Origin of the sequence: Kosakonia sp. H02, assembly GCA_030704225.1 — a bacterium.
Classification (GTDB): Bacteria; Pseudomonadota; Gammaproteobacteria; order Enterobacterales; family Enterobacteriaceae; genus Kosakonia.
The window spans coordinates 2,474,829-2,532,499 of record CP131915.1; the positions used below are offsets into that span (position 1 = coordinate 2,474,829).

Below are 57,671 nucleotides of genomic sequence, written 5' to 3' on the forward strand. Positions count from 1 at the left end.
GTGCCTGGCATCCAGGGGTGTGCGCGCCAGATACGCTTCAAGAGCGTGCTGTTCAGGCAGGGTGATGAGCGAAACGGGTTTGGCGCTCATCACCTGCTGGTGCGTTTCCGTGCGCACCAGTCGCAGCGCGGCGGTTTCGCGGATCAATTCATCAAGCACCTGCTGCCAGTGCGCCAGCGGGCAGCGGCTGCGCATAATCACCGAGAACACCGTATCGCAACGGCTGACGCCGGGAATGCCGTCGGCGCCCAGCGCATACGCGCGTTGCAGCGAGGTCAGCGGGAAAGGCTGGCAGTGTTGCGCGTCATCGAACGCCGTTATACACGGCTTTGGCACCACACCCTGCTGGCAGCGGCGAGCAAAGCACTCTAACGTGCTGGTGGCAAACAGGTCGCCGACAGCAACATCAATGCCCCGGCTTTGCAATAAAGCACACACCCGCGTTGCCGCCAGGCTATCGCCGCCCAGCGCAAAGAAGTTATCCGCCGCGCTGACTGAATCGCGTTGCAGCACCTGACACCACGTTTGCTGACATGCGCTGAAGTGTGTCGGATGCACCTGCTGCGCAGTGGGTTGCCGCGCAGGCTCATCGGACGCCAGTTCGCTGGCCGCCCACTGGCGATCGATTTTCCCGTTGCGGTTAAGCGGGAGTGCCTCGCGCACCAGGAAACGCGCCGGGATCATATAGTGCGGCAACTGGCGGGAAAGCTGCTGATGGAGCGCATCAACATCCCTTTCACCCACATCACCCACCAGCACCGCGCCCAGCGCGCGCCGCTCACGGATTGGCACCACGACCGCATTATCAATACCGGCGATGCTTTTGAGGGTTTGTTCGACTTCGCCGCATTCCACGCGATGGCCGTGGACTTTGACCTGCGTATCCAGCCGACCCACAAAAAAGAGCAACCCTTCGCGCCAGTAGCCGAGATCGCCGGTGCGATACCAGCGGCTGTCGTCGGCGTCATAGACAAAACGCTCGGCGCTGCGCTCCGGGTCGCCGAGATAACCTTGCGCCAGGCCTTCGCCGCCAATCCACAACTCCCCCGTGACGCCATCCGGGCAATCAATAAAATGCCCGGCCTCTTCTTCACGCACCACACGGTACTGCTGGCCGCTCAGGGGCAAACCGTAAGGGATGGAAGGCCAGTGCGCTTTGAGATCGTCTGGTTCGTTGAGCACATATTCATTCGACCAGATAGCGGCCTCGGTGCTGCCGCCCATCGCCACCAGCACGGAGTGCGGCGAACAGGCTTTCAACCGGGAAAACAGCGCAGGCGCGATCCAGTCGCCGGAGCAGAGCCAGGCGCGCACTGAAGGCAGATTATCTTCCGCCGTGACCAGCATGTCGGCTAACGCAGGCACCGAGTTCCATAACGTCACCCGGTGTGATTTGACCAGGCTTGCCCAGCGAAACGCGTCGCGGCGCTCATTTTCATTAATGGTGACAATCGTGCCGCCGCTGCTTAGCGGCCCAAAAATGTCATAAACACTGAGGTCGAAATCGAGGGACGAGACCGCCAGCAACGCATCTTTTTCCGTCACGTTATGCCGGGTGTTGACATCAACAATGGTGTTGTTCGCCGCGCGGTGGCTTACCGCAACGCCTTTTGGCTCGCCCGTTGAACCCGAGGTGAAAATCACATACGCCAGCGCGTCCGGGCTTTCAAAAGGGATTCGCAGTTCGGTTAGCGGCGTTTGCTGCGCGAGATCGGCAAAATCCGTCGCCGTCAGCAGGTAGCGCATAGCCGAGCGCCGACGGATTTTCGCCAGCCGATCGTCGGGCATATCCAGCCCCACCGGCAGGTAGGTGCATCCGGCATAGAAGGTCGCCAGCACGGCCACAATCTGCGATGGCCCTTTGGGCAACCGGATGCCGATAATATCCCCGGCGGCGGTATGTTCTGCCAGGCGGGCGGCCAGGCGCAGTGCCAGCTCGTCCAGCTCGGCGTAGCACCATTGCTGTGACACGCGTCCAGCAAGGGGATCGACGAATTCAGGCGCGACATCCTCCCCGGCGGGCGATGCCACCAGCGCAATTGCCTGCGGGCGCTTTTTTACCTGCCGACGAAACGCGCTGAACAGCATCGCCGGTGGGCTGGCAACCGGAGTGGAATTAACCCGGCGGCGAAATGTCTGGCTAGCCTGCGGAAGGACATTCTCCACGCTGCGCCCGGCAATCACCGCATCAAGAGATTCCGTGAGCAGGTCGAAAACGGCACCGTCGATATCCGCTGCAATCGCCGCCCGGCGCACGTCAAACGCAACTTCGATTAGCCCATCGTTAAGCTGGAATACCTGGCAGTCGATCACCGCCTGCGGCGTTTGCCCCCACATGCGCGGTTGCCCGAAGGTTTCCATCACCCGCGCGTCAAACACCGGCTGTTGTGCCGCATAGGTGAAAATGTAAGGCGAGAGGCCAGGGTGCGGGTGGGCGGCATCTGCCAGCGCGCTGCGTAACTCGGTTTCGCTATCGACGCCGCGCAGTAAGCGGTAATGGAAGTCGTCCTGGGTATCGCGAACCAGCGCCGCCAGCGTGGGCGCATTTCGGGCGCGGTGCGCATAGGTCACCGTGCGTTCTGCCAGCAGCTTTTCGCTGCCCGTTGCCGGAACGTGTGTCACCGTGACAATAAAATCGGGCGCGGTGCTGCACAACCGTAAAGCCCGCGAATAGAGCGCCAGAACCAGTGCCGAAGGCGCAACGCCGAGGCCCGCAGCCTGTTTGCGCAGCGCTGACCACTGCTTATCGTCATAAAACCGGGAGCGTCTCACCATCACGTCGGACGGGTTTTCAAGTGCTGGCCTGAAGGTGGTAAACGGCAGATCGGGGGGGGCGGGAAGTTCATCCATGCGCCCCTGCGCGAGCTTTGCCAGCTTGCCCTGTTTTTGCTGGCGTTTGCGCTCGCTACGCGCCCGCGTTTCGCTAAGTTGTTGATAATGATGGCTGGCAGAGGTGAAGGGCGCTAACAACGGCTCGCCGTGGTAGCACTGGGCAAGGTGATGCATCAGTGCGGCAAGCCCAGCCAGATCGACAACCGCCAGCGAGATGGCGATATGCAGCGTGGTGGTATCGTCATGCCACTGCGTTAATTCGACTTCCCACAAGCGCCCCGCCGTTAAATCCACAGCGTGGGCAAACAGACGTTCACGCACTGCGGATTCATGCTCCGCCTGGTGCGTGCGATGGCGGTGGTGAACTTTAAGTTCCGGGACGTTTATCTCGCCCTGCGTGACAAAATCGGCATCTAAAAAACGCGACCGTAATGCCGGAAGGATGGCGACTTTTTCGAGCGCCTGGCGCAATTTTTGCTCATCGACCCGCTTACCGGCGAAGGCCAGCAAGGCGACACACTCTTTTCCGCCCAGCGGTAAGTCCGGCTGTCGTCCAACAAAATAAGCCCGCTGGATGCGGGTGGTCGGGAATCGTTCCCGGCCTGCTACACAATTCCGTTTTGACACAGGTATTCCTCCTCATTGAGAACCTGCTGCGTATTTCTCCTCGCACCCGGGTTGTACTCCTGACCCAGGGATGATAATAGTAATCATTATCAATTGATTTTAGCAAGCGCGTAACGGGAACGTTTTTTAAAAAAGGAGAAGGGCATAAATGGAATTTCACTTCTGGCCAGCCATTGGCTGGAGCCTGCTGGCTGTGGCGCAGGCAAGCCGTGCGGTTTTCGCCGCCGACACAAAAGAGGATGTACTGACCGTCGAGAGCACGGTCAATGCGCGTTTTGTACCGGAGTCAAATCGCGCGATCCCGTTTACCGTTAACCCGCTGGACGCACTTGCGCTTGAGCACAGGCAAATAAAAGATTGCCAAAGCTTGTTGTGGCAAACGCCGGGCGTGGCGGTGAATACCGATGGGCAAAACCCCGAATCCTCCATCAAGATCCGCGGCGTCGGCTCAATCAACCAGGTCAGCAATGACGATACCTCTGTGGTCACGATGCTTAACGGTGTTTCCGTCCCGCAGGGCAATCTCACCAACCGCCTGCTGGATATTGAGCAGGTCGATATTCTGAAAGGCCCGCAGGGAACGCTATTCGGGCGCAACAGTGAAGCCGGGGTGATAAACATCATCTCCAACAAGCCGACGGACATTTTTGCCGGCCACGTTGGTGGCGAAGGGGGAACGCACGGTCATGCGCTTGCGCAGATGGTGGTCAATACGCCGCTTACCGACACCCTGAATGGCCGCGTGGCGTTACAGGACGCTCGCCAGGACAGTGCACTTAACAACCAGCAGGACGGCGATAAACCGCTCAGCCGCCCGCAAAATCTCAGCGGACGCGCGAGCCTCGGCTGGCAGCCGGACGAACAAGACAGCCTGTTTTTTACCGCCGATCGTCAACGCCAGCGCCACAATGCCTCGGCGATGACGTTATTAGCCGGTGGCGACAAAATCAGTGTGCCGAAAGGGTCAATTAATGACGGGGGAAACGACACCACCCTGACGCTGAACTGGCAGCACCGCTGGGATACGCTCCTGCTTAGCCATATTTCCGGCTGGGGGGATTATTACCACGTCTCTTCCGGCCCCGCCATTGATGCGCGCATCAGCCAGCGGCTGTTTGGCATCGACTATGATTCGTGGCGGATGTTCAGTAACAAGCAAACACAGTTTTCCCAGGAGTTACGCCTGGGCTCCACCGAAGACAGCCCGTTGTTCTGGGTTTCTGGAATCAACTACCTCCACTCGGGGCGGACACACCGCTTTAACGGCGGCTGGAGCGAAATTCCCGACTGGGATTACGACCCGATGAATGCGCAGATCCACCGTCGTTTTACCCACCACAGCGTGGCGCTGTTTGGCGAAACGACTTTCCCGCTTACGGAGCGGCTGGATGTGACAACCGGCCTGCGCCATAGCTGGGAAAAAACCGATTATCGCGCGCGCTGGCGTGCTAATCCGGGGTACGCCAACCCAGGCGCCACAGCGCAAGCGGATAACCAGTCGCTTAGCGAAGGCTTTTTCACCGGCCGTATTGGCCTTAACTATTTGCTGAGCGATGCGTGGAACGTTTATAGCACCTGGTCGAGAGGCCACAAGCCCGGCGGGTTCAGCAACTGGGACACCAGTATTGCCAGCGGCGAGCCATCCACCCCTTACAAAGCCGCCAGGGTCGACAGTGTTGAACTGGGTGCGAAGGCGCTGATTTCGCAACTCAAGCTGGAAGTTAACCCGGCGTTATTTTACAGCCGGACGCGCAATGACCACTATTTTGCGCTGATCGATCCCAGCCGCAGCTTTGCCACCGTCACGGAAAACTTTGATACCGAAAGCAAAGGCGCAGAGCTTTCCGCAAGCTGGAAGCCCGATGCAGATGTGATGGTCAGCTTAGGTCTGGACTACACGCGGGCGACCATCACCAAACTGCCTGCTAACAGCCAGTCTGGCGGGCGTGAAGGTAACCGCATTCCCGACGTGCCGCTGTGGGGGGCATCGCTCGCGACGGATTATTCTCGCCCCATGCAGCTTGCGGGCTTACCGGTGGTGCTCGATGCCAGCCTGAACTATCGCTACAGCAGCCAGCGGGAAGCCGATGTTGGCAATCATTTCAGGCTGGGCGAGACCCATTTGCTCAATGCCCGTCTTGGGTTTAAAAGCCGCTGGGGCGATGCCTGGCTGTGGTCGACAAATCTGTTGAATCACCGCAGCCCGGTGTACGGGTTCTACTTCCCGGCGCTGGCCCCGCAATATGGCGGAACAGGCCGGAGCGCGCACGTCGGCGCCCTTCGGGAGGGGCGAGTGGCGGGCATCAGCTACCAGTATCATTTCTGAGTAAGCCCGCTGGAGCCTGGGGTATTCACCACCTATACTCCGGGTATTACCCCTTAACTCCGTACGACTATGTCCACGCATCTTCTCACCCGTGACTGGCGCTTGCCCGCGGCGTTTACGCTGCTGGCAGCCGCGCTGGCCGCAGCCTTCACCCTGCATGCCCACTGGGGCGCGTTTTTACAGTGGTGCCTGGCCACGCAAATCACCCTGCACCGCTATCTGGTGATGTACCTGCTGCAACTGAATAACCACCAGTACAGCGGCGGGTTGTGGCTGCTGACCGGCGCGTTTTTTTACGGCGTGCTGCACGCCATTGGGCCGGGGCACGGCAAATTTATCGTCACCACGTATCTGAGCACCAATAAAGAGAGCGAAACCGCCGCGCACGTAATTCCGGTGCTCGGCAGCCTGCTGCAAGGGGTGAGCGCCATCCTGTTCGTGTTTATCCTGGCGATCGGGTTTAACCTTGCCTCGGGGGATCTCAGCGAAAGCCGCTGGTATGTGGAGAAGGTCAGCGCGGTGTTGATTGGCGGCTTTGGCGCCTACGTTATCTGGCAGGCGATGAAAAGCCTCAAGCCGCACAAGTTGACTATTCACGCCATCTCCCACGCCCATAGCGATAGCTGCGGCTGCGGCCATCACGGCGTCGGGGCAACGCCTCACGGCGACTGGAAAACGCGTCTTGGGGTGATTTTGGCTATCGGCGCGCGCCCGTGCAGCGGGGCGATTATGATTTTGCTCTTCTCCAACGCGCTCGGCATTGTCAGTTGGGGAATTGCAGCGGTAATGACAATGGCGTTCGGCACGGCGCTGTCGATTATGGGGCTGTCGCTGGCGGTGCGTTATGCCCGCAACCGGACGGCAGCCTTTTTTGGCAGCGATTCATCTCAGTTAAGCGGGTTAATACCGGTACTGAAAATCGCCGGTGGCGTGGCGTTAATACTGTTTGCGCTGGTGCTGTTTTTAACGGTGATCCCGGTGAGCGCGAACGGGGATTATATTGCGGCGGGATGTTAAAAAAACCCGGAGGGCGCTGCCTTCCGGGTTTCGTTTAATTACTCGTTAATTTTCGGATGCTGCTGTACCAGCCGCGTGCGCTTTTCCTGCAACTGCGCAATCTCTTCGTCGAGATCTTCGATTTTCTGCTCGATGTTATCGTGATGCTCCTGCAAGATTTCCCGCGCTTCCTGGATATCCGACGCCGCCGGGGTCGCCCCTTTCAGCGGCAGATTCGCCGTCTCTTTCATCGTCAGGCCGGTCAGTAAACCAATGGCGGCAATCACCATCAGATAGTAGGCCGGCATCATCAGGTTTTCTGAGCTTTCTACCATCCAAGCCGTCAGGGTCGGTGTCAGGCCCGCAATCAGGATCGAAATATTAAAGGCGCTGGCCAGCGCGCTATAACGGATGTGCGTCGGGAACATCGCGGGTAGCGTTGAGGCCATCACGCCGGTAAAGCAGTTAAGGATCACCGCCAACAGCAGCAGCCCGGCGAAAATCAGGCCAATCACATTACTGTTAATCATAATGAAAGCCGGGATCGCCAGCGCAAACAGCGCCACGCTGCCCAGGATCACAAACGGGCGGCGACCAAAGCGGTCACTTAACAGCCCCATAATCGGCTGCACAAACAACATGCCGATCATGATGGCGATAATAATCAGCACCCCGTGATCTTCAGAGTAGTGCAGGTTGTGCGACAGGTAGCTTGGCATGTACGTCAACAGCATGTAGTAGGTGACGTTGGTAGAGATAACCAGGCCGATACAGGTCAACAGGCTACGCCAGTGTTTGCTGGCAATCTCTTTAAAGGAGACGCGCGGCCCTTCCTGTAGCCCTTCACGATCGCCCTGCTCCAGCTTATCGACATGCTGCTGGAACGCCGGGGTCTCTTCCAATGCATGGCGCAGATAAAGACCAATCAGACCCAACGGCAGCGCAAGGAAGAACGGAATACGCCAGCCCCAACTGAGGAAGTTCTCTTCGCCGACAATCGTAGAAAGCAGTACCACCACGCCCGCGCCGAGCACAAAGCCCGCAATCGAACCGAAATCCAGCCAGCTTCCCATAAAGCCACGTTTGCGGTCCGGGGAGTATTCCGCCACAAAAATAGAAGCACCGGTATATTCGCCGCCGACGGAGAAGCCCTGCGCCATCTTACACAGCAGCAGCAGGATCGGCGCCCAGATGCCAATCGTGGCATACGACGGAATCAGCCCGATACAGAAGGTACTGATGGACATGATCACGATGGTGATAGCGAGAATTTTTTGCCGTCCGTATTTATCGCCCAGCATACCGAAGAACAGGCCACCGAGCGGGCGAATTAAGAACGGAACGGAGAAGGTCCCAAGCGCGGCAATCATCTGCACGCTGGGGTTGGCATCGGGGAAGAACACTTTACCCAGTGCGTAGGCCACAAAACCATAAACACCGAAGTCGAACCACTCCATGGCGTTACCCAGAGAGGCTGCGGTTATGGCTTTGCGCAATTTTGCATCGTCGATAATGGTGACGTCACGAAGGGTAATTGGTTTTATTTTTTTCTTTTTTAACATGCATGTATTCCTCTTTAGACTTTCGCCCTGAACCGCCCGGCTCTCATTCCCTTCAGGCGTTTTTGCGGCTTCTTAGCCTTTCTGTTCAAGCGTAGCAGGTTTACTTACACAGGCTGCTCAAAGCCTGTACAACCGAACCATTTGGGCAGTGAATAACCCGGTTACCCTAACAGAGTTAAAAAATGTGATCAAATTCACATAGTTTTAACTTGCGACAATTACCGCTTGTTTTTACCACTTTTCTCACGCCGTTCTGACCAGCAAAAAATTGCGCTTTTTTACAACTTATTCACAGCAAAAATAAATAAAGAAACATTGATAAATCTTTACGTGGAATATGTGATCGAGATAACTAAAACAATGTTTCATTCTTATTGAATAGATATTCCAAAGTAAGCATGATACGTCCTCAAACAGCAGCGCGAAGAAAGCTCTGATAACTGAATGCTTTAACACATTGAAACTACGAAATATTAATTTTTAGCTTCCTCGTTCATTTCGATGACGAGCAGTGAGGATTCATTATGAAAATCAAGGCCACAATTGAACGTATTCCCGGCGGGATGATGTTGGTTCCGCTGCTGTTAGGCGCAATTATGAATACCCTGGCACCGGACACCGGTGCTTATTTTGGTTCTTTCACCAAAGGCATGATTAGCGGCACGGTGCCGATTCTGGCGGTATGGTTTTTTTGTATTGGCGCATCGATTGATTTACGTGCAACCGGAACGGTACTGCGCAAATCCGGCACGCTGGTGCTGACCAAAATCGCCGTGGCCTGGGTGGTAGCGATGATTGCCGCCTCCTTTATTCCTGATACCGGCATCCAGACCGGTTTCTTCGCCGGGATTTCCGTGCTGGCGATCGTCTCGGCAATGGATATGACCAACGGCGGTCTGTATGCCAGCCTGATGAACCAGTACGGCAGTAAAGAAGAGTCTGGCGCGTTCGTGTTGATGTCGCTGGAATCTGGCCCGCTGATGACCATGGTTATTCTCGGTTCTGCGGGTCTGGCCTCTTTTGAGCCGCACCACTTTGTCGGCGCGGTGCTGCCGTTTCTGATTGGTTTTGCGCTCGGTAACCTCGATCACGACCTGCGCGCCTTCTTCAGCAAAGCGACGCCGGTACTGATCCCGTTCTTCGGTTTCGCGCTGGGTAACACCATCAACCTGAGCGTGATTATGGATACCGGTCTGCTGGGTATTTTCTTAGGCGTGGCGGTGATCATCATCACCGGTATTCCGTTGATTATCGCCGACCGCGTGATTGGCGGCGGTAACGGTACGGCGGGCGTGGCTGCCTCTTCCGCCGCGGGTGCGGCAGTCGCAAACCCGGTGATTATCGCGCAGATTAACCCGGCCTTTGAACCGGTTGCCGCAAGCGCAACGGCGCTGGTGGCCGCGAGTGTGATTGTCACCGCCATTCTGGTGCCGATTATCACTGCGCTGTATGCGAAACGCTTTGGTAACGTACCTGCCCCGGCAAACGCAGCAGAAACCGCCGCCGGGTCTGCCAGCCACTAACGGTCGTCGAATATCTCATCAACCATCGCCGTGGCGATACGGGATGCCGAGCAAAGTCTTGGCATCCCCAGCGCCACGGTTTGCCAGCTCTGCGTGACCGACCAGCAAATCGGGTGGCGTTCGGCATCACTCCAGTCGCCCAGCCAGCCGAGCAGATCTTTGTAATCCATCAATCCCGGTGTTGAAGGCGTTGCCAGCCATTGATGGTAGAAATGGCGCGTCGCCACAGACGCATGAATACCCTGCGCCAGAAAATCGGCCGCCATGGCGCGCAGATTATCTTTCAGCATCGACGCCACATCATTATTGGCTAAGCGACAGGCGTCACCGAACGCGCCCCAGCGCAGCTCTTCCAGCGCGATATAACAGCGCCCGGCCATCGACCAGCCGTCGTAACTGCCCGCACGCCAGTGAGCAAAAACTTGTTCGCTGTGATCTCCCGCCTGCACCGCCAGGCCGCGCTGAGTCAGCGCTTTCTCTTTGAATGCCGTGCGCTGGCTAAAGTGCTTTACCAGTTCGTCGTATTGCTGTTGCGCACCGGGCGTGGCGCTTGCCGGGCGGTGCTGCATGGCGTGCAGCCGTTCGGTGATGCGCGTTAATGCCAGGTGACCGGGGTCAAGCATGCTGGTCAGTTTTTCCGCCAGCCCTAAGCGCAACGCATCGTTTTCATTGAGCATGCCGGACATCGCCCACGGGCGAAGCTGGGTTTGCGCCACTATCTCCTGCGCCAGCCGTTCACGAAACACCTGCTGTTGCGGCACGTCTGGCATCTGGCGTGCCGCGTCCGCGCCTTGTACCAAATCGACGATAAATTTTGGATGAATACACTCCAGAACGCGGGCTGGCCCGTCCAGTAATTGATTTTTCATGGTAATTCTGCCGCGAATAGGGTTTGAATATCGTCGCGTAACAGACGCGCGTCCTCATGGATCCAGTTCGCCGTCCTGATGCAGTGTTGCAGATGCTGTCGCATGGCCGTCACAGAGGATTCGTTTTGCTGGCGGATAGCCAGACTGTTACGCAAACTCTCCTGCAACGCGGTGAGACTTAACGAAAACTCAGCAAAAAAGGTGGCCATTCCCGCCGTCACGGACACATCAACCTGCGCGTTTAACGCTTTGCGAATTTGCTCGCAAAAATGCGCGACATGGTCGATCAACTTTTGGTGCAGCGCACCAACGTCAATCACATAGCGGGTGCGGGTGGCAACATAATCATCCCAGCCCCAACTGGGGTTATTCAGCCAGCGCGACACCGTTTCTCGCACGCTGCCGGGGCGGCTTGCCTGCGCGGCGGTGGTCTCCTGGGGGGCAATCGCATTGCTGAACAGCGCGCGGGTATTAAAATTCAGCGCGCTCGACTGGAACGCCGGGAAGGAGATCCGCGCCCGGAAACCGGTATGACTCAACTCTTCTTTGATCCGCGTTTCGATGGGACGCATCGCATCATTTAACGCACGGGTCAGAATGTTTTCCAGCTCATCAAAACGCAGCGCCAGCTCGCGGCTGATACGCTCCTGCGCCGCCAGTAAAATGGTTTCACAGGCCGAGCGGATTTTGCTTAAAGCCACCTGCGCCTGGCCTTCGTTTTCCAGCACTAACTGACCGGGGCTGAAATGTTCATCAAGGCGCAAATCCGCCTGACTTTCGTTCGCCATCGCCATTAACTGACCATCATGAAACCAGGCATCAATGGCTTCGACAATCTCAAACTGCTGGCCGTGGATAAAAATGTCCGCCGCCGCCAGCGCCTCTTCCACTTCATGCTCCACTTCGTCGCTGACACGCGCCTGGCAAGTGCGCAGCAGCGCCATGTCCTCTTCCAGCCGGGTGATATTTTGTTCCAGCTTTTCATAAGCCACGGTCAGCCCCTGGTAGCGAAAATCCAGATATTCACGGGCGCTTTGGGTGTAATTCAATAACTTATGCGAGGCGGAGCGCAGTGCATACAGCGAGGCATTGGCGTGAGCGGCATGAAGTAATTTGCGGATCGGCTGCTCAAACAGCGAATCCTCCCACAGCAAATTGGCCGCATGGTGAATGTGTTCAATATCATCCAGATCGGCAGAACGCCAGCGGCGACCGAGCGCCGCTTCGGCAAAATCCTGCACCCACGGCTGCGCTTGTGGATCCGGCAACCGACCGTTGTTTTGCAGCTCATGACGCGCACGGTTCGCCAGATAGCCCCACATGGAAGAGACCGGGAAAATCTGCGCCGGGTTGATATTGCCTTTCATCAGCGTGCCGGAAATCAGCGCCCTGACCTGATCTTCGTCGTCGCTGTTTCTGTCCTTTTGATCAAACTTATTCACCAGCGCATACAGCGGCACCGAGCGGCCAACGGCAGAGATGGCGCGGCGGACCTCTTCATCAGAAATGGATTTCAGTTGCGTGTAATCCATAACCGCCAGCACCGCCGAGGCGCGGGCCAGTTGCTCGTTAAGCATCTTCTGCAAATGCGGCTGTCCGGCTTCGTTCGGCCCCGGCGTATCAAGCAGCGTCAATTGGCCGAGTTGCTTATCCAGCCCCGCCAGATGCACGAACTCCACTTCAATCACCGGAATATGTTCAATCGCCGCATAGGCGGAGAAGGGAAAGTCGACGTCCAGCGCTTTGGATAAACGCACTAAGTCGTTGAGGCTTTTTAAGCAGTGAAATATGGGTTGCGCGCCGAGGTAGTGTTTATCAAACGCATCCCCTTGCGCAATGCGCGCCAGCAGCGTGGCCATGTCGCGATCGATCTCAATTTTTTGCGCCAGCTTCTCGCGGTCATAGTTGAACAAACGTGTTTGCAACTGCTGCGCAAGCGCATCAATTGGCCCGACGTGGGAGAAGTGCAAAATAGGCTCTTTCTGACCCGGCGTATGGCGAATTAACGTCGGCAGCGCCGTCATCGGTCGGTTGCGGTTGGGCAACACTTCCGTACCCACAATCGCGTTGATCGTGGTTGATTTGCCTGCTTTCATGGTGCCGACAATCGCCAGCACCATCTCCAGCCGGGTAATTTTGCGTAATTCGTTTTGCAAAGTGGCCTGTTGCGCCTCAACGCCGCGCGCGCTGAAATGCAAAGGCAACACGTTGGTTTTTTCCGGCTGCCCGAGTGCGCTTGTTTCATCAAACGTTGCGGCCGGCATTTGTTTTAGCGCCAGGAGATTATGCAAAGAAAGTTGTAAAAGCCTTTCTGCTTCCTGGCTTAATTCGAAAATTGTTTGTGTGTGCATGTTAAAAGTCTTTCCTTAACGCAAACTTACTTACTTTTATTTAGCCGGGTTGTTTTATTAGTGAAGTTACGGCTTTTATAATTACGTGTGGAAAATATTTTCAAAAAGATAAGCATCTGAAGATAATCAAGAAAATATATTAGTTTTCTCGCAAAAAAGGACAACGATAGCTCTCCGGTCATAAAAACCAGAGAGTTAAAGCTTAGCGCATTTTCAGGAGTCGCCAGGATATATCATCATTTATTTACCCACCCAAAATGAGAGGCAATTATCAGCCAGGAATGGCGGGCTTAGCAGGCATGACAGTCTGGTTATCAAATAACACCGAATGCTGCCTGCCACCTTATATGAATTAGTAATTGCTGGCAATTTCCGCCAGCAATTATTCTAAATATCTGCCATAAGTTCTTTCTCAATGATGCGGTGATATAAGCATCGCTTAACAGAATGGTTGGTTATGTCACGGACATCGCATTTTTATCTTTTTAGCGAAAAAAATAATAACAACGGCAATTGTACGGTTTTGCTGTATAATCGCGGCCTTTCAGGCTTTGTGCCTTTTGTGCCGGTTAACGCCCGGTTCTGTCTGCTCTTTTTTTGAGGTAAACCCTATGCAACTTCCCCACTGTCCCAAATGTCATTCCGAATATACGTATGAAGATAATGGCATGTTCATCTGCCCGGAATGCGCCCATGAGTGGAACGATGCCGAACCCGCTCATGACGCCGATGAATTAATCGTCAAAGATGCGAACGGTAATCTGCTCGCCGATGGCGATAGCGTCACCGTAATTAAGGACTTGAAAGTAAAAGGCAGTTCTTCAATGTTGAAGATCGGCACGAAGGTAAAAAATATTCGCCTGGTGGAAGGCGACCATAATATCGACTGCAAAATCGATGGCTTCGGGCCAATGAAACTGAAATCGGAATTCGTTAAAAAGAACTGATGATTCGCCAGGCGGTTTTTACCGCTTAGCCCCTGTCCGACCCAAGGAGCCCTCTGCGGCTCCTTTTTCTTTATTCATCCCTTCGCAATCAATACATAACCGAATTGCAACATTTGCTCTGCACGATAGGACCACATTTTCTCATCCTGCGGGGCAATGATGACCATGCACTTATCCAGACATCCGACCAGCTACCCCACGCGCTACCAGGAAATTGCCGCAAAACTGGAGCAGGAGTTACGCACGCAATACCGTTGCGGCGACTGGTTACCCGCTGAACAGCAACTGGCTACCCGTTTTCAGGTCAACCGCCACACGCTTCGCCGGGCGATTGATCAACTGGTCGAAAAAGGCTGGGTTCAGCGCCGCCAGGGCGTGGGCGTTTTAGTCCTGACACGCCCGTTCGATTACCCGCTCAACGCACAGGCGCGTTTTAGCCAGAACCTGCTCGACCAGGGCAGCCATCCCACCAGCGAGCGACTGCTGGCGGTGCTGCGTCCGGCCTCCGGCCATGTCGCCGACGCGCTCGGCATTCAGGAGGGCGATAACGTCATTCACCTGCGCACACGCCGCCGGGTGAACGGTATCGCGCTGTGTCTTATCGATCACTACTTCGCCGACCTGCAACTGTGGCCGCTGCTGCAACAGTTTGATAGCGGCTCGCTGCACGACTTTTTACGCGAGCAGGCCGGGATCAGCCTGAAACGCACCCAGACGCGGATCAGCGCCCGCCGCGCGCAGGTCAAAGAGAGCCGCTGGCTGGAGATCCCCAACATGGCTCCGCTGCTCTGCGTGCGCACCCTTAACCATCGCGAAGGCGAGGTCAACGCCACGGAATACTCCGTCAGCCTGACCCGCGCCGACATGATTGAATTCACCATGGAGCACTGAATGCATTTTGATACGCCCACTCGCCAGCGCTGGATGGCGGCGCTCGCTCACGCCACGCCCGAGATGTTGCGCGGAAGAATGCGCACCCTCGGCCTGGCGCCCGTTTATGAACATGTGCGCGCGCCGCAAACGGGCCTAGTGCAAATCCAGGCGCGCATGGGGGCCACCGGCGATCGTTTTTTCCCCGGCGACGCCACCTTAACCAGAGCGGTTATTCGCCTGGAAAGCGGCACGCTTGGCTTTAGCTGGGTGCTCGGGCGCGACAAAGGCCACGCCGAACGCTGCGCCGTCTGCGATGCACTGTTACAGGAACCCTCTTACTTCCAGACGTTGATGGAAACCCTGATTACCCCGCTGGAAGCGGACCGTGGCGCGCGTATTCAGGCGCGCCAGGCCGAAGTCAACGCCAGCCGGGTCGACTTCTTTACCCTGGTTCGCGGAGATAACGCATGACCTTACAACCCGCTTTCGCATCCGCCGTTCACGATGCCCAACACTGTTTTCGTCGCCTGTTAAAAGCGATGAGCGAGCCGGGCGTGATCATTTCACTCCCGCACATCAAACACGGCTGGCCGCCGCTCAACCCGGCCACCACCAGCGTGCTGCTCACCTTAGTCGATAACGACACGCCGCTCTGGCTTTCCCCGGCGCTGGATAACGATCTGGTGCGCCAGAACCTGCGCTTTCACACCAGTGCGCCGCTCGTTGAGCAGCCGCAGCACGCGCTGTTCGCCATTGCCGATCACACGCTCAGCGCCGAACAACTGAGCGCGCTACCGGGCGGCAGTGATATCAGCCCGGAAAACAGCGCAACCCTGATTTTACAACTCCCGGCATTGAGTGGCGGGCGCATGTTGCGCCTGACAGGCCCCGGCATTCAGGAAGAGCGCATGATTGCCCCGCAGTTGCCGGAGTGCATTACCGATGAGTTTACCGACCGCCCGCACGCCTTCCCCACAGGCATTGATGTGATCCTGACCTGCGGCGAGCGCGCGCTGGCTATCCCAAGAACCACGCTGGTGGAGGTGTACTGATGTACGTTGCTGTCAAAGGGGGCGAAAAAGCCATCGCGGCGGCCCATGCGCTCCAGGAGCATAAACGCCGTGGCGATAATGCGCTTTCGGAGCTGAGCGTCGCGCAAATTGCGGAGCAGATGCATCTGGCCGTCGATCGCGTGATGACCGAAGGCGGCATTGCCGACCGGCAGCTGGCGGCGCTGGCGCTGAAACAGGCGAGCGGCGATAACGTCGAAGCCATCTTTTTGCTGCGCGCTTATCGCACCACGCTGCCGCGCCTGGCGGTAAGCGAACCCATCGACAGCGCGAAGATGCGTTTAGAGCGCCGGATTTCGGCGGTCTATAAAGATATTCCCGGCGGCCAGTTACTTGGCCCGACGTACGATTACACCCACCGCCTGCTGGACTTCGCGCTACTCGCCGAAGGCGAAACGCCGGAACTCATCCCCCGCGAAGCAGAGCCAGAACACGCCGCCACGCCCCATGTCTTTAGCCTGCTGGTGAAGGAAGGGCTGGCAAAAGCCGAGTGCGACAGCAACGCTGCGCCGGACGATATCACCCGCCAGCCGCCGGTTTTCCCCTGCTCGCGTGCGTCACGCCTGCAACAACTCGCGCGCGGCGACGAAGGCTATTTGCTGGCGCTGGCCTACTCCACCCAGCGAGGGTACGGGCGCAATCACCCTTTCGCCGGAGAGATCCGCAGCGGCTATATCGGGATTGAAATTGTGCCGGAAGAGCTGGGTTTTGCGGTGAACATCGGTGAACTGCTGATAACCGAGTGCGAAATGGTCAACGGCTTCGTCGCGCCGGAGGATGAGATGCCGCATTTTACCCGTGGCTACGGTTTAGTGTTCGGCATGGGCGAGCGCAAAGCGATGGCGATGGCGCTGATGGATCGCGCCCTGCAAGCCGCCGAGTACGGCGAAGCAATAAAAAGCCCGGCGCAGGATGAAGAGTTTGTGCTGGCGCACGCGGATAACGTCGAAGCGGCGGGTTTTGTCTCGCACCTCAAACTGCCCCATTACGTTGATTTCCAGGCCGAACTGGATTTGCTCAGACAGCTTCAACAGGAGAGACCCCGTGGCTAACGCGCTGACCGGTTACAACTTTGCTTTTCTTGATGAGCAGACCAAACGCATGATCCGCCGCGCGCTGCTCAAAGCGGTGGCGATCCCCGGTTACCAGGTGCCGTTTGGCGGGCGCGAAATGCCCATGCCCTACGGCTGGGGCACCGGCGGGATCCAGCTTACCGCCAGCGTGATCGGCGAAGATGACGTGCTGAAAGTGATTGATCAGGGCGCGGACGACACCACCAACGCCGTGTCTATTCGCCAGTTTTTTACCCGCGTGACGGGCGTGGAAACCACCGAGCGCACGGCCGACGCAACACTTATTCAGACCCGCCACCGCATTCCCGAAACGCCGCTGGCAGAAGATCAGATCCTCATTTATCAGGTGCCGATCCCCGAACCGCTGCGCTTTATCGAACCGCGTGAAACGGAAACCCGCACCATGCACGCGCTGGAAGAGTACGGCGTGATGCAGGTGAAACTGTATGAAGATATCGCCCGCTTTGGCAATTTCACCACGCGCTACGCCTGGCCGGTGCGCGTGAATGAACGCTACGTGATGGATCCGTCGCCCATCCCGGCGTTTGATAACCCGAAAATGCATATGACGCCCGCCCTGCAACTGTTTGGCGCGGGGCGCGAAAAGCGTATCTATGCCGTGCCGCCGTTTACGCCGGTGGTGAGCCTCGATTTTGACGATTACCCCTTCGCGCCGCAGAAATGGGATCACCCCTGTGCCATTTGCGGCTCGACCCACAGTTATCTCGACGAAGTGGTGCTGGATGATACCGGCACGCGCATGTTTGTCTGCTCCGATACCGATTACTGCCGCCAACAGAGCGAGGCTTTACGCAAATGACCCAACCGCTGCTTACGGTGAACCACCTTTCCCATCTTTATGCGCCAGGCAAAGGCTTTCACGATGTGTCGTTCGATTTGTGGCCGGGCGAAGTGCTGGGCATTGTCGGCGAATCCGGCTCCGGCAAAACCACCCTGCTGAACGCCATTTCGGCGCGGCTGGTGCCGCAACAGGGCACCATCACCTGGCAGAACCGCGATCTCTACGCGATGAGCGAAGCTGCGCGCCGCCGCCTGTTGCGCACCGAATGGGGCGTGGTGCATCAACATCCGCTCGATGGCCTGCGCCGCCAGGTGTCCGCCGGGGGCAATATCGGCGAACGGCTGATGGCGACCGGCGCACGGCATTATGGCGATATCCGCGCCCGCGCCGAACAGTGGCTTGATGATGTGGAAATTCCGCCGTCGCGCATTGATGACCTGCCCACCACCTTTTCCGGCGGGATGCAGCAGCGTTTGCAAATCGCCCGCAACCTCGTCACACAACCCAAACTGGTGTTTATGGATGAACCCACCGGCGGGCTGGATGTGTCGGTGCAGGCGCGTTTGCTGGACTTACTGCGCGGGCTGGTGGTGGAGATGAACCTTGCGGTGGTGATGGTGACCCATGATTTGGGCGTCGCGCGCCTGCTGGCAAACCGCCTGCTGGTGATGAAACAGGGTCAGGTGGTGGAAAGTGGGTTAACCGACCGCGTACTCGACGATCCCCATCACCCGTACACCCAATTGCTGGTCTCCTCGGTATTGCAAAATTAAGGAGTGGATGATGACTGTGTTGCGTGTGGAAAATGTCAGCAAAACCTTTGTCCTGCATCAGCAAAACGGCGTGCATCTGCCGGTGCTGCGCGAAACGTCGCTCACTGTCGACGCCAGTGAATGTGTGGTGCTGCACGGCCATTCCGGCAGCGGGAAATCGACACTTTTACGATCGCTGTACGCCAATTATTTGCCGGACGCCGGGCATATTTATGTCAAACATGATGATGAGTGGGTGGATCTGGTACAGGCTCCGGCGCGAAAAGTGCTGGATGTGCGCCGTCACACCATTGGCTGGGTCAGCCAGTTTTTACGCGTTATTCCCCGCGTGAGCGCGCTGGATGTGGTGATGCAACCGCTGCTGGAAAAAGGCGTGTCGCGCGAAGCGTGTGCGCAAAAAGCAGGCGAGTTGCTCACCCGGCTGAATGTGCCAGAACGTTTGTGGCACCTTGCGCCCGCAACGTTTTCCGGCGGCGAGCAGCAACGCGTCAATATCGCCCGCGGTTTTATCAATGAGTACCCGATTTTACTGCTCGATGAACCTACTGCGTCACTGGATGAAAAAAACAGCGCCGCCGTCGTTGAACTGATCGCGCAGGCCAAAGCGCGCGGCGCAGCGATTGTCGGCATCTTTCACGATGGCAGCGTGCGCGAGCATGTTGCCGACCGCCTCTATCCGATGGGTAGCCACGCATGATTATCAACAATATCAAACTGATCCTCGAAGACGAGGTGGTCAGCGGTTCGCTTGAGATGCGCGACGGTATTATCCGCGCGTTTGCCGAAACCCAAAGCCAACAACCTGGCGCGCACGATGGCGACGGCGGCTGGCTGCTGCCCGGTCTTATCGAACTGCATACCGATAACCTGGATAAATTTTTCACCCCGCGCCCGAAAGTGGACTGGCCTGCGCACTCGGCGATGAGCAGCCACGACGCGCTGATGGTCGCCAGCGGCATTACCACCGTGCTGGATGCAGTGGCGATTGGCGATGTGCGCGACGGCGGCGACCGGCTGGAGAATCTGGAGAAGATGATCAATGCCGTGGAAGATTCACAAAAACGCGGCCTCAACCGCGCCGAACACCGGCTGCATTTACGCTGCGAATTGCCTCATCACACCACGTTGCCGCTGTTTGAAAAACTGGTTGGCCGCGAGCCGGTCTCGCTGGTGTCGCTGATGGATCACTCGCCAGGCCAGCGCCAGTACGCCAGCTATGAGAAATACCGCGACTATTATCAGGGCAAATATCATCTCACTGACGAACAGATGGATCAATTTGAGCAGGAGCAACTGGCGCTGGCCGCCGAGTGGTCGCAGCCCAACCGGCTGGCGATTGCCGCCATGTGTGGCGCGCGCAACCTGCCGCTTGCCAGCCACGATGACGCCACGCGCGATCATGTGGTGGAATCCCACCAGTTAGGCAGCGTGATCGCCGAATTTCCCACCACTTTTGCCGCCGCAGAAGCCTCCCGCGAGCACGGTATGAGTGTGCTGATGGGCGCGCCGAATATCGTGCGCGGCGGTTCCCACTCCGGCAATGTGGCAGCCCATAAACTGGCGCAGCTTGGCATGCTCGATATTTTGTCGTCCGATTATTACCCCGCCAGCCTGCTCGATGCGGCGTTTCGCGTGGCGCTGGATGAGCAGAATGCATTCACCTTGCCACAGGCCATCCATCTGGTGACGAAAAACCCGGCACGGGCGCTGAAGCTTGACGATCGCGGCGTGATTGCCGAAGGCAAGCGGGCGGATCTGGTTCTGGCGCACCACAAAGGTGACCATGTGCACATTGACCATGTCTGGCGCGAGGGGAAAAGGGTGTTTTGATGGGCAGACTGATCTGGTTAATAGGGCCATCCGGCGCGGGAAAAGACACGTTACTGGCGGCGCTGCGCCAGCGGGAGCATCCGCAGTTGCTGGTGGCGCACCGCTATATCACGCGCCCGGCCAGCGCCGGTAGCGAAAACCATATCGCCCTGAGTGAAAAGGAATTTTTTACCCGCGCCGGGCAGCATCTTTTTACCCTGAGCTGGCATGCCAACGATCTTTACTACGGTATCGGCGCGGAAATAGACCTCTGGTTACAGGCCGGTTTTGATGTGGTGGTGAACGGTTCGCGCGGGCATCTGCCACAGGCGCAGGCACAGTATGGCGACCAGTTGCTGCCGGTCTATGTGCAAATATCGCCAGAGATTTTGCGCCAACGGCTGGAAAAGCGCGGGCGCGAGAGCGAAACGGAGATTGCCGCGCGGCTGGAAAGAGCGGCGCGTTACACCCCCGACGGGTGCCTGACGCTGAATAATGACGGAAGTTTGCTACAGTCAGTTGAAGGACTGGTCACGCTGATCCGCGCGCAACAAGGGAAAAGTGCGTAATGATGTCGGCGCAGCCACCTGCGCCGGTTACGTCTACTCAACCGTTATAGCGAGGCGTTATGAGCCTGACAATTATCCTTACCGGCACCGGCGGCGCACAGTTAGTACCGGTTTTCGGCTGCGACTGCGCCGCCTGTCGCCGCGCCCGCCTGAATGAAGCTTATCGGCGCAAGCCCTGTAGCGGCGTGGTGCAATTTAACGATGCGGTGACGCTGCTCGACGCCGGTATGCCGGACCTGATGGACAGATTTCCCGCCGGGCACTTTCAGCAGTTTCTGCTCACCCACTACCATATGGATCATGTGCAGGGTCTGTTCCCGCTGCGCTGGGGCGTGGGTGAAAAAATCCCGGTTTACGGCCCGCCGGACGAAGAAGGCTGCGACGATCTGTTTAAACACCCCGGTCTGCTCGATTTCAGCCATACGGTTGAGCCGTTTGTGGTGTTCGACCTGCAAGGTTTACAAGTCACCCCCCTTCCCCTTAACCACTCGAAATTAACCTTTGGCTACCTGCTGGAGTCGGCGCACAGCCGGGTGGCATGGCTGACGGATACCGCCGGGTTACCTGACAAGACGCTGAAGTTTTTGCTTAATAATCGCCCACAGGTTGTTGTCATAGATTGTAGTTATGAGCCACGCGCGGAAATTCCGAAAAACCACAATGATTTAAGTGCTATTGTCGCCCTTAACGCGGTAATTGGTTGTCCAAGAGTTATCCTAACGCATATCAGCCATGTCTTTGATCAATGGATGATGAAAAACGCGCTGCCGACAGGGTTTGAGGCGGGTTATGATGGTCAGCGGATTGTGCTAGATTAGACCGCATATTACGGATATATTCGTCCCGCAGCGCCCTGCGGAGCCGGGACGAATTGCAGCAGCCTGTAATGAGGTCGTTTGAAGGATAAAGCGGACAGACTCGCACCGAGGGTTGCGTATATCGCAGCTGGGTCTTAATACCCGCGTGTGACAATAGTTGATAAGCTCAACGCGGCTTTGAAGAGTATTAACTTGCCATGAATGTGCTTTTTATTTGCAGCCGGAACCAATGGCGCAGCCCCACGGCTGAGCATGTGTTTCGTCGCTATCCAGGGCTGAATGCCCGCTCCGCTGGCACGCTACGCCAGGCAAGAAAAACCGTCTCGCCTGCCATTATTTCCTGGGCAGATGTTATTTGCGTCATGGAAGAAGAACACAAAAGCCGGATCCTGACCGACTTTAGCCGTCTGGTGCAGCATAAACCGGTGTATGTGCTGAATATCCCGAATCATTACCATTTTATGGACCCGCAACTGGTTGCCCTGCTGGAAGATATTGTTCCATTGCGGCTTGGGCTGCGAGTCCCTGCCTGAACGCGTTAAAACCAAATCACCCCGCCGGGTGAATAAAATTTACGCGTGCTGTGGGTGGAGACAATGTCGGATGTTTGTTGATGTAGTCCGTCAGTAAAGTCGCCATCGGCACATCATATCGTTCGCGAATCGCTATTTCGCGAATACCAAAATCGCTGACCTGTTCGTTACAGGCCACTCGATACGTTTTGTCCAGCGCCAATGGTTTGCCGTTAACCAAAATTGCCGTCATGCGGGAACCCGCCGGTTGGGCGAAATCCACTGTGAAAGTCATGCCGCTGACGTGAGCATACGCGCCAGAAATAATGTTCTGTTGCAGATAATTATGCTCAATAAAATCTTTGATCTGTTGGCCGGTCATTTCTCGGGTGACCAGCGGCAGACGAAACGGCAGCGCATTTAATACCTGCCCGTAAGTCACCGGCCCGGCCTGGATGCTGTCACGCAAAAACGCGCCGACGGTAAAGGCGATATCCGCTTTGGTGTATTCCCGCTCCGCATCGGCCATCACCGAACCCAGATTAGTCTGCCCGGAACGCACATGTTTGCGCTCGCCATCAAGGGTAAAAGGCAGCGTCATGACGACCTGGCTGAGCATTTCAGCGTTATCGGCCTGCGCCTGGTCGATGCAGGCCTGCGTTTCGCCATCGGCTTTGACGGAGGCTAACGCCGCCACATCCAGCAGTTTTTCATTCCACGCGACAATTTTCTTATCTTTCACCGTTAAGCGCAGTTGCCCGAGATAGTCGCCATATTGCCCGGCGTTAACCATCACGGTTTTGCCCATCTGTTTGCCCCCTTGCACGGCAATATGGTCATGACCGTCCACCAGCACATCGATCTCCGGCACGACGGCCACCAGTTTCATAATGTTGACGTCCGGGTCGGTTTTGCCGATATGCGCCAGCACAATAATCAGATCGCTCTGGTCTTTAACCTGCGCCACCGTCTCCTGTACCGCTTTGATCGGATCGCTGACGCTAAACCCGGCCAGTTTATTTTCCGTGGTGGCGACCATCGCATTCAGCGGCGAGACGCCGATAATAGCGATATTCAGCCCGGCAACTTTTTTGATAATAAAGGGACGAAAGGCAAGTTTATTCTGATAGTGAATATTGGCAGAGACAAACGGGAAATTGGCTTTATCCCGCAGGGACAACACTTCCGGCCCGCCGAAAATAAAGTCTGCATTGCCCGGCGTAAAAGCATCATAAGCCATGGTATTCATCGCGCGGACATTGGGTTCACCCAGCGCCAGGTCTGTTACCGGCATTCCGCTCATCGCATCACCGACATCCAGCAACAGCACATTCGGCGAGTTATTACGTAATGTTTTAACGTAAGCGCTTATTTTACCGTAACCAATGCCCTCCTCACTCATGCCGCGCCCGTGGGTATCTCCGGTGTGCAGAAGCGTCAGTTCTACTTCACTTGCCTGTAGCGAACAGGCGCTGAAAAGCAGAAAAAATGCCATTAATCCTTTTCTCATTTTTATTTCCTTTTATTTTTTTCCGACGTAGAAAAACAAAAAAACCTGAAACTCACAAACCGGGTGAAATAAACCGGCGTGGGTTTCAGGTTTAGCCTTTATCGCGTCACTATCCTGACGGCGGATAATTTATCGGGCGTGATGCGATGTAGCAAGCAGACTTTTCTTCGCACTGTGAAGCCAGTCACTGGAAACGTCGTACTAGGCGGCGATACGCCGCAACGCCTGGGCAAGTTGCAGCCGGGTAAACGGTTTGCGCAACAGTTCGACATCCGGTAGCGCCGGGTTATGCACCGGGCGCAGATCCTGGCCGCTAATCAGCAGCAACGGTAAATGGGGATAATGTTGGCGCGCGGCGCTGATCACCTCCGCGCCGCTTAGCCGCCCCGGCAGCATTAAGTCGCTGATTAATGCGCCGATGTCCGCTGATGCGCCCAGCATCTGTAAAGCCTGTTCGCCGCTCTCTGCCTCCAGCGTCAGATAACCGAGTTCATGAAGCTGCTCGCAGAGCGTCTGGCGCACATCGGCTTCATCTTCCAGCACCAGAATCAGCGTGTCGCGGTTATCGCTGCCTTGGGCAATATCCGGCTCAACGGCGCTGGTGACCTGCACCGCCGCGCGTGGCAGTTGCAAACGCACCGTTGTCCCCTGCCCAGGCGCACTTTCGATTTCGACCCGCCCGCCGGACTGGCGCACAAAGCCGTAGACCATCGACAGGCCAAGCCCGCTGCCGCTGCCGGTCTGTTTGGTGGTAAAGAAGGGTTCAAACACCTGCGCTTTCACCTCTTGCGACATGCCGCAACCGCGATCGATAACCTCCAGCGCCACCATATCCTGCTTGCGCCCGTCGCTGCGCGTCACGCGCTGGTTCCAGGTGCGTATTTTAATCACGCCGCTTTGTCCCTCCATCGCATCGCGGGCGTTCATCACCAGGTTGATGATGGCGTTTTCCAGCTGCCCGACGTCAATCCACGCTGGCCATGCCGGATGCTGGGCTTCAATTGCCAGCGTCAGCGTGGCGGGCAGCGAGTGGCGCATCAGCTCGCCGAGATTTTCCAGCAGCGCCTGCATCTCTACCGCGTGCGGATGCAGCGATTGCTTGCGGGAAAACGCCAGCAACCGCTGAGTCAGCAATGCGCCACGCTCGGCGGCTTTCAGCGCCCGCGAGATACGCGCCGCATCGGGTAAGTCCGTTGAAACCAGTTCCAGGCTGCCGATAATCACCGCCAGCAGGTTGTTAAAATCATGGGCTAACCCGCCCGTAAGCTGGCCGACCGCTTTCATCTTCTGGCTATGCAGCAGCGCCTCTTCCAGCCCTTTGCGCTCGGTGCGATCCAGCACCACATTGACCATCCCGCGCCCCGGCACCGGGCTGAAACGCAGTTCAATGGTGCGGTTATCCGCCAGGCGCAACTCCTGGGTTTTTGGGATCGGGCGCGTCAGGTTTTCCTGCACATGACCAGGGAGATCGCTCACCAGCCGCAGCAGGCTCTGATAGTGCTGCCCGCGCTGGAGCGCCCCGTCGCCAAGCCCCAGCAGCAGCGGATATTGCGGGTTCCACACCACCAGATTCCCCTGATTGTCGAACAGGGCAAAGCCGTCACGCATCGCATGAAACGTGGTTTCCAGTTGCGTGCTTTTCTCTTTTAACAGTTTTGAGGTGTGCTCAAGCGAGGCGGTATTGCGGGCAAAAACGTTAAACGCCCGCGCCAGTTCGCCCAGTTCGTCGCGCCGTTGCAACCCAGGCACGGAAACGTCCTGCTCGCCGTGGGCCAGCCGCGACATGGCGCGGGAAATGGCGGTAAGGTTCGACCCCAAATTGCGGTAGATATACCAGCCCGCAAAGCCGGTAATAATCAGCGCCAGCAGGGCGAAGACGCTGATAAAGACGATGATCGAGCGCAACTCCTGGTGGCTTTGCGCCGTGCGCTGCTCAGAGGCCTGCGCCACTTCGGCAACGTACTGATTAATATCGCTGTTCAGCAGGGCGACCAGCGCTTTGATATGAAACATCGACCAGCTAATCGCCAAATCGCTCGCTTCAAGCTGGCGCGAGAGCGGCTCCAGCTTGCGCAACTCCGCGCTGAAATCCGGCAGGATAAACGTCACCAGCGGATCACTCGCACGAATGGGCAATTGCGCCATTACTGCCGTCAGTTGTGCAATGGTGGCGCGTGGCGACGGGGTTTCAATGGCGGCGATAATCAGCCGGTCCATCTCTGCCAGCAGGCGCGGGTCAGGAATGTTTCCGTTATCGCGCAGGGCAATATCCTGCAAATGGCGCAAATAACTTTGGTTCTGGTAGAGGGAACTGAGCAGCGCGTTACGCTCCAGATGGCGGCGCTGGCCGCGTTGCAGCATCTCGGTGACGCTTTGCTGAAGTTCATGGCTGCGCCCGGTAATTTGCGCCACCAGTTGCGGCTCCACGCTTGCCAGCGGCGCATTCGCCAGTTGGCCAAGTGAGCGTTGCAATGCGCTTTGCGTCGCTTTCAGGCGCTCGGCTTCCCCTTTGTACTCCAGCGCGCCCACCACCTGCGACAGGCGCACCGCCGCAGTGGCGACGCTTGCGGTGTCGCGCGCCAGGTTCATGCTGCTGGTCATATCATCCAGCGTCTGCTGTTGCACCTGTTCCTGAATCTGGCTGGCATGGCGAAAACCGAGCACCGCCACGCCGCAGACCATTAACGTCACTGCCACCACCAGCAAATTAAAAAACAATAACCGCCCACGGGCGCTGGTGAAAAAAGGGTTGGTGCGCTGCGGCATAGCGGCTCCAGGAGAAGTCAGAACGGTTGCGTGGCGTAACTATGACAAATATGAACAGCTTCTGACATTGTGCATTTACCAACGTGTGATGAAGTGCGGAAATCATCAATCGTGGGAGCGTCGTCATGAGCAACATGCCCGTTCTGGAGATGCGCAACATTGCCAAAGCCTTTGGCAAGTTTTACGCGCTTAAAGGGGTGGACCTGACGGTCTGGCCTGGCGAGATCCACGCGTTAATGGGTGAAAATGGCGCCGGGAAAAGCACGCTGATGAAAATTCTCGCCGGTGCCTACGGCGCAACCAGCGGCGAGATCCTGATCGACGGCCAGCCCTACAGCATTAAAAGCCCGAAAGACGCGCTGGCGGCAGGCATTACGCTTATCTATCAGGAGATGCAGCTCGCGCCTAACTTAACGGTGGCGGAGAACATCTTCCTCGGCAGCGAAATCTCGCGCGGCGGGCTGGTGCAGCGTAAAGAGATGGCTGCGCAAGCGCAGGCGGTGATTAACCGTCTCGGGGCCAACTTTAGCGCCACCGACCGGGTAATGAAGCTGACCATTGCCGAGCAGCAGCAGGTGGAAATCGCCCGCGCTCTGCATCGCAACAGCCGCATTCTGGTGATGGACGAACCCACCGCCGCCCTCTCTTCGCGCGAAACGCACCGTCTGTTTGAACTGATCATGCGCCTGCGCGATGAAGGGATGGCGATTATCTATATCAGCCACCGCATGGCGGAAGTGTATGAACTCTCGGATCGCGTCAGCGTCCTGCGCGACGGCCAGTATGTCGGCAGCCTGACCCGCGACAAACTCAACGCCTCTGAACTGGTGCGCATGATGGTCGGTCGGCCGTTAAGCGATCTGTTTAATAAAGAGCGCGATATTCCGCTCGGTAACCCGCGCCTGACTATCCATCACCTGACCGATGGCGAAAAAATTCAGCCGGTCAGCTTGCAGGTGCGCGCCGGGGAGATTGTCGGCCTCGCCGGGCTGGTGGGCGCCGGGCGATCGGAGCTGGCGCAACTCATCTTCGGCGTGCGCAAAGCCACCGGCGGCATGATTGAAGTAGATGGCGATCCGGTGGTTATCCACTCTCCGCGCGCAGCCATTGATTTAGGCATCGGTTTTCTGACGGAGAACCGCAAAGAGCAAGGGCTGTTTCTCGAACTGGCGGCGCAGGAAAACATCACCATGGCGACGCTGGAGCGCGATGCGGCCTGGGGGATGCTGGATCGTAAAAAAGCGCAGTCGATCTCCGATGACGCCATCAAGTTACTCAATATCCGCGTACCGCACGCGCAAGTGCGAGCGGGCGGGTTGTCCGGCGGTAACCAGCAAAAGCTGTTGATCTCCCGCTGGGTGGCGATCGGCCCGCGCATTCTGATCCTTGATGAGCCAACGCGCGGGGTGGATGTCGGCGCAAAAAGCGAGATCTACCGGATCATGAACCAGATGGCGCGCAAAGGCGTGGCGATCTTGATGATCTCCAGCGAGCTGCCGGAAGTGGTCGGCATGAGCGATCGCGTGTATGTGATGCGCGAAGGCAGCATTGCCGGGGAACTGCACAACGGCGAGATAACCCAGGAAAACATCATGACGCTGGCGACCGGCGTTAACGAATCCCATCACCAGGCGGTACACCATGACTGAATCGAAAGAACACGCAGCCACCACGCCGCAGCAAGAGGCGAAATCCGCTTCCGCAAAAAAAGTGCTGATGGGCGATTTGATGCAAACCGTCGGCATCTTGCCGATTCTTATTCTGATCGTGGCGGTATTTGGCTTTATCGCGCCGAACTTCTTTACCGAAAGCAACCTGCTGAATATCACCCGCCAGGCGTCAATCAACATTGTGCTGGCAGCGGGGATGACTTTTATCATTCTCACCGGCGGGATTGATCTCTCCGTCGGCTCGATTCTCGGCACCACCGCAGTGGCGGCAATGGTGGTCTCGCTGATCCCGGAGTTGTCGATGCTGTCGATTCCGGCGGCGTTAATGCTTGGCCTGGTCCTCGGCTTATTTAACGGCGCACTGGTGGCGTTTGCCGGGCTGCCGCCGTTTATCGTCACCCTCGGGACTTACACCGCGCTGCGTGGCGCGGCCTATTTGCTGGCAGATGGCACTACGGTTATCAATTCCGATATCAGTTTTGAATGGATCGGCAATAACTATCTCGGCCCGGTGCCGTGGCTGGTGGTGATCGCGCTGGCGGTGATTGTGCTGTGCTGGTTTATTCTGCGCCGCACCACGCTCGGTGTTCATATTTATGCCGTCGGCGGCAATATGCAGGCGGCACGCCTGACCGGCATCAAAGTGTGGCTGGTTTTACTCTTCGTTTACGGCATGAGCGGCTTGCTCTCCGGCCTTGGCGGGGTGATGAGCGCATCAAGGCTCTACAGCGCTAACGGCAACCTCGGCATGGGTTACGAGCTGGATGCCATTGCGGCGGTTATCCTCGGCGGCACCAGTTTTGTCGGCGGTATCGGCACCATCACCGGCACGCTGGTTGGCGCATTGATTATCGCCACGCTCAACAACGGCATGACGCTGATGGGCGTCTCCTATTTCTGGCAATTGGTGATCAAAGGGGCGGTGATCATCATAGCGGTGCTGATCGACAAATACCGTACCCGGCATCATCAGGCAGCATAACAATACCCTACAAAACAGCAACATAAGTGAGGATTACAGCATGCGTCTTAAACCTCTTGTCACTGCGCTCTGTGCGGCTGCAATACTGGCCAGCACGCCGTTTGCGCAGGCCAAAGATCTGAAATCCATCGGCGTGACGGTGGGCGATCTGGCTAACCCCTTCTTTGTACAAATCACCAAAGGCGCGGAGCTGGAAGCGCGCAAACTGGCGGGCGATCAGGTCAAAGTGACGCTGGTTTCCAGCGGCTACGATCTGGGCCAGCAGGTCACGCAAATTGATAACTTTATTGCCGCGAAAGTCGACATGATTATCCTCAATGCCGCCGATTCGAAAGGCATTGGCCCGGCGGTCAAACGGGCGAAAGAGGCCGGGATTGTGGTGGTGGCGGTTGACGTGGCGGCAGAAGGTGCCGACGCCACTATCACCTCCGATAACACCCAGGCAGGCGAGATGGCGTGTAAGTACATTACCGACCGCCTGAAAGGTAAAGGCAATGTGGTGATCATCAACGGGCCGCCGGTTTCTGCGGTGCAAAACCGCGTTGAAGGCTGCCAGACCGAGTTTAAGCGCCACCCGGACATCAAGGTGCTTTCCGATAACCAGAACGCCAAAGGCAGCCGTGAAGGCGGGCTGGAAGTGATGACCTCACTGCTTGCCGCCAACCCGAAAATCGACGGCGTATTCGCCATCAACGATCCGACAGCGATCGGGGCCGATCTGGCAGCTAAACAGGCGCAACGTAACGAGTTCTTTATTGTTGGCGTCGACGGCAGCCCGGACGGTGAAGAGGCGCTGAAGCGCAAAAACTCGCTGTTTGTCGCAACGCCAGCACAGGATCCGCAAGTGATGGCGGCGCGCGCCGTGGAGATCGGTTACGACATCCTGCAAGGCAAGCCCGCGCCGAAAGAGCCGGTGCTGATCCCGGTCACCCTGATCGATAAACAAAGCGTCAGCAATTACAAAGGCTGGACGGTGAAATAACGTGCATCTCCCTCTCCCGCCGGGAGGGGGAATGCCCACGCGGGAGAGAGTATGAAACGCTCCGCCATTAATGAAATTCTCGGCCATACCCGGCAGTTTTTCTCCATGCACGATGTACATCTGCCGCCTTTCGCCAGTTTTCCGCCAACGAAATGGCAGCAACTGGACGAAGAGGCCTGGCGCGAAGTGTTCGACCTGAAACTGGGGTGGGATGTCACCGCCTTCGGCAGCGAGAACTTCTTCGCCCAGGGGCTGACGCTGTTTACCCTGCGTAACGGCTCGCCAGGTGGCGCGCCGTATGAAAAATGCTATGCGGAAAAAATCATGCACGTGCGCGACGCGCAGGTGACGCCGATGCATTTTCACTGGCGTAAACGCGAGGACATCATTAATCGCGGCGGCGGTAATTTAATTATTGAACTGTGGAACGCCGGTGCGCACGACGAAACCGTCAGCACCGACGTTACCGTGGTCATTGATGGCTGCCGACAAGCACACGCGGCGGGCAGCCAGCTGCGCCTCTCACCAGGGGAAAGTATTTGTCTTACGCCCGGGCTGTATCACAGCTTCTGGGGCGAACCGGGTTTCGGCGATGTGCTGGTCGGGGAAGTGTCATCGGTCAACGATGATGACCACGACAACCACTTTCTGCACCCGGTGAATCGCTTTAACGACGTGCTGGAAGATGAACCAGCACAACTGGTGCTCTGCAATGAGTACTCGCTGTTTTTGGGGTAAAGGAGGCTGTTATGCCGATGATTTCCCTTGCCGAGGGCCTGGCGCACGCTCGCGATCACCAGTACGCCTTAGGCGCGTTTAACGTGCTCGACTCCCACTTTTTACGCGCGTTGTTTGCCGCCGCAAAACAGGAGCGCTCGCCGTTTATTATCAATATTGCCGAAGTGCACTTTAAGTATGTCTCGCTGGAGTCGCTGGTCGAGGCGGTGAAGTTTGAAGCCGCCCGCAGCGATATTCCGGTGGTGCTGAATCTCGATCACGGGCTGCATTTTGAGTCGGTGGTGCGCGCCCTGCGCCTGGGTTTCAGCTCGGTGATGTTTGATGGCTCAACGCTGGAGTACGAAGAGAATATTCGCCAGACGCGGGAAGTGGTGAAGATGTGCCACGCCGTGGGTGTCTCGGTTGAAGCGGAGCTGGGCGCGGTCGGCGGCGATGAAGGCGGTGCGCTGTATGGTCACGCCGATGAAGCCTGTTTTACCGACCCTGAACGGGCGCGGGATTTTGTCGATCGCACCGGTATCGACACGCTGGCGGTGGCGATTGGCAATGCGCACGGCAAATACAAAGGCGAACCGAAACTCGATTTTGCGCGCCTTGATGCCATCCGCCAGCAGACCGGCCTGCCGCTGGTGTTGCACGGCGGTTCGGGCATTAGCGATGCGGATTTTCGCCGCGCGATTTCGCTGGGCATTCATAAAATCAATTTCTACACCGGGATGTCGCAGGCGGCGCTGGGCGCAATTGAGCAGCGCATGGCGAACCGTCAGCCGCTGTATGACGAGTTCGCGCAGTTGCTGCTCGGCATTGAAGAGGCGATTACCGATACCGTCGCCGGGCAGATGCGCATTTTTGGTAGCGCGGGGCAGCTCTGATGAGCCGCCAGGGGGTGATCGCCGCCGGGAATATGCTGGTGGATCATGTGCACCACATTGCGCAGTGGCCGGAGCGCGGCTGGCTGGCGGAGATCACGCAAAGCGAGCGTTCTACGGGCGGTGCGCCGCTTAATGTACTGCTAACGATAGCCAAAATGCATGTCGCGCTGCCGTTGCAGGCGGTCGGTCTGGTGGGGGAAGACAGCGACGGTGATTACATTATGGCGATGCTGGATCAGTACCATGTGAATCGCCAGCATGTGCAGCGCACGCCCTCTGCGCCCACCTCGATGTCGCAGGTAATGACCGATCCTTCCGGCCAGCGCACTTTTTTCCATTCGCCTGGGGCGAACCGTTTGCTGGATTTAGCCGCCTTTGATCGGCTCGATAGCAGTATGAAGATTTTCCATCTTGGCTATCTTTTGCTGCTCGATAGCCTCGACATGCCGGATGAACAGTACGGTACGCGCAGCGCGCGGCTGTTAGCGCAAATGCGCGAGCAGGGTTTTGAAACCTCGCTCGATCTGGTATCACGCAAGGGCGACCCGCGCTATAAACCGCTGGTGCTGCCGTGCCTGAGGCATCTGGATTATCTGGTGATTAATGAATTAGAAGCGGGGGAATTCAGTGGCCTGGAGATGCGCACGGCGCAAGATAAACCGCATATCGAGAATATCAGCCGCGCGGCGGCGCAACTGCTGGCGGCGGGCGTTAAACGGCGTGTCGTGATCCACTGCCCGGAAGGGGCATGGGGCAACGAGCCGGACAGACCCGGCGCCTGGATCCCATCGCGCATGTTAAGCCCGGCGGAAATTGTCGGCAGCGTCGGCGCAGGCGATGCCTTCTGCGCCGGTTTTTTGTATGGCTGCCATGAAGCCTGGCCGCTGCAACAAAGCGTTCAACTGGCGCACGCCTGCGCCCGCGCCAGCCTGCTGTGCGCCAACGCCATCGACGGCGCGAAAACGCTGGAGGAGTTGCAACGGGAGATGGCGGCTTGATCGCCGGATGGTGCTACGCTGATCCGCCCTACAAATAAATCGCGACGATAAATTCTTTTTCCAGCGTAAATCCTGAAGCGGGGGTGTTGAGTCCCCGCCGAAATCGGCGAACCGAAGCGTGAATGGCAAGGTCTGGACGCCAGGGATGGCGGCCAGAGGCGAACCGAGACAGGAACGAGTCCCGGTACGGGGCGAGTAAGTCGAGTCGAGCCGACCGCAGTCAGGCACGCGAGAGGTGAGCGCAGTGCGAAGCACCGATTTCCCTGCGGGGCCGCGGGGATTGACAAGGGGGACGCGGTGTCCCCCTTGTCCCGTTCACCGTATGTGAGGTTTCAGAAATCATCGAACGCCTGGTGAACGGAACAATACCTCAACCGTTACATACACGCCGATCCTCTACAAATGAGTATCAAAACTGATATGCCATGCTGACAGAATAGCTGCGCGGTTGCCCGTAAACGGCGTAATCACTCAGCCATGAGTAATATTCCCGGTCAAACAAGTTATCTACATTGGCCTGCACGACAACCTGCTTGTTGATCTGATAACGGGCAAACAGGCTCGCCAGCGGGTAGCTGCTCTGGTGAACACGTCGGGTTTCGCCATCCGGCCCGGTCGCATCCTGATAGGTGCGATTTTGCCAGTTCACCCCGCCGCCGACGGTCAAATCCGGCACCATAGGCAACTGATAACGGGTAAACAACTTCAACTGGGTTTGCGGCATATTGCTGTTAAAGCGCCCGGTTGAATCCCTGGCAACGTAGCGCGTTGCGCCAAAGGTCATCTGCCAGCGGTCGGTTAACGCGCCGTTCAGTTCAAACTCCGCGCCTTTGCTGACCGCCCCTTTCGCCGCGTAATAGGCCTGCTCGCTGCCGCCGTTGACGTGATTGTTCCCATCTTCCTGACCGACGTTCTCCTGCTCAATGCGGAAAATAGCCACGCTCGCCGTCAGCCGTCCCCCCATCCAGTCGGATTTCAGGCCGGTTTCATAGTTCTTGCCGGTAACGGGCGAAAGATATTTCCCGCTACTGTCGCGGTAGGTCTGCGGCTGGAAAATGGAGGTGTAACTGGCGTAAGCCGACCAGGTATCGTCAATGTCATACACCAGGCCGCCATAAGGCGTGAGGTTGCTTTTGCGCATATTGCCGCTGCTGCCGTTAGTGCTCCACTGGCTGTAACGCGTGCCAATAATCAACGACAGCGGATCGGCAAGCGAAATGCGCGCCGCGCTGTAGGCTGATTTCTGGCGTACCACATCGTTGGCGTTCTGATACCACCCTTCCCACTCTGGCTCGGCAACGTTGCCATTCCAGTTGTTACTAAAACCACCCATTTGCGTACTATCCAGCGATCCATCCTGGCTGTAAGTCGCGTTATGCTGGCGGCTGTAACTCGCCCCGACCACCAGTTCATGCTGACGCCCGAAGAGTTCAAACGGCCCGCTGGCATAGCTATCGACAGAATCGAGTTTGCGCGTGCCTTTATCCTGGCTGCCAAAACCGCTCGTCCCTTCGCCGGTGGTTTTATCAGCAAAATCCATGATATAGAGCAGCTTATCGTGGAACGTCTGCTCGCCGTGTGTGCCGTTAACGCGCCAACTCCAGCCGTTGTCAAAATCATGCTTCACGTCGGCGAACACTTTACGTGAATCAATGTTGTAACGGCTCCAGTTGGCCGACACGTTAGTGCTGCGATCGTAATGGGTGCGCGTGCCGTCACTGTACCAGGTGGGTAAACCGCCCCAGGTTGGGTTGCCGGTGTCGTTTTGCTGATAGTCATAGCCCAGCGACACGGTGGTGTTGTCCGTCACATCCGCATCAATCACGCCGTAGACAAATTTTTTGCGCTTATGGTAGCGATCGAGCCAGCTATCCTGATCCTGATAACCGGCAATCACCCGCCCGCGCACCGAACCGCTCTCGTTGAGCGCGCCGGAAAGATCCGCCACATAGCGCTGTTTATTCCAACTGCCATAGCTCGCTGAAACCGAGCCGGTAAATTCGCGGCTGTCGGCATGTTTACGCACCATATTGACTGACGCCGCCGGGTTACCGGCTCCGGTCATTAACCCGGTCGCTCCGCGCACGATCTCCACGCGGTCATAGATCGCCGTGTCTTCGCTGGCGTCGCCAAAGTTCCAGGTGTCGCTAACCGAAGTCGGAATGTCGTCGTAGGTGTAATTGTTGATGAAAAAGCCGCGCGCGAAGTACGCCGAGCGTTCGCTGTCGATGATTTCTGTCGCCACACCGGTGGCGTTATTCAGCACATCGCCCACCGATTCGAGGTTCTGATCTTTCATCCGCTGTTCGGTGATAACGCTAAAAGATTGCGGCACATCGCGCGGCGTAAGCTGCATTTTCGTGCCGGCACGGGTGGTTTTTACCGCGTAATCCTGCGCGGTGTCATTTTCTGCGCCTGTGCTACTGCCATCGACGATTATCTCGTCCTGCGTGTTGCTTGCGGCCTGCGCTGGCGCGATAAGCGCGTGAACAGCCAGTGCCAGCAAAGAGAGTGTGAAGGTGTGCTTGCCATTAAAAGACATAAGTGTTCCCTGCGGGATAGTGTTATTCGATTCATTTTATAAATACGAATGACAATAATAATCATTTATATGAATGATTAGCAGTAGCAAGAACACATAATCTGTGAAAAAAAGCAGGCGGGGTATTACGCGGCTTGATCGCCCTGGGCAACATCCGCTGCAAAAACATAACCAAGGCCGCGCAGGGTTTTGATTAAGGCCGGTTGATGAGGGTTGATTTCGATTTTGCGCCGCAAGCGCATGATTAACACATCAATAGTGCGATCAAACACATCCACGCTTTCACTGTGGGTCAGCGCCAGAAGCTGTTCGCGGTTCAATACCCGCCGCGCATTTTGCACCAGCGCCAGTAACAGGCTGTACTCCCCTTGCGTCAGATCCACCACTTGCTGCTGCGGGTTAAGCAGTTCGCAGCGCGCCGGGTCAAGATGCCAGCCGTTAAAGGCAAAACCGGCGGTTTTCACCGCTGTCGTATCCGCAGCCAGTACGCCGGTGCGCCGTTCGCAGCGCGCCGGGTCAAGATGCCAGCCGTTAAAGGCAAAACCGGCGGTTTTCACCGCTGTCGTATCCGCAGCCAGTACGCCGGTGCGCCGCAACACGGCGTTCACGCGCGCCACCAGCACGCGGGCGTTAAACGGTTTGCCGATGTAGTCATCTGCGCCCATTTCGAGGCCGACCACCACATCCGCTTCACTGCCCATGCCGGTCAGCATCACCACCGGCAACTGCGGGCGCAGCTTTTGCAGTTGCTGAAGCACGCGTAAGCCATTGATGTCCGGCAACATCATATCCAGCAATACCAGCGCGATGTCCGGGTGCTGCGCACAGAGCGTTACCGCGTCCAGCCCGTTATGGCAGACGTAAACCGTAAAGACATGCTCGCTCAGCACATCTTCCAGTAAGGCGCAGACCGCCGTATCGTCATCCACCACCAGGATCGCAGGTTTCATTATTATTGGCTCTCGTCAGGCTTCGTTTACTCAGTCTGACTCATTCTGTTGGCTGCCATTTATAAATGCAGCGAATAAATGCCCGTTTTTTAACCGCGGTCACATCCCCCTCGCCTTTCGACACGTCACTTTTGACGATGGCCTGCGCTTCGTCAGTATTTTGCGCAAAATTCCGCCGTAATATCGGGCAATTCCCCCTGAAACGCGATGGCACAGAAGATGCATAACCGGGGGCGACAGCGGAAACGCGATTTTTAACTGGAGCGAAAGTGATGAAAAAAGTCGTCACGGTTTGCCCGTATTGCGCCTCGGGATGCAAGATTCACCTCGTGGTCGATAACGGCAAAATCGTTCGGGCGGAGGCAGCACAGGGCAAAACCAATCAGGGTACCCTGTGTCTGAAAGGCTACTACGGCTGGGATTTTATTAACGATACCCAGATCCTGACGCCCCGTCTGAAAACCCCGATGATCCGCCGCCAGCGCGGCGGCAAACTGGAGTCGGTCTCCTGGGACGAGGCGCTCGATTATGTCGCCAGCCGTCTGAGTGAGATCAAAGCGAAGTACGGCCCGGATGCGATCCAGACCACCGGCTCGTCGCGCGGGACTGGTAACGAAACCAACTACATCATGCAAAAATTCGCGCGCGCCGTTATTGGTACCAATAACGTCGATTGCTGCGCACGTGTCTGACACGGCCCATCGGTTGCAGGTCTGCACCAGTCGGTCGGTAATGGCGCGATGAGTAATGCCATCAATGAAATCGATAACACGGATTTAGTGTTTATCTTTGGCTACAACCCGGCGGATTCTCACCCTATCGTCGCCAATCATGTGATTCGCGCGAAACAAAACGGGGCGAAAATCATTGTCTGCGATCCGCGCAAAATTGAAACCGCGCGTATTGCCGATATGCATGTCGCACTGAAAAACGGTTCAAACATTGCCCTGCTGAATGCCATGGGCCATGTGATTATTGAAGAAAACCTCTACGACCAGGCGTTTGTCGCTCAACGTACCGAAGGGTTTGAAGAGTATCGCAAGATTGTTGAAGGCTACACGCCGGAATCGGTCGAGGAAATCACCGGCGTTACCGCGCAGGAGATCCGCCAGGCCGCGCGTATGTATGCCGGGGCAAAAACCGCCGCCATTCTGTGGGGCATGGGCGTCACCCAGTTCTATCAGGGCGTGGAAACGGTGCGTTCCCTGACCAGCCTGGCGATGCTGACGGGCAACCTTGGCAAACCGCATGTTGGCGTTAACCCGGTGCGCGGGCAGAACAACGTGCAGGGTGCCTGCGATATGGGCGCCCTGCCGGATACCTACCCTGGTTATCAGTACGTGAAAGAGGATGCTCACCGCGAGAAATTCGCCAAAGCCTGGGGCGTGGACAGTTTGCCTGCCCATACCGGCTATCGCATCAGCGAACTGCCGCACCGCGTGGAGCACGGCGAAGTGCGCGCGGCGTACATTATGGGTGAAGATCCGCTGCAAACGGATGCCGAACTCTCGGCAGTGCGTAAAGCGTTCGAAGGGCTGGATCTGGTGGTCGTGCAGGACATTTTCATGACCAAAACCGCCGCCGCGGCGGATGTCATTCTGCCGTCTACCTCGTGGGGCGAGCATGAAGGCGTCTACACCGCAGCGGATCGCGGCTTCCAGCGCTTCTTTAAAGCGGTCGAGCCGAAGTGGGATCTGAAAACGGACTGGCAAATCATCAGTGAGATTGCTACCCGCATGGGTTATCCGATGCATTACAACAACACGCAGGAAATCTGGGACGAATTGCGCCATCTGTGCCCGGACTTCTTCGGCGCCACCTACGAAAAAATGGGTGAGCTGGGCTACATCCAGTGGCCGTGTCGTGATACATCAGATGCCGATCAGGGCACGTCGTACCTGTTTAAAGAGAAGTTCGACACCCCGAGCGGGAAAGCGCAGTTCTTCACCTGCGACTGGGTTGCGCCAATGGATAAACTCAATGAGGAGTATCCGATGGTGCTCTCCACCGTGCGTGAAGTGGGGCACTACTCCTGTCGTTCAATGACCGGGAACTGTGCCGCCCTCGCCGCGCTGGCGGATGAACCCGGCTATGCACAAATCAACACCGCCGATGCCGCAAGGCTCGGTATTGAAGATGACGCGCTGGTGTGGGTCAACTCGCGCAAAGGCAAAATCATCACCCGTGCGCAGGTCAGCGACAGGCCGAATAAAGGCGCGGTCTACATGACCTACCAGTGGTGGATTGGTGCCTGTAACGAGCTGGTGACCGAGAACTTAAGCCCGATTACCAAAACGCCGGAGTATAAATATTGCGCCGTGCGCGTGGAGCCGATCGCCGATCAGCGCGCCGCCGAGCAGTATGTGATTGATGAATACAACAAGCTGAAAACCCGCCTGCGTGAAAGCGCAATGGGTTGATGAGGGTTGCTTATCTGCCAGACGGGGGCCATTCCACACTGCTTTGTGGCCCCCACAGAGGAAGAGGGCTTTAACATTCAGCGTTACTGAGAGTAGCGCTGAGTGCTTCAGCGCCTTAAAAATCTTCCAGTAGCTTTAACTGACTGAAAGTTAAAGGCCGGTAGAAAATATAGCCCTGGATCGCAATCCCACGATAGCGCTTTAGCTGTTCTAAATCGGTCTTTTTTTCCACACCCTCGCAGACGATATTGACGCCCAAAGGTTGCAGCATAGCCATCATCGACTGTAGGTGGCTCCAGCGGCCTGCATCGCTGCCGATATCTGCGATCATGCTGCGATCGATTTTGATGGTATCAAAGCGGAATACGTCGAGGCTGTCACGCGATAGGTTCCCGGCACCAAAATCATCCAGCGAGACGGTAAACCCGCATGATTTGGCGTATGCCAAACAGTGACGCCCGGCGACCAACTGCCGATGGGTCACGCGTTCGCTGATTTTGATATCAATACGCTGTGTCTCGATACCCTGTTCAACGCATTTTTGGTAGAGCTTTTTGATATAACTGAGGTCGTTTAGCAGCAAGGGGGAAAGGTTAAAGGCGAAATTTAGCTGCGCTTTCTTTTTTAACAACTGGCAAATATAGTCAAATATATAGTCAGTCACTTCATAGATCGCTCCACTACCCTCAGCGATTTCGATGACCTCCTGAGTAGAGAGCTGCGATCCTTCTTCGTTATAAAATGTTGTGAGAGCTTCGTAACGGAAGATATTTTTTCTGGAAAGATGGATAACAGGCTGGAAATTTGCGATTAATCGTAGCTTATTCCCAGAAATAGTTATTTCTTTGGTTATCATTTTTTTAATTTATCCATCAATGGCAGAAAGGGATTTTTCAGCTATGGTAATGATGTCTTGTGCATATTTTTTTGGACAATCTTACACACTCCATTTGAAAATCTGAAAATCGTTTTAAATGATCGATGAATGATTTTTGATAGTCCTAAGCTATCGTCGTTATCTTAATGATCGTTTAAATCTATTTTACATATTGACCTTTCTCCTTCACTTAGTTAAAATTCGCCGAAAAATCGCTCTGCACAAATAAAGACATCAACATTAATTTGTTGTTTTTCATGCTTTTTTATGTTTTCTGGGAATACTTATTAGAAGCATAAATACGTGGCTCTTTGTCATTTACTTTGATGATATGACGCCGAGTTTTGTTCAGTTTTTTTGATGGGACGATGACATGTATTTAACATGCGGGAATGATGAATTAAATATGACACCTCCATTTCAGGGAGGCGGTATTTTTTTATCATAAATATAAAGTGACATTTGATTTAAAGGTGCATTGAAAGTGACTCTTTATGCCTCTTCCGCAGCGAATGTTATTCGTTCTTTGCTTCAACACCCCTATGTTTTATCGGTATATACGAAAGATCTGCCTTACGTATTAAACGCCGATATAGCAGAGCTGGATATGACAACCAGCCGAATGATATTAAACGTTGAATATTCCGGAACGGATATTCAACAGTATCTACCGGACGATGAAATCAGTTTTGATCTTGAGGTGATAAAGGGCACGGAATTCCCCGAGCGAGAAACCTATAGCCTGAGTCATATTGCCGCAAGGTCACTTAAGACCGACACAATGCTGTACCGCCTCGAGTGCCAGCTTCCCGAGTCCATTTTTGCTACTGAAAAGCGTGGCGATGTTCGCATCCCCTTTATTCTCGGGATGCAGGCGCGAGTCAATATAGATGTTTATCACCATGCACTGAATATCTCCGGCAAGCTGAAAAACCTCTCCGTGGGCGGCTGCATGATCGAAATCGATCTGGTCGAAAGTATTGCCCTTGAAGTCGGGCAGATAATCCCCGGTATTACGCTGGCGTTTGCCAACGGAGAGCACTTTTTTGCCGAGGGCAAAATCCGCCATATTCGCCCCTTTGGCAGCAGCGGACATGCAGCTCTGGGCATCCAGTTTATGCATCTGCAACCCCCCGCTAGCGAAACGCTGTATTACTTCGTCAACGAGTCAGAAAGAGAAGCCGCCTTTCGCAGCGGCATGACCAGCAGCATGGTCTACCCCTCTCCGCTGTTTATTGCCGGAGCGAAGGAGAAGAAAATCTTGCAGCGAGAAAATGAAATTCGGGAAAAACGTACCCGCCAGACGCCAATGGAGCAGGGAGTCCAGGAAGTCGCCCATCGCCTACAGATTGGCCTGATGTATATGAAAAGCCAAAAAACTTTTCCCCATGAGATTTTCTACGACTGTGTGGACACACTGCTCTATCTGGTCAGGAAGGATCGCAAATCTCTTCTTTACGCTCTGGCTATTCTGCGCGACGAACCCGACTGGGTCAGGCAGGCGGTACAGGTCGCTGCAAAGCTGGCGGATATGATGCTGCTGCGCGACCCGCATAACTATGATATTCGTGAGGCGGTGCTGGGGGCGCTGCTGCACACACTGGGTAAACCCCTGCTGATTAGCGCAGACCTGCCGTCACTGAAGATCAATATGAATCCGGCACAGAAGACGATTCTACGCGGACATGTAGCGGCACTGCGTAGCAAGCTTGAGGCGTTAGGCTGGGAGCCTGCTCCGGTCTGTGCGGATGTGATCGACAACGCCAGCGAACGCCTGGACGGGGCCGGTTATCCGCAGGGAAAAACGGCGGCGCAGCTCTCGCAACTGGCCCAGTTGGTATCGATTATTAAAATGGTGAACAAGTTGGTGCATACCCGTAATGGCAGGCCGCCACGTTCGCCACTGGAGGCCTATCGCAAGCTCTACAATGCAGATAGCGCTTACGATCGCGAGACCGTGATTGAATATATTCAGACCTACGGCCTCTATCCGATTGGCAGCCTGGCTAAATACGCCGGGGGCTATCTCGGCTGGGTGGTGGATATTGAGAATAAAGGCAAGCCATGCAAGGTGCATATCGTCAAGAACCTGCGCTTCCCGGACACCAATATAAGTAGCATGATGTCTAAGGGCGATTTGGCCCAGCTCGGGAGACTGGAAAAAATAGTGAATCCCGCAGATTACGGGATTTCTGTAGTAAAAGAGTAAATCGGTGAGGCAAAAACCCCTCCATAAAGAAGGGGTTAAAAAGCTTACTGATCGGCAGTCTTATCAAATTTGCCGAGCATTTCGCGCTCGTAAGCCAGCGCTTTTTTGCGGTCAAACTTGTGTTCCCACTTGGCAATCACCAGCACCGCCAGCGCGTTACCCACCACGTTCAACGCAGTACGCGCCATATCGAGGATACGGTCAACACCGGCGATAAACGCCAGACCTTCCAGCGGAATACCGACGCTGCCAAGCGTTGCCAGCAGCACCACAAAGGAGACACCCGGAACACCGGCGATGCCTTTTGAGGTCACCATCAGCGTCAGCACCAGAATAATTTCCTGCCACAACGAGAGATCAATACCGTAGAGCTGCGCGATAAAAATCGCCGCGATGCTTTGATACAGCGTCGAACCATCGAGATTAAAGGAATAACCGGTCGGCACCACGAAGCTGGTGATCGACGCAGGCGCGCCGTAGGCTTCCATTTTTTCGATAATACGCGGCAACACGCTTTCGGAGCTGGCAGTGGAGTACGCCAGAATCAGCTCATCTTTCAGGATGCGAATCAAAATCCAGATGCTTAGCCCGCAGATGCGCGCCACCATACCCAGCACCACCAGCGCAAAGAACAGAATGGCGAAATAAACCAGGATCACCAGCTTCGCCAGCGGCCACAGCGAGGCAAAACCAAAGTTTGCCACCGTGACCGAGATCAGCGCAAACACGCCGACCGGCGCATAGCGCATCACCATATGGGTGACTTTAAACATGGTTTCGGAAATGGAGCGGAACACAGTGACCAGCGGTTCGCGGTGCGTCGCGGGCAGAGAAGAAAGCCCGAGGCCGAACAGCACCGAGAAGAAGATGATCGGCAGCATATCGCCTTTCGCCATCGACGCGATGATATTGGTCGGCACCAGCGAGAGAATCGTCCCCATCAGGCCGTGGGCGTGGCTTTGCACATCCGCGGTGGTGCTTTGGTATTTCGAAATATCCACCGTCGCCAGTTGCGACATATCAATGCCTGCGCCAGGCTGGAACACATTCGCCAGCGTAATACCCAGCACAATCGCAACCGTAGTGATCACTTCGAAATAGATGATGGTTTTCGCGCCGATACGACCAAGCTGTTTCGCGTCGCCAACGCCTGCAATACCCACGATCAGCGTGGAAATCACAATCGGCACGACGATCATTTTGATCAAATGGATAAAGATATCACCCGCCGGAGACAGGAGATTCGCAATCAGCCATTCGCGGCTGTCGCTTTGATAATGCAAGTAACTACCCAGAAGAATACCCAGCACCAGGGCCAGCAAAATCTGCCAGGCCAGGCTGACTTTCATGTTTTTCATAACTACAGACATCCTCAATGAAGCACCATTCCAGGCACAGGAACGACACATACTGAAAGGGTATGGATTGCGTCGCACGGTATTGCGGGGGTTTTTAACGCGCATTATCAGTATCATTTGCAGGGTGTAACGCGCAACCCTATACCGGGAGGGGGTTTGACTGATTTTTTAAGTAAAAACCGTCTTTTATTCCAGTTATTATCAATAACTATTTGTTATGCAAAACTTTTCACTCGCCTGAATTCCAATATTCACTCCCTGAAATTATTCGCCAGATTTTGTTCATTTGCGCGTTTTTTAATCGTAAGAAATGTCGTACTAACAATTCAGCAGCCAAATTTACTCTGCGCTTCTTTATTTATGAAGTGAATAATCAAGCAGAAAAATAATTAAGAGCCTATCGGTTCGACGGTGAATTTCATAGCGGTTAAATGAATGCGTGATCTATCGCGCAAATAATAAACAAACCGGGCAAAAGCCCTATGATTAACCTTCTTGTGACATATTATTAACATCTTACAAGGAGAGCAACCGCCATGAGCCAGATACATAAACACGCTATTCCCGCGAATATTGCGGAACGTTGCCTGATAAATTCTCAGCAGTATGAGTCCTGGTATCAGCAATCCATTACCGACCCAGACACGTTCTGGGGCGAGCAGGGCAAAATCCTCGACTGGATAACGCCTTATAAGAAGGTGAAAAACACCTCCTTCGCGCCGGGTAATATTTCAATTAAATGGTATGAAGACGGCACTCTGAACCTGGCCGCCAACTGCCTCGATCGTCACCTTGCCGAGCGCGGCGACCAGACCGCTATTATCTGGGAAGGCGATGACGCCAGCCAAAGCAAAAAAATCACCTACCGCGAACTGCACCGCGACGTGTGCCGCTTTGCCAATGTGCTGGTGGATCTCGGCATTAAGAAAGGCGATGTGGTGGCGATTTATATGCCGATGGTGCCGGAAGCGGCTGTGGCGATGCTTGCCTGCGCGCGCATTGGTGCAGTGCATTCGGTGATTTTCGGCGGCTTCTCGCCAGAAGCTGTCGCCGGGCGCATTATCGACTCGAACTCGCGCCTCGTGATCACTGCCGACGAAGGCGTGCGCGCGGGTCGTTCGATCCCGCTGAAGAAAAACGTCGATGACGCGCTGAAAAACCCCAACGTGAAGACCATCGAACATGTGGTGGTGCTGAAACGCACCGGCGGCAATATCGACTGGCAAGAGGGTCGCGACCTGTGGTGGAGCGCGCTGACGGAAAACGCCAGCGACCAGCATCAGCCGGTAGAAGTGGGCGCGGAAGATCCGCTGTTTATCCTTTACACCTCCGGCTCAACCGGCAAACCGAAAGGCGTGCTGCACACCACCGGCGGTTACCTGGTGTATGCCGCGTCGACCTTCAAATATGTCTTTGATTACCATCCGGGCGATGTTTACTGGTGTACCGCCGATGTCGGCTGGGTCACCGGCCACAGCTATTTGCTCTATGGGCCGCTGGCTTGCGGCGCGGTCACGCTGATGTTTGAAGGCGTGCCGAACTGGCCAACACCGGCACGTATGAGCCAGGTGGTCGACAAGCACCAGGTCAATATTCTTTACACCGCGCCGACGGCGATCCGTGCGCTGATGGCCGAAGGGGATAAAGCGATTGCCGGGACCGACCGCTCTTCGCTGCGTATCCTCGGCTCTGTGGGCGAGCCGATTAACCCGGAAGCCTGGGAGTGGTACTGGTCGAAAATCGGTAACGGTAAATGCCCGGTGATGGATACCTGGTGGCAGACGGAAACCGGCGGTTTTATGATTACGCCGCTTCCCGGCGCGACCGAACTGAAAGCCGGTTCCGCCACGCGCCCGTTCTTTGGCGTGCAGCCTGCGCTGGTGGATAACGAAGGCAACCCGCTGGAAGGGGCCACCGAAGGCAACCTGGTGATCACCGATTCCTGGCCGGGCCAGGCGCGGACGCTGTTTGGCGATCACGAACGCTTCGAGCAGACCTATTTCTCTACCTTCAAAAACAGATATTTCAGCGGCGACGGCGCACGTCGCGACGAAGATGGCTACTACTGGATAACCGGGCGCGTGGACGATGTGCTGAACGTTTCCGGTCACCGTCTGGGAACGGCGGAAATCGAATCGGCGCTGGTGTCACACCCGAAAATCGCCGAGGCCGCGGTGGTCGGTATTCCGCACAATATTAAAGGCCAGGCGATTTACGCTTACGTGACGCTGAATCACGGCGAAGAGCCTTCGCCGGAGCTTTATACCGATGTGCGCAACTGGGTGCGTAAAGAAATTGGCCCGCTGGCAACGCCAGATGTGCTGCACTGGACAGACTCACTGCCGAAAACCCGTTCCGGCAAAATCATGCGCCGAATTTTGCGCAAAATCGCCGCAGGCGATACCAGCAATCTTGGCGATACCTCAACGCTTGCCGATCCAGGCGTCGTGGAAAAACTGCTCGAAGAGAAGCAGGCCATTACCATGCCGTCGTAACCGAACAAATAACCCTTACCAACCTATATTCCCCAAAGGATTTCGTGTTGCAGGAAGGCGGCAAACGAGCACATCCCCAGGAGCATAGATAACTATGTGACTGGGGTGGGCGAGCGCAACCAACGCACCTGCGGCGCGAAAGACGAAGGGGAAACCTCTGGAGACCTGCGATGAATGAAAACCCCATTTATCAGCGGATAGAAAACAATGCGCATTTCAGGGAGTTAGTCGAAAAACGGCAACGGTTTGCCTTCCTTCTTTCTATCATCATGCTGATTATCTACGTCGGCTTTATTCTGCTTATCGCGTTTGCACCGACCTGGCTTGGCACGCCGCTGCATGCGGGTACCAGCGTCACGCGCGGCATTCCGATTGGTATTGGTGTGATTGTGATTTCGTTTGTGCTGACGGCGGTGTATGTCTGGCGAGCGAACAGTGAATTTGAACGTCTGACAAGAGCCGTGCTGAGCGAGGTAAACGCATCATGAAGAGAGTCCTGACGGCGCTTGCCGCCACACTTCCCCTCGCCGCCTTTGCCGCCGACCCGATTACCGGCGCGGTGGAACGCCAGCCGACCAACTGGCAGGCGATTATTATGTTCATTATTTTCGTCGCGCTGACGCTCTATATCACTTACTGGGCGTCGAAACGCGTGCGCTCGCGCAGTGATTACTACACCGCGGGCGGCAATATCACTGGTTTTCAGAACGGGTTGGCAATCGCCGGTGACTTTATGTCTGCCGCCTCGTTTTTGGGGATTTCCGCGCTGGTTTATACCTCTGGCTACGACGGGCTGATTTACTCCCTCGGCTTCCTGGTCGGCTGGCCGATAATCCTGTTTCTGATTGCCGAACGCCTGCGTAACCTCGGGCGCTATACCTTCGCCGATGTGGCGTCCTACCGCCTGAAACAAGGGCCGATCCGCACCCTTTCCGCCTGTGGTTCGCTGGTAGTGGTGGCGCTGTACCTGATTGCGCAAATGGTTGGCGCGGGCAAACTTATCGAACTGCTGTTCGGCCTGAATTACCACATCGCGGTGGTGCTGGTGGGCGTGTTGATGGTGATGTATGTGCTGTTCGGCGGCATGCTCGCCACCACCTGGGTACAAATTATCAAAGCCGTGCTGCTGCTGTTCGGCGCGAGTTTTATGGCCTTTATGGTGATGAAACACGTCGGCTTTAGCTTCAATAACCTGTTCACCGAAGCAATGGCGGTGCACCCGAAAGGCAATGCCATTATGAGCCCTGGCGGGCTGGTGAAAGACCCGATTTCGGCGCTGTCCCTCGGACTTGGGTTGATGTTCGGTACCGCAGGCTTGCCGCATATTCTGATGCGATTCTTCACCGTGAGCGATGCGCGTGAAGCGCGTAAAAGCGTGCTCTACGCCACCGGGTTTATGGGTTACTTCTACATCCTGACTTTTATCATCGGCTTTGGGGCCATCATGCTGGTGGGCGCGAACCCGGCGTTTAAAGACGCGGCGGGCGCGCTGATTGGCGGTAACAATATGGCGGCGGTGCATCTGGCTGATGCAGTGGGCGGCAACTTGTTCCTCGGCTTTATCTCCGCCGTGGCCTTCGCCACCATTCTGGCGGTGGTTGCGGGCCTGACACTGGCGGGCGCATCGGCGGTGTCCCACGATCTGTATGCCAACGTGTTCCGCAAAGGTGCCACCGAACGCCAGGAGCTGAAGGTGTCGAAAATCACCGTGCTGGTGCTCGGTGTGGTCGCCATCTTGCTGGGGATTTTGTTCGAGAACCAGAACATCGCCTTTATGGTCGGCCTGGCCTTCTCCATTGCGGCGAGCTGTAACTTCCCGATCATTCTGCTCTCGATGTACTGGTCGAAACTGACCACGCGCGGCGCGATGATTGGCGGCTGGCTCGGTCTGCTGACAGCGGTGATTTTGATGATCCTCGGCCCAACGATTTGGGTGCAGATCCTCGGTCACGCTACCGCCGTGTTCCCGTACGAATACCCGGCGCTGTTCTCCATTGCCGTGGCGTTTATCGGCATCTGGATTTTCTCCATTACCGATAACTCCGAAGCCGGTAACCGCGAGCGCGATCTGTTCCGCGCGCAGTTTATCCGCTCGCAAACCGGGATTGGTATCGAAAAGGGTCACGTACATTAATCTCTGCCCCGGTCAGTAATGGCCGGGGATCACACTTTCCCACCTCCGTTGTAGGCAACGCCCGCCATCGCGCTACAGTATCCCCATCAAATTGAAACGTTGTTTTTATTACTTCAGCACGTTAATTCATTAGAGAGGATGCGATGAAAAAATATGCGTTAGTTGGCACCGGCGGGCGTGCCGGACTCTATATTTCCGCTATCGGCGGGCAGTGGCAAGCGACGGCCCGCATGGTGGCGTTTTGCGACAGTAACCAGACACGCATGGATTACGCCAACCAACTGCTGTTGCAGGAAGGTGCGGCGGCGGTGCCCACCTGGAAAGCGGCGCAGTTTGAAGAGATGATCCGCGAAACGCGCCCGGACACAATTATCGTCACGACCATGGACAGAACCCATGACGACTATATTGTGCGCGCACTGCACGCAGGCTGCGATGTGATCACCGAAAAACCGATGACCATCGATGAGCAGCGCGCGCTGCGCATTCTTGATGCCATTGAACAGACCGGAAAAACGGTGCGCGTGGCCTTCAATTACCGTTATGCGCCGCACCACAGCAAAGTGCGCGAACTGCTGATGAACAACACCATCGGCGAGGTCTATTCGGTACATTTCGAATGGCTTTTGAATACCGAACACGGCGCGGACTATTTCCGCCGCTGGCACCGGGAGAAGCGCAATAGCGGCGGGCTGCTGGTGCATAAATCAACCCACCATTTTGATCTGATGAACTTCTGGCTGGGCAGTTATCCGCAGCGGGTTTACGCCGAAGGCGGGCTGCGCTTCTACGGGAAAGAGAATGCGGAAAAACGCGGCGTGACCCAGTTTTACCCGCGCGCGCACGGTTATGCCGCCGCCCAGGATGACCCGTTTGCGCTCAAGATGGCGGATAATCCGCAGCTAAAAGCGCTCTATCTGGATGCGGAGCACGAAGATAATTACTGGCGCGATCAGAGCGTATTCAGCGATGGCATTACCATTGAGGACACCATGTCGGTGCTGGTGAAATACCAGAACCAGTGCCAGTTGAGCTACTCGCTGAATACGTATTTGCCGTGGGAAGGATTAAACGTGGTGTTTAACGGCAGCCTTGGGCGGCTTGAGATGAAAATCGTTGAGAAATCCTATGTGAATGCGGGCGGCGAGCGCGCCAATGAAGGCAGTCTCGAATCCTGTGATATCACCGTTTTCCCGATGTTTGCCGCGCCGTGGAAAGCGGATTTCACCCTCGGTGAAGGTGGGCACGGCGGCGGCGATAACGCCATGCTGGCGGATTTGTTTGGTCAACCTGGCAATGACCCGCTAAAACGCGCCGCCGATCACCGCGCCGGTGCTATGTCGATTCTGACCGGCATTGCCGGGAATATCTCCATGCAGCAGCAGCGCCCGGTGAATTTTAGTGAATTTGAACTGGTCGCCCGGCTGAAAAAACAGTGACTACCCACCCGCCCCGCGGCCATTAGCGGGGCAAAAACCCCAATGCCGTAAACGAATTGGTCAAAAAAAGATCACAACCATCTTTTCTACACAATGAATGCAGTACACTCGCCGCAGGCCTGGTTCAAAGGAACAGTTATGGACATCCGGACGCTGCGTTATTTTGTGGAGGTAGTGCGCCAGCAAAGTTTTACCCGTGCGGCGGAACGGTTATTCGTCACCCAGCCCACGATCAGCAAGATGCTGAAAAACCTTGAAGATGAACTTCATTGCACATTGCTTATTCGTGATGGACGCAAATTATTGCTCACCGATACCGGGCGCGTGGTTTATGAGCGCGGGGTGGCGATCCTCACGGAATTTCGCCAACTGGAAGCAGAACTCGAAGATATCAACCAACTGGATAAAGGCGTGCTGCGACTCGGCATTCCGCCGATGGTCGGCATGTTAATCGCCGGGCCAATCAGCCTGTTTCGCCAGCGCCACCCCGGCATAGAGTTGAAAATCTCCGAGTTTGGCGGCCTGAGCGTGCAACAAGCAGTGAGCAATGGCGAGCTGGATCTGGCGATGACGGCGCTACCGGTTGAGGATGAGAGCGGCCTGGCAACCTTACCGCTCTTTAGCCACCCGCTGTGCGTGCTGGTGCCGCGCTCCGGCGACTGGCTCAAGCGTGAAGCGGTAACGCCGGAGGAACTCGCCGAACATGCATTGCTGATTTATAACGAAGATTTCGCCCTGAGCCGCCAGTTGATGCGGTTGTTTACCCGGCACGGCGTGAAGCCGCGTATTGCGGTGCGCAGCGGGCAGTGGGATTTTCTCGCCGCGATGGTGCAGGCAGGCGTCGGGATTGCGATTTTGCCGGAGCCGATTTGCCAGCGGCTGGATGAGCGTACCCTGCGCTGGATCCCATTGCAGAGCGATCTGCGCTGGCAGTTAGGGATGATTTGGCGCGAAGGCAGTTATTTGTCACACAGCGCAAAAGCGTGGCTGATGTGTTGTGAGGGGTTTTGGTTACAGGTGCCAGGCGATTAATTGCCGGATGGCGCAGTTCACAGCCGCCATCCGGCAAAGATCGTTTATTTGTTCTCAATCAACAGCGCTTCCAGTAAATCGAGATCGTGAAGCATTTTTTGTAGCGTCTCATTGCTGATCTGCCGGGTCGCACGTAAATGGTACAGCTCGGCGCGTTCGGCACGCAGCGCCGCAAGGCGAAAGCGGCGTTCGAGGTTCTCTTCCTGGAGCGAACTGTCGATATTATTGCGCCCGTCGGCGCGGCGTCGCAGGTTACCGATGACCCGAGAACTGACTTCGGTCAGCAGTTGATTATCAATATTCTCTTCGGTGTCGGCCGCCAGGCGCTCTTCCATTTTCTGAATAGCCACAATCGCCACATCGGCGGTTGCTGCACGCGCCATCCGCTCCTCTTTATGTTGCAAAGCGTGGTCGCGCACCTCAATGTGCTGCAACAGCGCGGGCAGTGCGATAACGCCAACGAACAGCGAGAACAGGATCACTCCGGCCGCCAGGAACACCAGTTCATAACGCGCCGGGAAGACATCACCGCCCGGCAACAGCAGCGGAATCGAGAGCACACCGGCAAGGGTGATCGCCCCACGTACCCCGGCGAAGGTGGCAATCAGCAGTTCGCGGTTGCTCCATGCACCAAACTCCATCGGTTTTTTGGTGAGGAAACGGCGGCTGAAATTTTTCATCGTCCACAGCCAGCCGAAACGCACCAGCATCAGCGCGGCATAAATCAGCACGATATCCGTAAACAACATCCAGGTTTCCACGTTCGGATCGGCTTCAGCCGCCACCAGAGAGGTCTCCAGAATGCCCGGCAGTTGCAGGCCCAACAGCAGGAACACCATGCCGTTAAAGACGAATTCCAGCATTGACCAGGTGCTGTTCGCACGCAGGCGCATCGCCAGCGGCGCGCTGCGCATCACACCGGAGCGGGTGATGGTCATCCCCGCCGCAACGGCCGCAAGGATACCGGAGACGCCAATGTGTTCCGCAATCAGGTAAGAGGCGAATGGCAGCAGGAACAGCAGCACAATTTGCGTGGCGGGCTCGTCACCGCCCCAACGGCTAAGAAAACGCAGCGAGCGCCCGTACAGCCAGCTCACCACAAACCCGGCCAGCAGACCGCCAATCGCCACTTTCAGAAACTCCACCGTGGCTCCGCCGACGGTAAAGATCATCGTGCCCATCACCACCGCGACGGCGAATTTCAACGACACCAGGCCAGAGGCGTCATTCATCAGCGCCTCGCCCTGCAAAATACCCATAATTTTTTTCGGGATGCGCCCTTCCCCAACAATGCCGGAAAGCGCAACCGCATCCGTGGGCGACAGCACTGCCGCCAGCGCGAAGGCGGGCACCAGCGGAATACCCGGCACTATCCAGTAAATTAAAAAGCCGATGCCAATCACGGTGACCAGCACCAGGGCCAGCGCCAGACCGAAAATTTCGCGACCGTGTTCAAGGAACTCACGCGTTGGCGTTTTCCAGCCGTCGGCAAACAGCAGCGGCGGAATAAACAGCACCAGGAACAGTTCGGGGTCAAACTCGACGTGCAGACCAAAGGTCGGTAAGGCCAGCAATGCACCGATGGCAATTTGCATCAACGGTAAGGGGATTTGAAACGGCAGAACTCGCGTGATCACGCCCGAGAGCGAAACCACAAGGGTCATGATGAGAATGGTAAAGAAAATTTCCATGCGTTCCCTGTTTGCAGTGTGTTGTTATACAGGCATCAGGCCTGATGCCAGAACTTTCAGCTTAACGCAAAGAAACCGGGCCGTGGGCAAAAAAATGGGCAACCGAAGTTGCCCATTGTAAGAATGTTTAAGGATCAGATTGCCCAACCACCGGCGTAGAAAACCACCAGCGCAATGGCAATCACCACCGTACCGATATTCAGCTTGCGCCACTCACCGGAGACCACGCGGCCAATTACCAGCGAGGCGAAACCGATCATGATGCCGGTGACGATGTTACAGGTCAGCACGATAAACACGGCGGTGATCAGGCCCGACATGGCATCCACAAAATCGGCAAAGTCGATTTTCGCCACGTTGCTCAGCATCAGCAGGCCAACATACATCAGCGCCGGTGCGGTCGCGTAAGCCGGAACCAGGTAAGAGAGCGGAGAGAGGAACAGGATCAGCAGGAACAGTACGCCAACGGTGATCGCCGTCAGGCCGGTTTTGCCGCCCGCCGCCGTACCCGCCGCAGATTCGATGTACACTGCCGCCGGAGCCGCACCCACCAGACCCGAGAAGACGCTGCTCAGGGAGTCGGTGGTCAGCGCTTTACCACCATCGATAATCTGGCCGTCTTTACCCAGCAGATTGGCCTGGCCGGCCACCGCGCGGATAGTGCCGGTGGCGTCAAACACCGCCGTCATCACCAGCGCCAGCACGCTTGGCAGCACGATTGGGTTCAGCGCGCCCATAATATCGAGGCTGCCGATCAGCGAATTGCCTTTGTCATCACTCAGGGATGGCATGGCGAAGATACCGGAGAAGTGCACGCTCGGATCGAAAATCAGGCCGACAATCGACACGCCGATAATGGTCAGCAGAATGCCGCCCGGCACTTTCAGTTTTTCCAGACCGATGATAACCGCCAGGCCAATCAGCGACATGATCACCGGGAAGCTGGCGAAGTGACCCAGCGCAACCGGCAGGCCGTCGATAGGGTTCTTGACCACCAGACCCACGCCGTTGGCAGCGATCAGCAGCAGAAACAGGCCGATACCGATACCGGTGCCGTGCGCAACGCCCTGCGGCAGGTTACGTAAAATCCAGCTACGAATGCCGGTGGCAGAGATAACGGTGAACAGCACACCCATCAGGAACACCGCGCCGAGGGCGACCGGCACACTAATATGCTGACCCAGCACCAGGCTGAATGCGGTAAACGCGGTAAGCGAAATAGCACAACCGATAGCCAGCGGCAGGTTGGCCCACAGCCCCATGACGATGGAGCCGACACCGGCAACCAGGCAGGTGGCGACGAAGACCGCTGCCGGCGGGAAACCGGCTTTGCCCAGCATGCCAGGCACAACGATGACGGAGTAAACCATCGCCAGGAAGGTGGTTAAACCGGCAACGATTTCCTGACGAACGGTGCTGCCGCGGGCAGAGATTTTGAACAGTGCGTCAAGCGAACCGCCGGTACGCGCAGAAGGCGTAGACATAGAAACATCCCCTGAAAGATTTTATTGTTCGTTGGTATGCGTGGTGGACAGTCCACTGCCGGTTAAACGTCATCTCCCTGTGCTGCGTTGTGGTAAGGGGCCACAAAAAAGCAAACGTTTAACTCCGCGCATACAACGGTTGGTCAAAAAAAGGCAAACGATTATCCAGCGTTTATAGCGCCCTTTTCAACTGAACTTTGCCACTTTTTGCCAAATATCGCTCAAAGCGGCGAAGAAGTATCCAGGGGATGCGCAAACGTTATCGTCGATGCGCAACTTTGCAACAATATACGAACATTCTTACTCGCCGGGGAGATCGAACGGGCCGCCCTGCACAATGGCGCGTTGCCAGGCCGGGCGCATTTCGACACGTTTTTTCCATGCGCGAAGGTTGGGAAGATTATCAATGCCGCCGCGCGCCAGCAGGGCGAAAACCGGGAAGCTCATCTGCATATCCGCCATGCTCAAATTGTCGCCCGCAAACCAGTTCCGCTGCGCCAGTTCCCCTTCCATAAAGCGCGCATGGGTTTCCAGTTGCTGGTTCAGAAAAGCAGTTTCGATGCCTTTTGCAAGGATTTTCCCAACGCTGCGCACGCCAAACGGCACGGGCGGTTTGCCCAGACGGCTGATAACCAGTTTCATCAGTAAGAGCGGCATCAGCGACCCTTCGGCATAGTGCAGCCAGAAGCGGTAATCGAGTTTCTGTTGGGTTTCGTGGGGCTTGAAGCGCTGTTCAGGATCGTAGGTTTCCTGCAAGTATTCGAGGATCGCCCCCGATTCGGCGAGGATCAGCCCGTTATCTTCCACCACCGGCGATTTGCCCAGCGGGTGCACTTTTTTGAGGGATGCCGGGGCCAGCATGGTTTTTTCACGCTGATAATGGACGATTTGATACGGCACGCCCAGTTCTTCCAAAGCCCAGAGCACGCGCTGCGAACGCGATTGGTTCAGGTGATGCACCGTGAGCATGTTTTTCTCCTGCCGGGTTTTCGATTGTAGTTATTCGTTTTAACTATAGGAAAGGGCGCGTCATGCAGGCAAAAAATCATAAGCAATACAGGTCAAAAAAGTAGCAACTCTGCGCGTAATGCCTACACTTAAAGTGTCAGTACAACCCGGAACCTCCTGTCTACGTGAGGGGTGCTGATGTCGGGGGAAACCCTCCTGTTACCAAGCGGGATAGAGAGAAAGACAAAGACCGGAAAACGACTAAAGCGCCCCAACGGGCGCTTTAGTTTTTTGTACGCGTTAATCGTCTTCCAGCAAACGCGCGCCGGTCCCTTGCTGACCCAGTTTGTCCCCGGGGTTACGCAACGGGCAATCGCTGCGCGACAGACACCCGCAGCCGATACAGCCATCCAGCTCATCACGCAGTGACACCAGCGTGTGAATACGCCGATCCAACTCTTCGCGCCACTGGGACGACAGCTCTTTCCACTCTTTTTTGCTCAGTGTGTGCCCTTCCGGCAACACGCCAAACGCGTCGCCGATGGTCGCCAGCGGAATACCGATGCGCTGCGCAATCTTAATGATGGCGACATAGCGCAGCACATCTCGCCGGTAGCGGCGCTGGTTGCCGCTATTGCGCTGACTTTTTATTAAGCCTTTGCTCTCATAAAAGTGCAGCGCAGAGACGGCAACCCCGCTGCGTTTCGCCACTTCGCCGGGGCTAAGCAGCGCTTTGATGCGTGGCGTTTTCTTTTCCATAAAACCTCTTTACCTCAAGTTAACTTGAGGAATTATACTCGCCCGCAGACAAAACGACGAATCAGGAAAGAGGAAGCAATATGTCCCATCAGCAAATTATTCAGACCTTAATTGAATGGATTGATGAACATATCGACCAACCAATGAACATTGATGTTGTCGCCAAAAAGTCAGGTTATTCAAAGTGGTATCTACAGAGAATGTTCCGCACCGTCATGCATCAGACGCTGGGAGAGTACATTCGCCAGCGCCGCTTACTGCTGGCTGCGGAGGCGCTGCGCACCACCAAACGCCCCATTTTTGATATCGCGATGGATTTGGGATACGTCTCGCAACAGACGTTTTCGCGGGTGTTTCGCCGGGAGTTCGACCGCACGCCGAGCGATTACCGCCATCATGCCTGAAACGCTACTTTAACGAAGGTTGCTGCTGTACCCAGAGTTTAAATTCCTGCGGTGGCAGCGCCTTTGCAAAGTGCCAGCCCTGGCAAAACTGTACGCCGCGCTTCAAAAGCCAGCTTACCTGCTCTGCCGTCTCCACCCCTTCTGCAATAATCTTCAGCCGCAGGCTGTGCGCCATGTCAATAATGTGTTCGGCGATCAGGTGGCTGGTGCTGTTGGTGGTCAGGGTGTCGATAAAGGATTTGTCGATTTTCAGGATATCGACATTAAGCGAATAGAGGTTGTGCAGGTTGGAATAGCCGGTGCCGAAATCATCAATCGCCACTTCATAACCCGCCTGGCGAAACGCCTGAATCACCGGCGTCGTTTTCGGCACATCAATAAAGCCGCGCTCAGTCACTTCAATCTTAATTTGCCCGGCGCGTACCGCATGCATTTGGGCTTTATCCGCAATCAGTGAAATCAGCCGCGAGGAGTGGAAATCGGCGGCGGAGAGATTAATCGAAATATAAAGCTGCGGCACCCCGGCCAAAAAATGCCCCAAATCACTGAACACTTCATCGACAACATAATCAGTGATGCGCTCAATCATGCCCTCTTTTTCCGCCAGCGGGATAAATTCCGTTGGGCTCATCACTTGCCCATTGCAACCTGGCCAGCGCAACAGCGCTTCCGCGCCGACGCAGGTGCCGTTTTTAATATCAATAATCGGTTGGTAATAAAGGCGAAGCTGGCGTCGGGTTAAGGCGCGGTGGAGCATACGACGTGGCGAGTTAAATTCCCGCCGTGTCCGTGACCACAGAAATAATAGTGCGGCGCTGCAAATCACCCCCAGCGGCAACATGAACATAGCCTGATGATAAAGCGCCTGGAAATAGCGGTGGCTGGAGGTCGAAACAATAACGGCAATCGGGCGTGTTGCAGAGTGCGCAACAGTATAAAAACGGTTTCCCTGGCGGAAAATCATATCGCTGGTGTGCGTCAATGTTGCCAGCGTGGCGAGAGGCGCATGCTGGCTCAGGGAAAAAAATGCGCCGGAAAAGGTGTCATAAATACCGTATGCCAGATCAGTATCGTCTGATGTGACATCGCTATAGGTCAGCGGATTAATCACCGCGACATAATTTCCACGCTGCATGTAGACCATTTTATAGCCAGCATATAAAGGAGTATCGCGATAGTAATAAACAGCGACATCGGGGCGGGGTTTATAATCAGCGGGTGAAATAGCATACGATTGCGCGGGCGTTATGACGCTCGAGCATAACAAGTGGTTACCCTCGGCATAAATTAAATCAGCAACGTATTGGCTACCGTGCACAATATTGAGCATGGCGGCGCGATGTTCGGCTGTGCAGCGTTGTCCCTGATATTTTGCGGCGGCGCGGCGCACGATATCCACTTGCTGGATAACCACGTCGGTCTTATTTAGCGCCTGGAGGGCAAATGAGCGAAGTTGCGTATCGGTTTCTTTTACGGCGCGGATATGAGCAAACCATAGCGACAGCATCACCGGTATGAAAACGACCAGGATGATTCCGCCAATTTTGAGCATCATGCGACGCACGCTATGATTCATGTCCGCCTGTATCCCTGCATTGGATGTGCCTTTTTACTGTTCGGCAGGATGCTTTACTAAACAGGTGATTACGTTGCATGAAACACAGGATATTAGCAACCGACTTTTTTCTTTAAGAACCTAATATTACGTGATGATGAGATTATTCCACCGTAAGTTAAACTGAAAGTGTGCCCGATGTTTATTTTAGGGAACATGTTTATTCCTTCCAGCCGTTGTTGAGGTCGCCGTTCTTCTTATTTATTAACAAGCTCCGGCGACCACCGTTTTACTGCGCCCGGCCCGTTTCGCGTCATACAGCGCATTGTCCGCAAGCGTAAGTAAAACAGACGTGTCGGTTTGCTCTTCGCTAACAAATACTAAACCAGCGCTAAAGGATAAGGTTATTTTTTCACCCCCGCTTAATAATGGCGTTTGCGTTAATGCGGCGCGAACTTTTTGGCTAAAACGCAGCGCCGTATTGCCATTTGTTTGTGGCATTAAAATCAGAAATTCCTCACCTC

The 57,671-nt window shown here is 55.9% G+C and carries 45 protein-coding genes (2 of these 45 cut by a window edge); 29 read left to right on the forward strand and 16 right to left on the reverse strand.

Annotation, left to right across the window (positions count from 1 at the left end):
- On the reverse strand, positions 1–3,459 hold the 5' portion of the coding sequence (locus Q5705_11715; GenBank protein ID WLI75267.1) for an amino acid adenylation domain-containing protein. It extends 3,387 nt beyond the left edge of the window; the window shows 3,459 of its 6,846 coding nt (coding positions 1–3,459); the start codon lies at positions 3,457–3,459; its stop codon lies beyond the left edge, outside the window.
- A gap of 148 nt (positions 3,460–3,607) precedes the next feature.
- Between Q5705_11715 and Q5705_11720 the strand changes: the two genes are divergently transcribed.
- Both Q5705_11720 and Q5705_11725 read left to right on the forward strand, forming a co-directional pair.
- Positions 3,608–5,785, forward strand: coding sequence for a TonB-dependent receptor (locus Q5705_11720; protein WLI75268.1), 2,178 nt, complete (start codon positions 3,608–3,610; stop codon positions 5,783–5,785).
- 69 nt (positions 5,786–5,854) lie between these two features.
- A complete protein-coding gene (locus tag Q5705_11725) occupies positions 5,855–6,802 on the forward strand; it encodes a nickel/cobalt transporter (GenBank protein ID WLI75269.1) in 948 nt (315 codons plus the stop codon).
- A gap of 38 nt (positions 6,803–6,840) precedes the next feature.
- Here Q5705_11725 and proP read toward each other — a convergent pair whose 3' ends face one another.
- Positions 6,841–8,343, reverse strand: a complete 1,503-nt coding sequence (gene proP / locus Q5705_11730; GenBank protein WLI75270.1) for a glycine betaine/L-proline transporter ProP — start codon at positions 8,341–8,343, stop codon at positions 6,841–6,843.
- A 524-nt stretch (positions 8,344–8,867) separates the two neighbouring features.
- On the opposite strand from proP, the gene kdgT reads away from it, so the two are divergent.
- Entirely contained in the window at positions 8,868–9,866 is a 999-nt protein-coding gene (kdgT, locus tag Q5705_11735) for a 2-keto-3-deoxygluconate transporter (GenBank protein ID WLI75271.1), read from the forward strand.
- Here the strand turns inward: kdgT and Q5705_11740 are convergent.
- Both Q5705_11740 and crfC read right to left on the reverse strand, forming a co-directional pair.
- On the reverse strand, positions 9,863–10,735 hold the full coding sequence (locus tag Q5705_11740; protein ID WLI75272.1) for a diguanylate cyclase regulator RdcB family protein: 873 nt from the start codon (positions 10,733–10,735) through the stop codon (positions 9,863–9,865). The two genes, kdgT and Q5705_11740, sit on opposite strands and share 4 nt — an antisense overlap.
- A complete protein-coding gene (crfC, locus tag Q5705_11745; protein WLI75273.1) occupies positions 10,732–13,086 on the reverse strand; it encodes a clamp-binding protein CrfC in 2,355 nt (784 codons plus the stop codon). The genes Q5705_11740 and crfC overlap by 4 nt, the downstream gene beginning before the upstream one ends.
- A 611-nt stretch (positions 13,087–13,697) precedes the next feature.
- Between crfC and Q5705_11750 the strand changes: the two genes are divergently transcribed.
- The 12 genes from Q5705_11750 (at position 13,698) to Q5705_11805 (ending at position 22,353) form a co-directional block, all read left to right on the forward strand.
- Positions 13,698–14,033 carry a zinc ribbon domain-containing protein YjdM gene (locus Q5705_11750; GenBank protein WLI75274.1) on the forward strand — a complete coding sequence of 112 codons (336 nt, stop codon included), beginning with the start codon at positions 13,698–13,700 and terminating at the stop codon, positions 14,031–14,033.
- A 165-nt stretch (positions 14,034–14,198) separates the two neighbouring features.
- Entirely contained in the window at positions 14,199–14,924 is a 726-nt protein-coding gene (phnF, locus tag Q5705_11755; protein WLI79020.1) for a phosphonate metabolism transcriptional regulator PhnF, read from the forward strand.
- Positions 14,925–15,377, forward strand: a complete 453-nt coding sequence (phnG, locus tag Q5705_11760; GenBank protein ID WLI75275.1) for a phosphonate C-P lyase system protein PhnG — start codon at positions 14,925–14,927, stop codon at positions 15,375–15,377. It begins immediately after the preceding gene.
- Entirely contained in the window at positions 15,374–15,958 is a 585-nt protein-coding gene (phnH, locus tag Q5705_11765) for a phosphonate C-P lyase system protein PhnH (protein ID WLI75276.1), read from the forward strand. The genes phnG and phnH overlap by 4 nt, the downstream gene beginning before the upstream one ends.
- Positions 15,958–17,028, forward strand: a complete 1,071-nt coding sequence (locus Q5705_11770) for a carbon-phosphorus lyase complex subunit PhnI (GenBank protein WLI75277.1) — start codon at positions 15,958–15,960, stop codon at positions 17,026–17,028. The genes phnH and Q5705_11770 overlap by 1 nt, the downstream gene beginning before the upstream one ends.
- Positions 17,021–17,869 (forward strand): alpha-D-ribose 1-methylphosphonate 5-phosphate C-P-lyase PhnJ, encoded by an 849-nt coding sequence (locus Q5705_11775; GenBank protein ID WLI75278.1) that lies wholly within the window; start codon positions 17,021–17,023, stop codon positions 17,867–17,869. Before Q5705_11770 ends, Q5705_11775 begins: the two co-directional genes overlap by 8 nt.
- Positions 17,866–18,624: a phosphonate C-P lyase system protein PhnK gene (gene phnK / locus Q5705_11780; protein ID WLI75279.1), complete on the forward strand. Its 759-nt coding sequence runs from the start codon at positions 17,866–17,868 to the stop codon at positions 18,622–18,624. The genes Q5705_11775 and phnK overlap by 4 nt, the downstream gene beginning before the upstream one ends.
- A 10-nt stretch (positions 18,625–18,634) precedes the next feature.
- Entirely contained in the window at positions 18,635–19,321 is a 687-nt protein-coding gene (gene phnL, locus Q5705_11785) for a phosphonate C-P lyase system protein PhnL (GenBank protein ID WLI75280.1), read from the forward strand.
- On the forward strand, positions 19,318–20,454 hold the full coding sequence (gene phnM, locus Q5705_11790; protein ID WLI75281.1) for an alpha-D-ribose 1-methylphosphonate 5-triphosphate diphosphatase: 1,137 nt from the start codon (positions 19,318–19,320) through the stop codon (positions 20,452–20,454). The genes phnL and phnM overlap by 4 nt, the downstream gene beginning before the upstream one ends.
- Positions 20,451–21,002: a ribose 1,5-bisphosphokinase gene (gene phnN, locus Q5705_11795; protein ID WLI75282.1), complete on the forward strand. Its 552-nt coding sequence runs from the start codon at positions 20,451–20,453 to the stop codon at positions 21,000–21,002. The genes phnM and phnN overlap by 4 nt, the downstream gene beginning before the upstream one ends.
- Before the next feature lie 59 nt (positions 21,003–21,061).
- Positions 21,062–21,820, forward strand: a complete 759-nt coding sequence (gene phnP / locus Q5705_11800; protein ID WLI75283.1) for a phosphonate metabolism protein PhnP — start codon at positions 21,062–21,064, stop codon at positions 21,818–21,820.
- A gap of 197 nt (positions 21,821–22,017) precedes the next feature.
- The gene (locus Q5705_11805; protein ID WLI75284.1) at positions 22,018–22,353 is read left to right on the forward strand and encodes a phosphotyrosine protein phosphatase; all 336 of its coding nucleotides are present in this window, start codon (positions 22,018–22,020) and stop codon (positions 22,351–22,353) included.
- Between the two features lie 16 nt (positions 22,354–22,369).
- Here the strand turns inward: Q5705_11805 and Q5705_11810 are convergent, their stop codons facing one another.
- Positions 22,370–23,842, reverse strand: a complete 1,473-nt coding sequence (locus Q5705_11810) for a bifunctional UDP-sugar hydrolase/5'-nucleotidase (GenBank protein ID WLI75285.1) — start codon at positions 23,840–23,842, stop codon at positions 22,370–22,372.
- 201 nt (positions 23,843–24,043) lie between these two features.
- Entirely contained in the window at positions 24,044–26,608 is a 2,565-nt protein-coding gene (locus Q5705_11815; GenBank protein WLI75286.1) for an ATP-binding protein, read from the reverse strand.
- Between the two features lie 125 nt (positions 26,609–26,733).
- Between Q5705_11815 and Q5705_11820 the strand changes: the two genes are divergently transcribed.
- From Q5705_11820 to Q5705_11845, 6 genes are read left to right on the forward strand one after another with little or no spacing between them, the layout of a single operon-like run.
- A complete protein-coding gene (locus tag Q5705_11820; GenBank protein ID WLI75287.1) occupies positions 26,734–28,257 on the forward strand; it encodes a sugar ABC transporter ATP-binding protein in 1,524 nt (507 codons plus the stop codon).
- Positions 28,250–29,260, forward strand: a complete 1,011-nt coding sequence (locus Q5705_11825; protein ID WLI75288.1) for a ribose ABC transporter permease — start codon at positions 28,250–28,252, stop codon at positions 29,258–29,260. Before Q5705_11820 ends, Q5705_11825 begins: the two co-directional genes overlap by 8 nt.
- A gap of 40 nt (positions 29,261–29,300) precedes the next feature.
- Positions 29,301–30,242: an ABC transporter substrate-binding protein gene (locus Q5705_11830; GenBank protein WLI75289.1), complete on the forward strand. Its 942-nt coding sequence runs from the start codon at positions 29,301–29,303 to the stop codon at positions 30,240–30,242.
- A 51-nt stretch (positions 30,243–30,293) separates the two neighbouring features.
- Positions 30,294–30,980: a D-lyxose/D-mannose family sugar isomerase gene (locus Q5705_11835; protein ID WLI75290.1), complete on the forward strand. Its 687-nt coding sequence runs from the start codon at positions 30,294–30,296 to the stop codon at positions 30,978–30,980.
- Between the two features lie 11 nt (positions 30,981–30,991).
- A complete protein-coding gene (locus Q5705_11840) occupies positions 30,992–31,852 on the forward strand; it encodes a ketose 1,6-bisphosphate aldolase (protein ID WLI75291.1) in 861 nt (286 codons plus the stop codon).
- Positions 31,852–32,850 (forward strand): carbohydrate kinase family protein, encoded by a 999-nt coding sequence (locus Q5705_11845; GenBank protein ID WLI75292.1) that lies wholly within the window; start codon positions 31,852–31,854, stop codon positions 32,848–32,850. Before Q5705_11840 ends, Q5705_11845 begins: the two co-directional genes overlap by 1 nt.
- A gap of 409 nt (positions 32,851–33,259) precedes the next feature.
- Here the strand turns inward: Q5705_11845 and fhuE are convergent, their stop codons facing one another.
- Together fhuE and Q5705_11855 are read right to left on the reverse strand one after the other, a co-directional pair.
- On the reverse strand, positions 33,260–35,392 hold the full coding sequence (gene fhuE / locus Q5705_11850; protein WLI75293.1) for a ferric-rhodotorulic acid/ferric-coprogen receptor FhuE: 2,133 nt from the start codon (positions 35,390–35,392) through the stop codon (positions 33,260–33,262).
- A 125-nt stretch (positions 35,393–35,517) separates the two neighbouring features.
- Positions 35,518–36,342, reverse strand: coding sequence for a response regulator transcription factor (locus Q5705_11855; protein WLI75294.1), 825 nt, complete (start codon positions 36,340–36,342; stop codon positions 35,518–35,520).
- A gap of 272 nt (positions 36,343–36,614) precedes the next feature.
- Between Q5705_11855 and fdhF the strand changes: the two genes are divergently transcribed.
- Positions 36,615–38,762, forward strand: a complete 2,148-nt coding sequence (fdhF, locus tag Q5705_11860; GenBank protein WLI75295.1) for a formate dehydrogenase subunit alpha — start codon at positions 36,615–36,617, stop codon at positions 38,760–38,762.
- A gap of 115 nt (positions 38,763–38,877) precedes the next feature.
- On the opposite strand, the gene Q5705_11865 is transcribed toward fdhF, so the two are convergent.
- The gene (locus Q5705_11865; protein ID WLI75296.1) at positions 38,878–39,618 is read right to left on the reverse strand and encodes an EAL domain-containing protein; all 741 of its coding nucleotides are present in this window, start codon (positions 39,616–39,618) and stop codon (positions 38,878–38,880) included.
- 505 nt (positions 39,619–40,123) lie between these two features.
- Here Q5705_11865 and Q5705_11870 point away from each other — a divergent pair.
- Positions 40,124–41,848 (forward strand): PilZ domain-containing protein, encoded by a 1,725-nt coding sequence (locus tag Q5705_11870; protein ID WLI75297.1) that lies wholly within the window; start codon positions 40,124–40,126, stop codon positions 41,846–41,848.
- A 44-nt stretch (positions 41,849–41,892) separates the two neighbouring features.
- On the opposite strand, the gene gltP is transcribed toward Q5705_11870, so the two are convergent.
- Entirely contained in the window at positions 41,893–43,206 is a 1,314-nt protein-coding gene (gene gltP / locus Q5705_11875) for a glutamate/aspartate:proton symporter GltP (GenBank protein WLI75298.1), read from the reverse strand.
- Positions 43,207–43,742: 536 nt separating this feature from the next.
- Here gltP and acs point away from each other — a divergent pair.
- From acs to Q5705_11900, 5 genes are all read left to right on the forward strand, one after another.
- Positions 43,743–45,701: an acetate--CoA ligase gene (acs, locus tag Q5705_11880; GenBank protein ID WLI75299.1), complete on the forward strand. Its 1,959-nt coding sequence runs from the start codon at positions 43,743–43,745 to the stop codon at positions 45,699–45,701.
- A 170-nt stretch (positions 45,702–45,871) separates the two neighbouring features.
- Entirely contained in the window at positions 45,872–46,189 is a 318-nt protein-coding gene (locus tag Q5705_11885) for a DUF485 domain-containing protein (protein ID WLI75300.1), read from the forward strand.
- Complete coding sequence (gene actP / locus Q5705_11890; protein WLI75301.1) at positions 46,186–47,835, forward strand: cation/acetate symporter ActP; 1,650 nt, start codon at positions 46,186–46,188, stop codon at positions 47,833–47,835. The genes Q5705_11885 and actP overlap by 4 nt, the downstream gene beginning before the upstream one ends.
- 143 nt (positions 47,836–47,978) lie before the next feature.
- The gene (locus tag Q5705_11895; GenBank protein ID WLI75302.1) at positions 47,979–49,274 is read left to right on the forward strand and encodes a Gfo/Idh/MocA family oxidoreductase; all 1,296 of its coding nucleotides are present in this window, start codon (positions 47,979–47,981) and stop codon (positions 49,272–49,274) included.
- A gap of 138 nt (positions 49,275–49,412) precedes the next feature.
- A complete protein-coding gene (locus Q5705_11900; GenBank protein ID WLI75303.1) occupies positions 49,413–50,306 on the forward strand; it encodes a LysR family transcriptional regulator in 894 nt (297 codons plus the stop codon).
- Between the two features lie 44 nt (positions 50,307–50,350).
- Here Q5705_11900 and Q5705_11905 read toward each other — a convergent pair whose 3' ends face one another.
- The 4 genes from Q5705_11905 to soxR all read right to left on the reverse strand — a co-directional run bounded on the left by Q5705_11905 (position 50,351) and on the right by soxR (position 55,188).
- Positions 50,351–51,997 carry a Na+/H+ antiporter gene (locus tag Q5705_11905; GenBank protein WLI75304.1) on the reverse strand — a complete coding sequence of 549 codons (1,647 nt, stop codon included), beginning with the start codon at positions 51,995–51,997 and terminating at the stop codon, positions 50,351–50,353.
- A 134-nt stretch (positions 51,998–52,131) separates the two neighbouring features.
- Positions 52,132–53,481, reverse strand: a complete 1,350-nt coding sequence (gene ghxP, locus Q5705_11910) for a guanine/hypoxanthine transporter GhxP (protein WLI75305.1) — start codon at positions 53,479–53,481, stop codon at positions 52,132–52,134.
- 300 nt (positions 53,482–53,781) lie between these two features.
- Positions 53,782–54,450 (reverse strand): glutathione S-transferase, encoded by a 669-nt coding sequence (locus Q5705_11915; protein WLI75306.1) that lies wholly within the window; start codon positions 54,448–54,450, stop codon positions 53,782–53,784.
- Between the two features lie 279 nt (positions 54,451–54,729).
- Positions 54,730–55,188 carry a redox-sensitive transcriptional activator SoxR gene (gene soxR, locus Q5705_11920; GenBank protein ID WLI75307.1) on the reverse strand — a complete coding sequence of 153 codons (459 nt, stop codon included), beginning with the start codon at positions 55,186–55,188 and terminating at the stop codon, positions 54,730–54,732.
- Between the two features lie 80 nt (positions 55,189–55,268).
- Between soxR and soxS the strand changes: the two genes are divergently transcribed.
- Positions 55,269–55,592: a superoxide response transcriptional regulator SoxS gene (gene soxS / locus Q5705_11925; GenBank protein WLI75308.1), complete on the forward strand. Its 324-nt coding sequence runs from the start codon at positions 55,269–55,271 to the stop codon at positions 55,590–55,592.
- Between the two features lie 4 nt (positions 55,593–55,596).
- Here the strand turns inward: soxS and Q5705_11930 are convergent, their stop codons facing one another.
- Together Q5705_11930 and Q5705_11935 are read right to left on the reverse strand one after the other, a co-directional pair.
- Entirely contained in the window at positions 55,597–57,168 is a 1,572-nt protein-coding gene (locus tag Q5705_11930; protein WLI75309.1) for an EAL domain-containing protein, read from the reverse strand.
- 243 nt (positions 57,169–57,411) lie between these two features.
- Positions 57,412–57,671 carry the end of a sensor domain-containing diguanylate cyclase gene (locus Q5705_11935; protein WLI75310.1) on the reverse strand. Its footprint extends 1,141 nt past the window's final position, so only the last 260 of its 1,401 coding nucleotides appear in the window; its start codon lies beyond the right edge, outside the window; it ends in the stop codon at positions 57,412–57,414.

Excerpts from the sequence above, each read along its gene's own strand:
- fhuE (WLI75293.1), bottom strand. The coding sequence starts at position 35,392 with ATGTCTTTTAATGGCAAGCACACCTTCACACTCTCTTTGCTGGCACTG.
- crfC (WLI75273.1), bottom strand. The coding sequence starts at position 13,086 with ATGCACACACAAACAATTTTCGAATTAAGCCAGGAAGCAGAAAGGCTT.
- Q5705_11845 (WLI75292.1), top strand. The coding sequence starts at position 31,852 with ATGAGCCGCCAGGGGGTGATCGCCGCCGGGAATATGCTGGTGGATCAT.
- Q5705_11885 (WLI75300.1), top strand. The coding sequence starts at position 45,872 with ATGAATGAAAACCCCATTTATCAGCGGATAGAAAACAATGCGCATTTC.
- Q5705_11895 (WLI75302.1), top strand. The coding sequence starts at position 47,979 with ATGAAAAAATATGCGTTAGTTGGCACCGGCGGGCGTGCCGGACTCTAT.
- Q5705_11930 (WLI75309.1), bottom strand. The coding sequence starts at position 57,168 with ATGAATCATAGCGTGCGTCGCATGATGCTCAAAATTGGCGGAATCATC.
- Q5705_11830 (WLI75289.1), top strand. The coding sequence starts at position 29,301 with ATGCGTCTTAAACCTCTTGTCACTGCGCTCTGTGCGGCTGCAATACTG.
- proP (WLI75270.1), bottom strand. The coding sequence starts at position 8,343 with ATGTTAAAAAAGAAAAAAATAAAACCAATTACCCTTCGTGACGTCACC.
- ghxP (WLI75305.1), bottom strand. The coding sequence starts at position 53,481 with ATGTCTACGCCTTCTGCGCGTACCGGCGGTTCGCTTGACGCACTGTTC.
- phnG (WLI75275.1), top strand. The coding sequence starts at position 14,925 with ATGCATTTTGATACGCCCACTCGCCAGCGCTGGATGGCGGCGCTCGCT.
- Q5705_11840 (WLI75291.1), top strand. The coding sequence starts at position 30,992 with ATGCCGATGATTTCCCTTGCCGAGGGCCTGGCGCACGCTCGCGATCAC.
- Q5705_11750 (WLI75274.1), top strand. The coding sequence starts at position 13,698 with ATGCAACTTCCCCACTGTCCCAAATGTCATTCCGAATATACGTATGAA.
- soxS (WLI75308.1), top strand. The coding sequence starts at position 55,269 with ATGTCCCATCAGCAAATTATTCAGACCTTAATTGAATGGATTGATGAA.
- acs (WLI75299.1), top strand. The coding sequence starts at position 43,743 with ATGAGCCAGATACATAAACACGCTATTCCCGCGAATATTGCGGAACGT.
- Q5705_11815 (WLI75286.1), bottom strand. The coding sequence starts at position 26,608 with ATGCCGCAGCGCACCAACCCTTTTTTCACCAGCGCCCGTGGGCGGTTA.
- gltP (WLI75298.1), bottom strand. The coding sequence starts at position 43,206 with ATGAAAAACATGAAAGTCAGCCTGGCCTGGCAGATTTTGCTGGCCCTG.
- phnP (WLI75283.1), top strand. The coding sequence starts at position 21,062 with ATGAGCCTGACAATTATCCTTACCGGCACCGGCGGCGCACAGTTAGTA.
- Q5705_11900 (WLI75303.1), top strand. The coding sequence starts at position 49,413 with ATGGACATCCGGACGCTGCGTTATTTTGTGGAGGTAGTGCGCCAGCAA.
- Q5705_11810 (WLI75285.1), bottom strand. The coding sequence starts at position 23,842 with ATGAGAAAAGGATTAATGGCATTTTTTCTGCTTTTCAGCGCCTGTTCG.
- phnM (WLI75281.1), top strand. The coding sequence starts at position 19,318 with ATGATTATCAACAATATCAAACTGATCCTCGAAGACGAGGTGGTCAGC.
- soxR (WLI75307.1), bottom strand. The coding sequence starts at position 55,188 with ATGGAAAAGAAAACGCCACGCATCAAAGCGCTGCTTAGCCCCGGCGAA.
- Q5705_11740 (WLI75272.1), bottom strand. The coding sequence starts at position 10,735 with ATGAAAAATCAATTACTGGACGGGCCAGCCCGCGTTCTGGAGTGTATT.
- phnK (WLI75279.1), top strand. The coding sequence starts at position 17,866 with ATGACCCAACCGCTGCTTACGGTGAACCACCTTTCCCATCTTTATGCG.
- Q5705_11725 (WLI75269.1), top strand. The coding sequence starts at position 5,855 with ATGTCCACGCATCTTCTCACCCGTGACTGGCGCTTGCCCGCGGCGTTT.
- Q5705_11805 (WLI75284.1), top strand. The coding sequence starts at position 22,018 with ATGAATGTGCTTTTTATTTGCAGCCGGAACCAATGGCGCAGCCCCACG.
- Q5705_11770 (WLI75277.1), top strand. The coding sequence starts at position 15,958 with ATGTACGTTGCTGTCAAAGGGGGCGAAAAAGCCATCGCGGCGGCCCAT.
- Q5705_11915 (WLI75306.1), bottom strand. The coding sequence starts at position 54,450 with ATGCTCACGGTGCATCACCTGAACCAATCGCGTTCGCAGCGCGTGCTC.
- Q5705_11835 (WLI75290.1), top strand. The coding sequence starts at position 30,294 with ATGAAACGCTCCGCCATTAATGAAATTCTCGGCCATACCCGGCAGTTT.
- phnL (WLI75280.1), top strand. The coding sequence starts at position 18,635 with ATGACTGTGTTGCGTGTGGAAAATGTCAGCAAAACCTTTGTCCTGCAT.
- Q5705_11820 (WLI75287.1), top strand. The coding sequence starts at position 26,734 with ATGAGCAACATGCCCGTTCTGGAGATGCGCAACATTGCCAAAGCCTTT.
- Q5705_11855 (WLI75294.1), bottom strand. The coding sequence starts at position 36,342 with ATGAAACCTGCGATCCTGGTGGTGGATGACGATACGGCGGTCTGCGCC.
- Q5705_11825 (WLI75288.1), top strand. The coding sequence starts at position 28,250 with ATGACTGAATCGAAAGAACACGCAGCCACCACGCCGCAGCAAGAGGCG.
- kdgT (WLI75271.1), top strand. The coding sequence starts at position 8,868 with ATGAAAATCAAGGCCACAATTGAACGTATTCCCGGCGGGATGATGTTG.
- Q5705_11905 (WLI75304.1), bottom strand. The coding sequence starts at position 51,997 with ATGGAAATTTTCTTTACCATTCTCATCATGACCCTTGTGGTTTCGCTC.
- phnF (WLI79020.1), top strand. The coding sequence starts at position 14,199 with ATGCACTTATCCAGACATCCGACCAGCTACCCCACGCGCTACCAGGAA.
- Q5705_11720 (WLI75268.1), top strand. The coding sequence starts at position 3,608 with ATGGAATTTCACTTCTGGCCAGCCATTGGCTGGAGCCTGCTGGCTGTG.
- actP (WLI75301.1), top strand. The coding sequence starts at position 46,186 with ATGAAGAGAGTCCTGACGGCGCTTGCCGCCACACTTCCCCTCGCCGCC.
- Q5705_11865 (WLI75296.1), bottom strand. The coding sequence starts at position 39,618 with ATGATAACCAAAGAAATAACTATTTCTGGGAATAAGCTACGATTAATC.
- phnH (WLI75276.1), top strand. The coding sequence starts at position 15,374 with ATGACCTTACAACCCGCTTTCGCATCCGCCGTTCACGATGCCCAACAC.